This is a genomic window from Roseateles sp. GW835-FHT13E02 (assembly GCF_058794035.1).
The window spans coordinates 283817-338534 of record NZ_JBXAGJ010000002.1; the positions used below are offsets into that span (position 1 = coordinate 283817).

Annotated in this window: 57 protein-coding genes (2 of these 57 cut by a window edge); 15 read left to right on the top strand and 42 right to left on the bottom strand. The window is 65.4% G+C overall.

Translation table 11 applies throughout. The annotated features are described in order from the left end of the window. The 7 genes in view from AC1Q6P_RS03075 to wecB are tightly spaced (at most 29 nt apart) and all read left to right on the top strand, a layout consistent with a single transcriptional unit that may run on beyond the window. On the top strand, positions 1-974 hold the 3' portion of the coding sequence (locus tag AC1Q6P_RS03075) for an N-acetyl sugar amidotransferase (protein ID WP_492662988.1). It extends 181 nt beyond the left edge of the window; 974 of the gene's 1155 nt are visible here — the last part of the coding sequence; its start codon lies beyond the left edge, outside the window; it ends in the stop codon at positions 972-974. Then, on the top strand, positions 971-1582 hold the full coding sequence (hisH, locus tag AC1Q6P_RS03080; RefSeq protein WP_492662989.1) for an imidazole glycerol phosphate synthase subunit HisH: 612 nt from the start codon (positions 971-973) through the stop codon (positions 1580-1582). Before AC1Q6P_RS03075 ends, hisH begins: the two co-directional genes overlap by 4 nt. A gap of 1 nt (position 1583) precedes the next feature. Next, positions 1584-2372, top strand: coding sequence for an AglZ/HisF2 family acetamidino modification protein (locus AC1Q6P_RS03085; protein WP_492662990.1), 789 nt, complete (start codon positions 1584-1586; stop codon positions 2370-2372). Continuing rightward, a complete protein-coding gene (locus AC1Q6P_RS03090) occupies positions 2369-3634 on the top strand; it encodes a glycosyltransferase family 4 protein (protein WP_492662991.1) in 1266 nt (421 codons plus the stop codon). Before AC1Q6P_RS03085 ends, AC1Q6P_RS03090 begins: the two co-directional genes overlap by 4 nt. Beyond that, positions 3631-4497, top strand: a complete 867-nt coding sequence (locus AC1Q6P_RS03095) for a dTDP-4-dehydrorhamnose reductase family protein (RefSeq protein ID WP_492662992.1) — start codon at positions 3631-3633, stop codon at positions 4495-4497. Before AC1Q6P_RS03090 ends, AC1Q6P_RS03095 begins: the two co-directional genes overlap by 4 nt. A 29-nt stretch (positions 4498-4526) precedes the next feature. Continuing rightward, positions 4527-5537: a polysaccharide biosynthesis protein gene (locus AC1Q6P_RS03100; protein ID WP_492662993.1), complete on the top strand. Its 1011-nt coding sequence runs from the start codon at positions 4527-4529 to the stop codon at positions 5535-5537. Between the two features lie 4 nt (positions 5538-5541). Further along, positions 5542-6666 (top strand): non-hydrolyzing UDP-N-acetylglucosamine 2-epimerase, encoded by a 1125-nt coding sequence (wecB, locus tag AC1Q6P_RS03105; protein ID WP_492662994.1) that lies wholly within the window; start codon positions 5542-5544, stop codon positions 6664-6666. Between the two features lie 85 nt (positions 6667-6751). Here wecB and AC1Q6P_RS03110 read toward each other — a convergent pair whose 3' ends face one another. From AC1Q6P_RS03110 to AC1Q6P_RS03160, 11 genes are all read right to left on the bottom strand, one after another. Further along, on the bottom strand, positions 6752-8635 hold the full coding sequence (locus tag AC1Q6P_RS03110) for a polysaccharide biosynthesis protein (RefSeq protein ID WP_492662995.1): 1884 nt from the start codon (positions 8633-8635) through the stop codon (positions 6752-6754). A gap of 65 nt (positions 8636-8700) precedes the next feature. Next, positions 8701-9294 (bottom strand): sugar transferase, encoded by a 594-nt coding sequence (locus tag AC1Q6P_RS03115; protein ID WP_492662996.1) that lies wholly within the window; start codon positions 9292-9294, stop codon positions 8701-8703. Positions 9295-9324: 30 nt separating this feature from the next. Then, a complete protein-coding gene (locus AC1Q6P_RS03120) occupies positions 9325-10494 on the bottom strand; it encodes a DegT/DnrJ/EryC1/StrS family aminotransferase (RefSeq protein ID WP_492662997.1) in 1170 nt (389 codons plus the stop codon). Next, positions 10487-11221: a class I SAM-dependent methyltransferase gene (locus AC1Q6P_RS03125; protein WP_492662998.1), complete on the bottom strand. Its 735-nt coding sequence runs from the start codon at positions 11219-11221 to the stop codon at positions 10487-10489. The genes AC1Q6P_RS03120 and AC1Q6P_RS03125 overlap by 8 nt, the downstream gene beginning before the upstream one ends. Continuing rightward, positions 11218-12498 carry a glycosyltransferase family 4 protein gene (locus AC1Q6P_RS03130; RefSeq protein WP_492662999.1) on the bottom strand — a complete coding sequence of 427 codons (1281 nt, stop codon included), beginning with the start codon at positions 12496-12498 and terminating at the stop codon, positions 11218-11220. The genes AC1Q6P_RS03125 and AC1Q6P_RS03130 overlap by 4 nt, the downstream gene beginning before the upstream one ends. Beyond that, positions 12495-13592: a glycosyltransferase gene (locus tag AC1Q6P_RS03135; RefSeq protein ID WP_492663000.1), complete on the bottom strand. Its 1098-nt coding sequence runs from the start codon at positions 13590-13592 to the stop codon at positions 12495-12497. The genes AC1Q6P_RS03130 and AC1Q6P_RS03135 overlap by 4 nt, the downstream gene beginning before the upstream one ends. After that, positions 13589-14239, bottom strand: coding sequence for an acyltransferase (locus tag AC1Q6P_RS03140; protein ID WP_492663001.1), 651 nt, complete (start codon positions 14237-14239; stop codon positions 13589-13591). The genes AC1Q6P_RS03135 and AC1Q6P_RS03140 overlap by 4 nt, the downstream gene beginning before the upstream one ends. A gap of 46 nt (positions 14240-14285) precedes the next feature. Beyond that, a complete protein-coding gene (locus AC1Q6P_RS03145) occupies positions 14286-15530 on the bottom strand; it encodes a lipopolysaccharide biosynthesis protein (RefSeq protein WP_492663002.1) in 1245 nt (414 codons plus the stop codon). A 5-nt stretch (positions 15531-15535) separates the two neighbouring features. Beyond that, positions 15536-16666, bottom strand: coding sequence for a DegT/DnrJ/EryC1/StrS family aminotransferase (locus tag AC1Q6P_RS03150; protein WP_492663040.1), 1131 nt, complete (start codon positions 16664-16666; stop codon positions 15536-15538). A gap of 14 nt (positions 16667-16680) precedes the next feature. Beyond that, positions 16681-17274, bottom strand: coding sequence for an acyltransferase (locus AC1Q6P_RS03155; RefSeq protein WP_492663003.1), 594 nt, complete (start codon positions 17272-17274; stop codon positions 16681-16683). Positions 17275-17287: 13 nt separating this feature from the next. Beyond that, a complete protein-coding gene (locus tag AC1Q6P_RS03160) occupies positions 17288-18349 on the bottom strand; it encodes a Gfo/Idh/MocA family protein (RefSeq protein WP_492663004.1) in 1062 nt (353 codons plus the stop codon). Positions 18350-18471: 122 nt separating this feature from the next. Here AC1Q6P_RS03160 and lysS point away from each other — a divergent pair, with 122 nt between their 5' ends. Beyond that, entirely contained in the window at positions 18472-19998 is a 1527-nt protein-coding gene (lysS, locus tag AC1Q6P_RS03165) for a lysine--tRNA ligase (protein WP_492663005.1), read from the top strand. Between the two features lie 69 nt (positions 19999-20067). Here the strand turns inward: lysS and AC1Q6P_RS03170 are convergent, their stop codons facing one another. The 6 genes from AC1Q6P_RS03170 to AC1Q6P_RS03195 all read right to left on the bottom strand — a co-directional run bounded on the left by AC1Q6P_RS03170 (position 20068) and on the right by AC1Q6P_RS03195 (position 26395). Further along, positions 20068-20865, bottom strand: a complete 798-nt coding sequence (locus AC1Q6P_RS03170) for an enoyl-CoA hydratase (RefSeq protein WP_492663006.1) — start codon at positions 20863-20865, stop codon at positions 20068-20070. A gap of 19 nt (positions 20866-20884) precedes the next feature. Then, positions 20885-22120, bottom strand: coding sequence for a DUF3108 domain-containing protein (locus AC1Q6P_RS03175; RefSeq protein WP_492663007.1), 1236 nt, complete (start codon positions 22118-22120; stop codon positions 20885-20887). Then, positions 22105-23901, bottom strand: a complete 1797-nt coding sequence (locus tag AC1Q6P_RS03180; RefSeq protein ID WP_492663008.1) for a M61 family metallopeptidase — start codon at positions 23899-23901, stop codon at positions 22105-22107. The genes AC1Q6P_RS03175 and AC1Q6P_RS03180 overlap by 16 nt, the downstream gene beginning before the upstream one ends. Before the next feature lie 4 nt (positions 23902-23905). After that, positions 23906-24391, bottom strand: a complete 486-nt coding sequence (locus tag AC1Q6P_RS03185; RefSeq protein ID WP_492663009.1) for a DUF3429 domain-containing protein — start codon at positions 24389-24391, stop codon at positions 23906-23908. Positions 24392-24517: 126 nt separating this feature from the next. Continuing rightward, positions 24518-25261 carry a DsbC family protein gene (locus AC1Q6P_RS03190; RefSeq protein ID WP_223696476.1) on the bottom strand — a complete coding sequence of 248 codons (744 nt, stop codon included), beginning with the start codon at positions 25259-25261 and terminating at the stop codon, positions 24518-24520. A 21-nt stretch (positions 25262-25282) separates the two neighbouring features. Beyond that, a complete protein-coding gene (locus AC1Q6P_RS03195) occupies positions 25283-26395 on the bottom strand; it encodes an FAD-dependent monooxygenase (RefSeq protein WP_492663010.1) in 1113 nt (370 codons plus the stop codon). A gap of 229 nt (positions 26396-26624) precedes the next feature. Here AC1Q6P_RS03195 and ychF point away from each other — a divergent pair, with 229 nt between their 5' ends. The 3 genes from ychF (at position 26625) to rpoH (ending at position 29531) form a co-directional block, all read left to right on the top strand. Continuing rightward, on the top strand, positions 26625-27716 hold the full coding sequence (gene ychF, locus AC1Q6P_RS03200) for a redox-regulated ATPase YchF (protein ID WP_492663011.1): 1092 nt from the start codon (positions 26625-26627) through the stop codon (positions 27714-27716). Between the two features lie 223 nt (positions 27717-27939). Further along, positions 27940-28449: a chemotaxis protein CheW gene (locus tag AC1Q6P_RS03205; protein WP_102767718.1), complete on the top strand. Its 510-nt coding sequence runs from the start codon at positions 27940-27942 to the stop codon at positions 28447-28449. A 161-nt stretch (positions 28450-28610) separates the two neighbouring features. Next, a complete protein-coding gene (rpoH, locus tag AC1Q6P_RS03210; protein ID WP_492663012.1) occupies positions 28611-29531 on the top strand; it encodes an RNA polymerase sigma factor RpoH in 921 nt (306 codons plus the stop codon). Positions 29532-29612: 81 nt separating this feature from the next. Here the strand turns inward: rpoH and AC1Q6P_RS03215 are convergent, their stop codons facing one another. From AC1Q6P_RS03215 to AC1Q6P_RS03235, 5 genes are all read right to left on the bottom strand, one after another. Next, the gene (locus tag AC1Q6P_RS03215; protein WP_492663013.1) at positions 29613-30284 is read right to left on the bottom strand and encodes an SCO family protein; all 672 of its coding nucleotides are present in this window, start codon (positions 30282-30284) and stop codon (positions 29613-29615) included. Between the two features lie 3 nt (positions 30285-30287). Next, on the bottom strand, positions 30288-31208 hold the full coding sequence (cyoE, locus tag AC1Q6P_RS03220; RefSeq protein WP_492663014.1) for a heme o synthase: 921 nt from the start codon (positions 31206-31208) through the stop codon (positions 30288-30290). 97 nt (positions 31209-31305) lie between these two features. Next, positions 31306-32466, bottom strand: a complete 1161-nt coding sequence (locus AC1Q6P_RS03225; protein ID WP_492663015.1) for a COX15/CtaA family protein — start codon at positions 32464-32466, stop codon at positions 31306-31308. A gap of 34 nt (positions 32467-32500) precedes the next feature. After that, positions 32501-33142: an SCO family protein gene (locus AC1Q6P_RS03230; RefSeq protein ID WP_492663041.1), complete on the bottom strand. Its 642-nt coding sequence runs from the start codon at positions 33140-33142 to the stop codon at positions 32501-32503. 22 nt (positions 33143-33164) lie between these two features. Beyond that, positions 33165-33950, bottom strand: a complete 786-nt coding sequence (locus tag AC1Q6P_RS03235; RefSeq protein ID WP_492663016.1) for an SURF1 family protein — start codon at positions 33948-33950, stop codon at positions 33165-33167. A gap of 33 nt (positions 33951-33983) precedes the next feature. Here AC1Q6P_RS03235 and AC1Q6P_RS03240 point away from each other — a divergent pair, with 33 nt between their 5' ends. Then, entirely contained in the window at positions 33984-34202 is a 219-nt protein-coding gene (locus tag AC1Q6P_RS03240) for a DUF2909 domain-containing protein (RefSeq protein ID WP_102767724.1), read from the top strand. 137 nt (positions 34203-34339) lie between these two features. Here the strand turns inward: AC1Q6P_RS03240 and AC1Q6P_RS03245 are convergent, their stop codons facing one another. The 7 genes from AC1Q6P_RS03245 to AC1Q6P_RS03275 all read right to left on the bottom strand — a co-directional run bounded on the left by AC1Q6P_RS03245 (position 34340) and on the right by AC1Q6P_RS03275 (position 40257). Then, positions 34340-35224 (bottom strand): cytochrome c oxidase subunit 3, encoded by an 885-nt coding sequence (locus tag AC1Q6P_RS03245; protein ID WP_102767725.1) that lies wholly within the window; start codon positions 35222-35224, stop codon positions 34340-34342. Positions 35225-35282: 58 nt separating this feature from the next. Beyond that, positions 35283-35525 (bottom strand): DUF2970 domain-containing protein, encoded by a 243-nt coding sequence (locus AC1Q6P_RS03250; RefSeq protein ID WP_102767726.1) that lies wholly within the window; start codon positions 35523-35525, stop codon positions 35283-35285. Beyond that, the gene (locus AC1Q6P_RS03255) at positions 35522-36151 is read right to left on the bottom strand and encodes a cytochrome c oxidase assembly protein (RefSeq protein WP_492663017.1); all 630 of its coding nucleotides are present in this window, start codon (positions 36149-36151) and stop codon (positions 35522-35524) included. Before AC1Q6P_RS03255 ends, AC1Q6P_RS03250 begins: the two co-directional genes overlap by 4 nt. Before the next feature lie 12 nt (positions 36152-36163). Continuing rightward, on the bottom strand, positions 36164-36280 hold the full coding sequence (locus tag AC1Q6P_RS03260; RefSeq protein WP_223696474.1) for a cytochrome oxidase small assembly protein: 117 nt from the start codon (positions 36278-36280) through the stop codon (positions 36164-36166). A 4-nt stretch (positions 36281-36284) separates the two neighbouring features. Beyond that, positions 36285-37913 carry a cytochrome c oxidase subunit I gene (gene ctaD / locus AC1Q6P_RS03265; RefSeq protein WP_102767728.1) on the bottom strand — a complete coding sequence of 543 codons (1629 nt, stop codon included), beginning with the start codon at positions 37911-37913 and terminating at the stop codon, positions 36285-36287. Between the two features lie 38 nt (positions 37914-37951). Beyond that, complete coding sequence (coxB, locus tag AC1Q6P_RS03270; RefSeq protein WP_102769579.1) at positions 37952-39073, bottom strand: cytochrome c oxidase subunit II; 1122 nt, start codon at positions 39071-39073, stop codon at positions 37952-37954. A gap of 296 nt (positions 39074-39369) precedes the next feature. Next, positions 39370-40257, bottom strand: coding sequence for a methyltransferase domain-containing protein (locus AC1Q6P_RS03275; protein ID WP_492663018.1), 888 nt, complete (start codon positions 40255-40257; stop codon positions 39370-39372). A 106-nt stretch (positions 40258-40363) separates the two neighbouring features. On the opposite strand from AC1Q6P_RS03275, the gene AC1Q6P_RS03280 reads away from it, so the two are divergent. Next, on the top strand, positions 40364-41131 hold the full coding sequence (locus AC1Q6P_RS03280) for a ComF family protein (RefSeq protein WP_492663019.1): 768 nt from the start codon (positions 40364-40366) through the stop codon (positions 41129-41131). A gap of 62 nt (positions 41132-41193) precedes the next feature. Continuing rightward, positions 41194-41667, top strand: coding sequence for a tRNA (uridine(34)/cytosine(34)/5-carboxymethylaminomethyluridine(34)-2'-O)-methyltransferase TrmL (gene trmL, locus AC1Q6P_RS03285; protein ID WP_492663020.1), 474 nt, complete (start codon positions 41194-41196; stop codon positions 41665-41667). A 15-nt stretch (positions 41668-41682) separates the two neighbouring features. On the opposite strand, the gene AC1Q6P_RS03290 is transcribed toward trmL, so the two are convergent. The 8 genes from AC1Q6P_RS03290 to AC1Q6P_RS03325 all read right to left on the bottom strand — a co-directional run bounded on the left by AC1Q6P_RS03290 (position 41683) and on the right by AC1Q6P_RS03325 (position 48632). Then, positions 41683-42675, bottom strand: coding sequence for a Bug family tripartite tricarboxylate transporter substrate binding protein (locus AC1Q6P_RS03290; RefSeq protein WP_492663021.1), 993 nt, complete (start codon positions 42673-42675; stop codon positions 41683-41685). 2 nt (positions 42676-42677) lie between these two features. After that, a complete protein-coding gene (locus AC1Q6P_RS03295) occupies positions 42678-43706 on the bottom strand; it encodes an NAD(P)H-dependent glycerol-3-phosphate dehydrogenase (RefSeq protein ID WP_492663022.1) in 1029 nt (342 codons plus the stop codon). Between the two features lie 157 nt (positions 43707-43863). Further along, positions 43864-44343 (bottom strand): protein-export chaperone SecB, encoded by a 480-nt coding sequence (secB, locus tag AC1Q6P_RS03300; RefSeq protein WP_102767733.1) that lies wholly within the window; start codon positions 44341-44343, stop codon positions 43864-43866. 165 nt (positions 44344-44508) lie between these two features. Then, positions 44509-44772, bottom strand: coding sequence for a glutaredoxin 3 (gene grxC, locus AC1Q6P_RS03305; RefSeq protein WP_102767734.1), 264 nt, complete (start codon positions 44770-44772; stop codon positions 44509-44511). A 44-nt stretch (positions 44773-44816) separates the two neighbouring features. Continuing rightward, a complete protein-coding gene (locus AC1Q6P_RS03310) occupies positions 44817-45227 on the bottom strand; it encodes a rhodanese-like domain-containing protein (RefSeq protein ID WP_102767735.1) in 411 nt (136 codons plus the stop codon). Between the two features lie 133 nt (positions 45228-45360). Next, positions 45361-46875: a methyl-accepting chemotaxis protein gene (locus AC1Q6P_RS03315; protein WP_102767736.1), complete on the bottom strand. Its 1515-nt coding sequence runs from the start codon at positions 46873-46875 to the stop codon at positions 45361-45363. A gap of 57 nt (positions 46876-46932) precedes the next feature. Beyond that, the gene (locus AC1Q6P_RS03320; RefSeq protein ID WP_223696471.1) at positions 46933-47385 is read right to left on the bottom strand and encodes a type 2 periplasmic-binding domain-containing protein; all 453 of its coding nucleotides are present in this window, start codon (positions 47383-47385) and stop codon (positions 46933-46935) included. Between the two features lie 14 nt (positions 47386-47399). Further along, entirely contained in the window at positions 47400-48632 is a 1233-nt protein-coding gene (locus tag AC1Q6P_RS03325; protein ID WP_133155159.1) for a porin, read from the bottom strand. Positions 48633-48829: 197 nt separating this feature from the next. Here AC1Q6P_RS03325 and gpmA point away from each other — a divergent pair, with 197 nt between their 5' ends. Then, on the top strand, positions 48830-49573 hold the full coding sequence (gene gpmA, locus AC1Q6P_RS03330; RefSeq protein ID WP_102769582.1) for a 2,3-diphosphoglycerate-dependent phosphoglycerate mutase: 744 nt from the start codon (positions 48830-48832) through the stop codon (positions 49571-49573). Positions 49574-49594: 21 nt separating this feature from the next. Here the strand turns inward: gpmA and AC1Q6P_RS03335 are convergent, their stop codons facing one another. The 5 genes from AC1Q6P_RS03335 to AC1Q6P_RS03355 all read right to left on the bottom strand — a co-directional run. After that, complete coding sequence (locus AC1Q6P_RS03335; RefSeq protein ID WP_492663023.1) at positions 49595-50710, bottom strand: HD-GYP domain-containing protein; 1116 nt, start codon at positions 50708-50710, stop codon at positions 49595-49597. Between the two features lie 160 nt (positions 50711-50870). Further along, positions 50871-52022, bottom strand: a complete 1152-nt coding sequence (locus AC1Q6P_RS03340; protein WP_492663024.1) for an HD-GYP domain-containing protein — start codon at positions 52020-52022, stop codon at positions 50871-50873. A 74-nt stretch (positions 52023-52096) separates the two neighbouring features. Beyond that, a complete protein-coding gene (locus AC1Q6P_RS03345) occupies positions 52097-52996 on the bottom strand; it encodes a ribose-phosphate diphosphokinase (RefSeq protein ID WP_492663025.1) in 900 nt (299 codons plus the stop codon). 16 nt (positions 52997-53012) lie between these two features. Then, positions 53013-54602, bottom strand: coding sequence for a thymidine phosphorylase family protein (locus AC1Q6P_RS03350; protein WP_492663026.1), 1590 nt, complete (start codon positions 54600-54602; stop codon positions 53013-53015). A 58-nt stretch (positions 54603-54660) separates the two neighbouring features. Beyond that, positions 54661-54718, bottom strand: the 3' end of a protein-coding gene (locus tag AC1Q6P_RS03355; protein ID WP_492663027.1) for a lysophospholipid acyltransferase family protein. It continues 680 nt past the right edge of the window; 58 of the gene's 738 nt are visible here — the last part of the coding sequence; its start codon lies off the right edge, out of view; its stop codon occupies positions 54661-54663.

The following is a 54718-nucleotide window of genomic DNA, read 5'->3' on the forward strand; positions in this document are numbered from 1 at the left end:
TGGTGGCGAGAATCCGCAAGGATGGTGAGGGCCGTGAATATGACTGTCTGCTCGGCATCAGTGGCGGAGTTGACAGTTCGTATTTAGCCTATCTCGCGAAGGAAAAGTTCGGTCTTCGGCCGCTGATCTTCCACGTCGATGCCGGCTGGAATTCACAGCAGGCAGTGCACAACATTGAGTGCATCGTCGACGGCCTGGGCTTGCAATTGCACACTGAGGTGATCAACTGGCAGGAAATGAAGGACCTGCAACTGGCCTATTTCAAGGCCCAAGTTCCCCACCTCGACACGCCACAGGACCATGCGTTCTTTGCGACTCTCTATAATTTTGCAGCCAAGCACAAAATCAAGTACATCCTCAACGGAGGGAACTATTCGACCGAGTGCGTGCGCGAACCATTGGAATGGGCTTACCACGCCTCGGATTTGGTTCAGTTGCGAGACATCCACAGCCAGTTTGGAACCCGCCCCCTGAAAACCTTCCCTCTTTCAGACATTTTCACTTACAAGCTGTATTTCCGCTATATCAAGGGTGTACAGGTCTGGCGCCCGCTAAATTGTGTTCCGTACATCAAAGATGAAGCCATGCAATTGCTGATCGATAAGTTCGGCTGGCAAAAGTACGCACACAAGCACTATGAGTCGCGCTTCACCCGCTTCTATGAAGGCTACTGGCAGCCAACCAAGTTTGGCTATGACAAGCGCCGCGCACACTTTTCCAGCTTGATCTTGACGAATCAGATGAGTCGCGACGAGGCTCTGGAAAAGATTGCCAAACCCGCTTACGACGAGGCCACGATTGCTCAGGACTTTGAGTACATTGCGACCAAACTCGACATTTCGGTTGATGAATTGCGTGCTTTACACGATGGTCCCAACAAAACCTGGCGTGACTACAAGTCCCGGCAAGGGCTGATTGAGTTGGGTACAAAAGTCATGCGAGCTGTTGGCGTCCAGCGGGCCATCATCCGATGATCAGGATCATCGACTACGGGCTGGGAAACATCCTGGCCTTCCAGAACATGTACAAGCGGCTCAACGTTCCGGTGGGGCTCGCGAAGAACGTGGACGACCTCGCGGACGCCACCCGCCTGATCCTGCCCGGCGTCGGCGCCTTCGATCACGCGATGGAGGAGCTGGATCGCTCCGGCATGCGCGCCCGCCTGGATGAACTGGTGCTGGGCGACAAGGTGCCCGTGCTGGGCATCTGCGTCGGCATGCAGATACTGGCCGAACGCAGCGACGAGGGCCGTCTGGCCGGCCTGGGCTGGATCCCCGGCGAGGTCAAGGGCTTCAAGGCACTCAACCAGCCGGACCTGCTGCTGCCGCACATGGGTTGGAACGATGTCCAGCCCGCGCCCGGCCATGGCTTGTTCAAGGACCTGACCACCGACGCGCGCTTCTACTTCCTGCACTCGTTCTACTTCGAGTGCAGGGATCCGGCGCACGCGGCAGCAGTGTCGAGTTACGGCAAGACGTTCAGCTGCGCCGTCAGCGCCGGCAACGTCCACGGCGTCCAGTTCCACCCGGAGAAGAGCCACCACTTCGGTGCCCAGCTCCTGAAGAATTTCGCGGAGCTCTGACATGCTGCGCCCCCGCATCATTCCCTGCCTGCTCGTCCACGACGACGGGCTGGTCAAGACGGTCAAGTTCAAGGACCCCAAGTACGTCGGCGACCCCATCAACGCGGTCAAGATCTTCAACGAGAAGGAAGCGGACGAGTTGATCGTCCTGGACATCGACGCCACCGTGCAGGGCCGCGAGCCCAACTTCCGTCTGATCGCGCAGTTCGCGGCCGAGTGCCGCATGCCTCTGTGCTACGGCGGCGGCGTGCGCACCGTCGAGCAGGCCAAGCGCATCATCGGACTGGGCGTCGAGAAGGTGGCGTTGAGCGCCGCCGCGATCGAGGATCCCACCCTGATCTCGCGCATCGCCGCCGAAGTCGGCAGCCAGAGCGTCGTCGTGGTGCTGGACATCAAGACCAGCCTCTTCGGCAAGCAGGAGGTCTGGACCCACAACGGGCGCAAAAACAGCGGCAAGACCGCGCTGGAGATGGCCAAGGAAGCCGAACGCCTGGGCGCCGGCGAAGTGGTTATCAACTCGATCGACCGCGACGGCCAGATGAAGGGCTACGACCTCGCGCTGGCACGCAAGATCCGCGAGGCCACCCGGCTGCCCATGTCGGTGCTGGGCGGCGCGGGTTCGTTGCAGGACATCGGCGCGCTCATCAAGGAATGCGGCGTGGTCGGCGCGTGCGCCGGCAGCTTCTTCGTTTTCAAGGGTCAGTACCGCGCCGTGCTGATCAGCTACCCGACCGCCGAGCAGAAGGACGAGATCGTTCGCGCGTCCCTGCCGGCCGCCTCGCACGCATGAAGGTCCTGATCCTCAGCCAGCACTTCTGGCCTGAGACCTTCCGCATCAACGAGGTCGCGGAATCGCTGATCCAGGCGGGTTGCGAGGTGACGGTGCTCACCGGCCAGCCGAACTATCCGGAGGGCACCATCCTCGACGGGTACACGGCCACTGGGCTGGGCGTGCAGACCCACCCGTCGGGCTACCGCATCCATCGCGTGCCGCTGTGCCCGCGCGGACGCGGCGGCGCCAAGCGCCTGGTCGCCAACTACCTGTCCTTCCTCGCGGCGGCGTCCGTGCTTGGGCCCTGGTCCCTGCGCGGCCAACGCTTCGACGTGGTCTTCGTCTACGGCACCTCGCCGATCCTGCAGGCCATCGCCGGCATCGTGATCAAGCGCGTCAAGGGCGCGCGGCTGGTGACCTGGGTTCAGGACCTCTGGCCGCAAAGCCTCCAGGTCACCGGCTTCGTGCGCAATCCGCGGCTGCTGGCCGCGGTTGCGACCGTCGTGCGCTGGATCTACCGCCGCAACGACCTGCTGCTCGTGCAGTCCCACGCCTTCGAGGCGCCCGTGCGCGCGATGGCCGGCCGCACGCCGGTGGAGTACCACCCCAATCCCGGCGAGCTGGCCTTCAGCGCCCCCCCGCAAGGCGCGCCCGCTCTGACGCTGCCCGCAGGCTTCAACGTCGTGTTCGCCGGCAACTTCGGCACCGTGCAGGCGCTGGAGACCGTGGTCGAGGCCGCCGCGCTGCTGGCCGGCCGTCAGCCCGGCCTGCGCCTGGTGATGATGGGCAGCGGCAGCCGCCTGGCATGGCTGGAGGGCGAGATCGCCCGCCGCGGGCTGGACAACCTTGTGCTGGCCGGCCGCTTCCCGCCGCAGGCCATGCCAGGACTGCTCGCGCAGGCGGACGCGCTGCTGGTAAGTCTCAGCAAGGGCGAGATCCTCGCGCAGACCGTGCCGAGCAAGGTGCAGGCCTACCTGGCCGCGGGCCGTCCCATCCTCGCCTCGCTGGATGGTGAAGGCGCGCGGGTGGTGCAGGAGGCCGGTGCCGGTCTGGCTGCCCCCGCCGAGGACGCCGCGGCGCTGACCGAAGGCATACTGCGCCTTCACGCGATGACGCCCGAGGCACGCCAGGCAATGGGCGAATCCGGCCGCCGCTACTACGAGCAGCATTTCGCGCCCGACGCGCTGGCGGCCAAGCTGACCGCACGCTTCCGGCAACTGGCCGGCGGCGTCCGCTACACACGTTCCCAGGTGGACGCCAAAGACAAGCAATCAACATGACCTCTCCCCTCCACATCCTGGTGATCGGTGCCTCCGGCATGCTCGGCAACGCCGTGCTGCGCCTTTTCGCCGAGAGCGACGGCTACCGCGTGTCCGGCTCGGCGCGTTCCGCCGCGCTGCTGCGCAAGCTGCCCGCCGCGCTGCACCCACACATCGTCACCGGTGTCGATGTCGACAACGCCGACAGCCTGGCGCGCCTGTTCGCTGTCACCCGGCCTGACGTCGTCATCAACTGCGTCGGCCTGATCAAGCAGCTGGCCGAGGCGGACGACCCGCTGGCCGCGATCCCGATCAACGCGCTGCTGCCCCACCGTCTGGCGCGGCTGTGCGAGGTGGCCCGCGCCCGGCTGGTCCACATCAGCACCGACTGCGTGTTCTCAGGCACCGCCGGCAACTACCGCGAGAGCGACACGCCTAACGCCACCGACCTGTACGGGCGCAGCAAGCACATGGGCGAGGTGGACTACCCCCACGCCGTCACGTTGCGCACGTCGATCATCGGCCACGAGCTCGACAGCGCGCACGGCCTGGTGGGCTGGTTCCTGTCGCAGACGGGTGGCGTCAAGGGTTTCACCCGCGCGATCTTCTCCGGGCTGCCCACGATCGAACTGGCCCGCGTGATCCGCGATCACGTGCTGCCGCATCCCGAGCTGCGTGGCCTGTACCACGTGTCGGCCGCCCCCATCGACAAGCACGCGTTGCTGACGCTCGTCGCGCAGGCCTATGGCCGCGACACCGTCATCACGCCGGACGATCGCCTGGTGATCGATCGTTCGCTCGACTCCTCCCGCTTCCGCGAGGCCACCGGCTACCAGCCGCCCGACTGGCCCGAACTCGTGCAGCGTATGCGTGCGTTCGGCTGAGACTCGACTCCACAGACACGGTTTCCATCATGTTCAAAGACAAGACCCTCCTAATTACCGGCGGCACCGGCAGCTTCGGCAACGCCGTCCTGCAGCGCTTCCTGCATTCCGACTTCGCCGAGATCCGCATCTTCAGCCGCGACGAGAAGAAGCAGGAAGACATGCGGATTGCGCTGAACAACGACAAGGTGAAGTTCTACATCGGCGACGTGCGCGACTACGACGCGGTGCATGATGCGCTGCGCGGGGTTGACTACGTGTTCCACGCCGCGGCGCTCAAGCAGGTCCCGTCCTGCGAGTTCTATCCGATGGAGGCGGTGCGCACCAACATCGTCGGCGCCGAGAACGTCATCCGCGCGGCCATCGCCAACGAGGTCAGCCGCTGCGTCGTGTTGAGCACCGACAAGGCCGTATATCCGATCAACGCCATGGGCATGTCCAAGGCGATGATGGAGAAGGTCATGATCGCCAAGTCGCGTCTGTGCGACCCGGGCAAGACGGTGCTGAGCGCCACGCGCTACGGCAACGTGATGGCCTCCCGCGGCTCGGTGATCCCGCTGTTCCTGGACCAGTTGCGCGCGGGCAAGTCGCTGACGGTGACGGACCCGGCGATGACCCGTTTCCTGATGTCACTGGAGGAGTCGGTGGACCTGGTGCTGTACGCCTTCGAGCATGCGCGCCCAGGAGACATCTTCGTGCAGAAGGCCCCCGCATCCACAGTCGGCGACCTGGCGCAGGCGCTGCGCGAGCTGCTCAAGGCCCAGACCGAGGTCAAGGTCATCGGCACGCGTCACGGCGAAAAGCTGTACGAGTCGCTGGTGTCCCGCGAGGAGATGGCCCGCGCCGAGGACCTGGGCGGCTACTACCGCATCCCGGCCGACTCCCGCGATCTGAACTACGACAAGTACTTCGTGCAGGGGGAGACCGAGATCTCGCGCATCGAGGATTACACGTCCCACAACACGCATCGCCTAGACGTCGAGGGCGTCAAGGAAGTGCTGATGAAGCTGGACATCGTGCGGGAGGCCGTCCGTGCTTAAGGTGATGACGGTCGTCGGCACGCGGCCGGAAATCATCCGGCTGTCGCGTACGATCGACAAGTTGGACCGCTTCTGCGAGCACGTACTGGTCCATACGGGCCAGAACTACGATTACGAGCTCAACGAAGTCTTCTTCAGCGATCTGGGTATCCGCAAGCCGGACCACTTCTTGGAAGCGGCCGGCGGCACGGCCGCGGAGACCATCGCGCAGGTCATCATGAATGTGGACAAGGTGATCGAACAGACGGGGCCCGACGCACTGCTGATCCTGGGCGACACGAATAGCTGCCTGGCTGCGATCGCGGCGAAGCGCCGCAAGGTGCCGATCTTCCACATGGAGGCCGGCAACCGCTGCTTCGACTTTCGCGTACCCGAGGAAATCAACCGGCGCATCGTCGACCACACCTCCGACATCAACCTCACCTACAGCCAGATCGCCCGCGACTACCTGCTGCGCGAGAACCTGCCACCTGATCAAGTGATCTGCACCGGCAGTCCGATGCGTGAGGTGATCGAGCATTACCGCGACCGCATCGAGGCTTCCGACATCCTGACCCGCCAGGGTCTGACCGCCGGACGCTATTTCGTCGTGAGCTCGCATCGCGAGGAGAACGTCGACTCGGCCGAGAACCTGCAGCGCCTGTTGGCGGTGCTGAACACACTGGCCGAGCGCTATGACGAGCCGGTCATCGTCTCCACTCATCCGCGCACGCGCAAGCGACTGGAACAGTTGGGCGACGCCGTGAAGGTGCAACCGCAAGTGCAGTTCATGAAGCCTTTCGGCTTCCTGGACTATATTCACCTGCAGACCCGCGCTCGGGCGGTACTGTCGGACAGCGGCACCATCACCGAGGAGTCATCGATCCTCAACTTCCCAGCACTGAACCTCCGCGAGGTGCACGAGCGCCCCGAGGGCGTCGAAGAGGCCGCTGTCATGATGGTTGGGCTGGACGTAGAGCGCGTGCTGGACGGCCTACGCGTACTGGAAGCTCAGCCTCGCGGCAATGAACGCCTGCTGCGCTTGGTCAACGACTACGCGCCGGCCAATGTTTCGGACAAGGTGCTGCGAATCATCATCAGCTACACCGACTTCGTGAACCGAAAGGTTTGGAAGAAGTCACCTGCGTGAGCTTGCGCCCTACAGCGTGCGACATGTGACGAACAGCCAGTTCTGATGGCGCTCTACGCGTGAGTGCAATGGCTACATCGGCAAGTCAGGCTCGCCCGCTGTAGCACAGCGGCAAGTTTCCTAACAGTTCGCGGACGGCCGGCCCTTCGCCGGCCAACTCGCCCGATTCAAGGGCCGCCAGCAGCATCCTGACCGCAGCGTCGTCCGCGACACGGTCGCCGAGCCTAGCGACTCGCAGCCCGAGTATCCGCGTAGCCAGAGTCGTATCCTCGTCACCCAGAAGCTCCTCGTAAAGCTTCTCCCCCGGCCTCAAACCCGAGAACTCGATCCGGATCTCCCTGAGATCCTTCCCACTCATCCGAATCATGGTCTTGGCTAGGTCGACAATCTTCACTGGCTCTCCCATATCCAGCACAAACACCTGCCCCGACTCCCCAATCGCCCCCGCCTGCACCACCAACCTCGCCGCCTCCGGAATCGTCATGAAGTAGCGCGTGATGTCCGGATGCGTCACCGTGACCGGCCCGCCCTTGGCGATTTGTTCCTTGAACTTGGGGATCACGCTGCCGCTTGAGCCCAGGACATTGCCGAAACGCACGGCCATGAACTTGGTGGGCTGGCCCTTCTTTTCGCATTCGCCAGCCATATGGCTGATGACCAGCTCTGCGGCGCGCTTGGTGGCGCCCATCACATTGGTCGGGTTGACGGCCTTGTCGGTGCTGATGAGAACGAAGCGCTCGACGCCGTGTTCGGCTGCTGCCTGGCAGGCGTTGTAGGTACCGAGGGTGTTGTTGCGCAGGCATGCCCAGGCGTTCTCTTCTTCCATCAGCGGCACATGCTTGTAAGCCGCAGCATGGAACACGATCTGGGGCTTGTACTTGCCGAAGACGTAACGCAGATGCTCAAGATCCTTCACATCGCCAACCAGGCGAACCAAGGGGATGTGAGGGAACTTCTCGCCCAGTTCCTGTTCGATGGTGTAGAGCGCGAACTCTGAGAGTTCGTACAGGACGATCCTCGAGGGGCCATAACGGGCCACTTGCCGGCACAACTCAGAGCCGATGGAGCCGCCCGCGCCGGTGATCAGGACCACCTTGCCATTCAGGCATTCGCTGATGCCGCCTTCGTCCAATTCCACGGGCTCTCGCCCCAGCAGATCCTCGGGCTCGATGTCGCGCACCTGATCGACGTTGCGACCGGCCAGCAGTTCCTGGCTGCTGGGCACGGTCAGCACCGGCAGGCCGGCCTGGGCGGCCATATCCAGGGCGCGGCGGCGCTGGGCCGCGCTCGCTGCGGGCATGGCCACAATCACATGGGTGATGCCGTGCAGTTCGGAGAATTGCTTGACCTGTTCAAGACCGCCCAGCACCGGGACGCCGCCGACGCGCGCGCCCCGTTTCTCGGGCGCATCGTCCAGATAGCCCACCACCACCCAACCCTGGCTGTGCTGGATGCCGGCCACCAGCAGGCGCCCGGCATCGCCCGCGCCCATCACCAGGGCGCGACGCTGTTCCTGAGCGCTGCCGCTGATGCGGCTGCGCATGTGCTCGTAGAGCATGCGATAGCCCATGCGCAGCATGGCCAGGCCCATCAGGGTAAAGAGTGGATGCAAAGCCAGCACGGCGCGCGGCACCTTGCTGAGCTGGGCCATCAAGACCAGGGTGGCACCGATCAGGCCGGCGATCAGGCAGGCCAGGGCCAGGCGCTGAACCTCACCAAAGCCCGAAAAACGCCACATGCCCTTGGGCACCTTGAGGCCCTTGAGCACCAGGGCATACAACAACACAAACCCCAGCAGGACCCAGTGGTCATAGCCCGGGCGCGCACTGAACCAGCGCTCAAACCCCAGTCGAAACAGATAAGTGGCCTGCCAGGCCAGAGCAACCACGGCCAGGTCCAGCAGCAAGGCCAAGGCCTCACGCTGTGGCCGGATGCGGGTCAGGAAGGCATCAAGAGACAACCAATTCATGGCAGCGATTCTGTTTCTTTTTGTTGTGGTGGGCAGGGCAATTCAGCAGAGGCCGAACATCGGCTTTAGTGGCGCAGAGCGCCGAGCGTGGCCAGGATCAGGCGCAGATCACCCCAGACGCTGGCGTCGCGCACATAGTCGCCCGCGATCCGCAGCTTGGCGGGCAGGATGACCTCGACATACTCGCGCTCCGGGTCGGCCGCGCGGGCCAGGATCTCGCTCTCATGGCGGAACTGCAATGACGCTGGGTCGGTGATGCCCGGCCGCACCGACAGCACCAGCTCGCGCTGCTCCGGTGTGTACAGCGCCACATAGCGTGGCACCTCGGGCCGGGGCCCGACCAGGCTCATGGCGCCGCGCAACACATCCCAGAGTTGCGGCAACTCGTCGATCTTGCTGGCGCGCAGAAAGCGGCCGCTGCGGGTGATGCGCGGGTCATCCCCCACCGTGATCTGCGGGCCCCTGGCCGGCGCATCCACCCGCATGCTGCGGAACTTGTGAATGAAAAAAGGCTGGCCAAAGCGCCCCACCCGCTCCTGCCTAAACAGGACCGGGCCGGGCGAATCGAGCTTGATCCAGATCGCCACCAGGATCCACAGCGGCGACAGGAGCAGCAGCCCCAGGCCTGCGCAGAACACATCAAACAAGCGCTTGGCCATGGTGGTGAAGCATCCGGTCCGGCAAGGCGCTCAAGCCAGCGCGATGCGGCGGACGGCCGCAATCACGCGCTGCACATCGGCATCGCTCATGGCCGTGTAAAGCGGAATGCTGAAGCTGCGCTCGTAGGCCTTTTGCGAATGCGGGAACTGCTCGGGCGTCAGACCGTAGCGCTCGCGCCAGTAGGGCTGCAGATGCAAGGGGATGTAGTGCACGCTGCAGCCAATGCCGGCGGCGAACATGGCCTCGATGAAGGCGTCACGTTCGATCTTGGCCGCATCGCTGAGGCGCAGCACATAGAGATGCCAGCTGTGCACATCACCCTCGACGGCCTTGGGCGGCAAGATCAAAGGCAGGTCCGCAAAGGCCTCGTTGTAGGCCGCCGCGATCTGCTCGCGCCGTGCCTGAAAAGTCTGGATGCGCTTGAGCTGGTGGATGCCCAGCGCCGCTGCGATATCGGTCAGGTTGTACTTGAAGCCCGGGGCCACGATCTCGTAATACCAGCTGGGCACCTTGGCAGTGAAGCGGTCAAAGGCATCGCGATTCATGCCATGCAGGCGCATGACCTTGGCCCGCTTGGCCAGCTCGGCATTTCGCGTCACCAGCATGCCGCCCTCACCCGTGGTCATGGTCTTGTTGGCGTAGAAGCTGAACACCGTAGCGTCGCTGCCCATGGTGCCGATCAGTTCCTTCTCCAGCGTGGTGGGCAGGGCATGGGCGGCGTCTTCCAGCACACGCAGACCGTGCTTGCGAGCGATATCCAGGATGGCAATCATGTCCACCGCCAGGCCGGCGTAATGCACCGGAATGATGCAGCGGGTGCGGGGCGTGATGGCGGCCTCAACCAGACGTGGATCGATGTTGAGGGTTGCGGGGTCGATGTCCACCAGCACCACGTCCGCACCGAGATAACGCACCACCTCGGCGGTGGCGGTGAAGGTGTGGGTGGTGGTGATGACCTCGTCGCCGGGGCCGATACCCATGGCCTCCAGCGCCAGGTGCAGGCCGGCGGTGGCGGAGTTGACGGCGATGCACTCGATCTCGGGCTCGCCAAGGAAGGCAGCGAACTCCTGCTCGAAGCGCTTGGCCTTGGGGCCGGTGGTCACCCAGCCGGAGCGCAAGGTGTCCACCACCTCATGGATCTCGTCCTCACCAATTTCGGGCAAGGCAAAGGGCAGGAACGGCAGGGGCGACTCACTCATGGCGGACATTTCGGACAGACGACGTTTTCTTCTCGATCACAGCCAGCACATGGGTGCGCAGCCAGGGGATGCTGTTGAACCAGCTGTAGGCCTGCGGATGCAGGCGGCACACCCAGCGCGCCAGCGGCGGCGCCAGGGTCAGGCGTTGCCAGCGGATGGAATCCGCCTCAGGGAACAGGGCCCGCACACGCGCCAGCGGCACGCCGCGCACATCGGCATTGCGTGGATTGTCGACGATGAAGTCGTACCAGAGCACGGCACCGCCCGGCTTGAGCCAGCGCCACATGGCCTGGGCCACGGCCTGCTGCACGCTGTCGCTCAGAATCGAGGAGAACACCGTGGACTGCAGGATCAAGTCCTGGCTCTGTGCCTCGATGGCCGCCGCCGAGGCATCGCCCAGGTGCAGCTGCAGCGCCGCGGGCAGAAACTCGCGCGCAGCGGCGTGCCGCTCGGGCAGCAACTCGACGCCCTGCAGATGTTCGGGCCGCAGGCCCAGGCGCAAAAACTCCAGCAAATTGCCACCGGCGCCGCAGCCCACCTCGGTCAGCCGCCAGTCCGCCACGGCACCGGGCCGCACCGCCAGCTCACGCAGCAAAGCACGCTGGCGCTCCTGCAGCATCTGCCAGACCTCGGGCCGCAGCAAGCTGTAGCGATCGCCCAGGCCGGCCGCGGCGCGGCGCTGGTAGCGCTGGGCGATGGCGTCGAGCTCGGTCTGGCGCTGGATCATGGCTGCGCACCTGCATGCTCAGAATTCGGCGCCAGAACCGACAGAGCTGCTAAAAAGCGCCTCGCCAGCACCGGATAGCTGTGCTCGGCCAACACAAAGGCGCGGCCACGCTCGCCCATGGCGGCGCGCTCCGCCGCGCTCAGGGCCGCCAGGCGCAGCACGCCATCGGCCACCGCCTGCGCGTCCTCCGGCGGCACGGTCAGGCCGGCGCCCGCTTCGCGCACCGGGTCATTGCCGGCCTCCACCGAATGCAGCACCGGACGGCGCGCCATCATGTAGTCCATCAGTTTGTTCGGTGCGATGCCGAAGCGGTAGATCGGCGTGCGCTGCCAGCCGATGTAGGCGATGTCAAAGCGAGCCAGCAAGGCGGGGATCTGGGCCTTGGGGATGGCGTCGAAACAGCGCACCTGGCTCAGGCCCTCGGCCGCCACGCGAGCCTGCAGGCGCGCCTTCTCGTGGCCACCGCCGACCATGACGATGGCCACACGCCGAGCCGGGCTGCCCTCGGGCGCCTGCTGCAACAGGCGGGCCGCATCGAGCAGCACATCGAGTGCATTGGGCAGGCCGTGCGAGCCCGCATAGCCCAGCACCAGCTGGCCCTGCGCCGCCAAGGCATCCAGATGCGCGGCAAGCTCGCCCTGCAGCGGCACGGGCGGCGCTGTGTCGGACCACTCGTCCAGCGCAATGCCATTGGGCACGATGTGCAGCTTGCGCAGGTCCAGGCCATGGGCAGCCATGTGCTCATGCACCTTGGGCAGCATGGAGACCACCACATCGGCATCGCGGTAGGCGTCGTTCTCGGCCTTCTGGCAAAGCATGGCAAAGGGATGGTAAGGCGACATGCCCGAGAGCTCGATCGGCGACAGGGGCCAGAGGTCGTGCACCTCGTAGACCAGCTGCGCACGGGCCAGACGCGCAATCTTGCGCGCCACCCAGATGTCCATGGGGTAGGTGCTGGACGCGATCACCGCATCGGGCTGGAAACCCTCGGCCAGGTTCTTGCCATCGCCCCAGACCTGGCGGCAGAAAGACCCGATATTGCGCAAGCGCCCCAGCCCATTGCCTTGGTACTCGGGCGTGTCATACCAGCAGTAGTGCACGCCATCGATGATCTGCACGCCCGGCTGCGGCTCGGTGGCGCGCACATGCGATTTCACTGAACCCAGGATCAGCACCTGGTGACCCATGCGCACCCATTCCCGCGCCAGGTAGAAGGGGCGGAACTCCATGCCATGCTGCGGTGAGCCGGCGTAATGGTTGATGAGCAGGATCTTCACGGGGCAGACAGTTCTTTCAATCGGGTCAGGAAGCGCTGCACCGCCGGTGCAAACAAGCCATGGCGGGCCACCCAGTCGCGGTTGGCGGCTGCCGCCGCGGCGGTGTCCAGCGCCAGCAAACGGCCCGGCAAGGCTTCGCGGGCGGCCTCGTTCTCTGGGTCCAGGATCAGGCCGCGGCCAGGCTCCGCCAGCAGCTCGTGGTTGGCGGGCAGATCCGAGAGCAGCGGCACGCAGCCATGGGCCATGGCCTCCAGCACCGACACCGCCACCGAATCACTCTGCGGCAAGCTCAGATACCAGCGGGCGAGGGCGTACTGCTCGGCCTGGCGCTTGGCGTCCAGGCGACCGACAAACTGAATGCGCCCGGCCAGACCGGCGCCCAGGGCCTGCGCTTGAGCCTCCAAGGCCGCACGCAGCGAGCCATCGTTGGCGATCACCAACTGGGCCTCCGGCTGCTGCCGGGCAATGGCCGCGAAGGTGTCGATCACGCGTTCGGGCCGATAAATGGGCTCCAGCCCCCGGTTGGCAAAAAACAGCCAGGGCTGCTTGCGAGCCGGCGGTTTGGGCATGGCTTCCAGGCCGAAGGGAAAGGTCATCACCTCGCTGGCGCCCAGCTCGTGCATGCGGGCCGTCATGTGCTGCGAGTCCGAGGTGCACACGCTGCAGGCCTTCAAGACCTTCCGGGTGAGCCAGCGGTAAGGCCAGCTCTGCTCGGGCGTGACCAGGATGTCGCTGCCCCAAGCCGAGCCCGCGATGCGGGCACGCAGACGCCAGCCGCGCCGGGCCATCCAGGCCAGGGTGCCGTGCGAGGTCAGGTAATGCGCATGCAGCCAATCGGCATCGACACGAGCCAGCCATTCCGCCAGCGCCGGCAGCTGCTTGAGCAGGGTCACATTGCCGCCGGCATGCGCCGGGTCGGTGTTCATCGCATAGCGCCGCGCCGCCGGCAGCAAGGCCTCGAATTCGGGCACAAACCCCCTCGAAGAGGCCGCCCAAAGCTCCACCTGCGGCGCCAGCGCCCGCGCCCATTTCAGCAGGTGCGGGCTCTCACCATCGCCGATCAAGACCAGGCGCAAGGCCTTCAACTCACTCACGCCTGCACCTCGTCGACGGCCTTCGGCAAGGCGCCGGCCCAGGCCAGGTAATGCGGCTGCAGCTCCGGGTGCTGGGCCAGCAGACGCGCGTCCATGCGCCGCGTGTCACCGACCTGCTGGGCCGGGTTGCCCGCGATGATGGCGAAATCCGGGAACTCACCGCTGACCAGCGAGTAGGCCGACACGATGCAGCCCTTGCCCAGCCGAGTGCCGGGCAGCAGCGTGGCATGGGCGCCGACAAAACAATAGGGGCCGAGCGAGACCGGCGCCTTGAAATAGGCCTGCTTCTCGGGCGTGCTGACATAGGCCCGGCCATACAGGCGGATGGCGGCATGGCTGGAATGGCTGAACAAGCCGGTGAAAAAGCCGATCTGGCAGCCCTCGCCGATGTGCAGCCCCCCACTGGCATCGAGCACGCTGAAATGACCGATGAAGACATGGTCGCCCACATCCAGCGCCGGCCTGTCGAACACCTCGCTGGTGTTGCTGATGCGGGTGTTGGGCAAAAAGACCCCGTCACCGCGCACAAAGCCCCAGACCATGCGCGTGCCCCACAGGCGCGAAGCCAGCAGCTTGAGCGGCTGCCAGGCGCGCCGCCACAGGGGCGCGGCAGGCAAGGTGTCAGGGGACGGGGAAGGTCGGTTCATCTCTCGATCAAGCAAGCAGGACGGCGGAACAAAACGGGCGAAGAGCTCAACTCAAGCTCGCACGCGCCGGAACCACGGCGGCGCGGGCGGGCAAGGCCAGGAAAAAGTACATGAAGTAGGCCGACATCATCGCAGACACCCCCCAGGCCGCGCCGATCAAGCCGCCCCAGAACAGGCCCAGCCCCAAGCCCAAGGCAAAGGCCAGCTGCCCCCACAGCGCCAGACGCAGCGCCCAGGCCTGCTGACCCCAGGCCAGTGTGGCCACCGACAGCGGCGAGGCAACGAAATGCAGGGCGATGTAGGGCGCCAGCGCGCGGGCCAACTGCCCGGCCTCGCGCCAGCGCTCGCCGAACAGCCAGACGAACAGGTCCGGCCCCCAGACCATCAGCAGCGCCGCCAAACTCAAGCCGAGAGCCAGCAGCAGCAGCAGAAGGCGCTGTACCAGCTGACGCGCCTGTTCGACGGTCTGCAAGGCCACCAAGCGGGTGTACAGCGGCTGCGACAAGGCACTGCCCACCAAACCCGCCGGCGCCTTCAGATAGCGCAAGGCCAAGGCCCAAAAGCCGGCCGAGGCATCACCGAGCCACCACACCAACAAAAACAGCGCCAGGCTGTCCTGCAAGGCCCCGGCAAAGGCATGGGGCGTGTTGAGCAGAGGGAACTCGCGATGGCGTCGCGCCATGGCCCTCAGATCCGCCCAGGGCTGGCGCCACAGCATCCGCCAGCCACCGGCCGGCGCCGGCCGGGCCAAGACCAGGGCCGCAGCGATACCCGCAACAATGGGCCCGAGCAGCAAGCCCCAAACCCCGAAGGCCAGCAGACCCAGACCCAGCTGCAACAGCGCTGCGCCGCCATACTGAAGCACGCGGGCCAGGGCCGTGGCACTGAAGCGCCCTGCCCGGCTGGCCCAAAGCGTGAGCCACTGGCTCAGCCCGCCCGCCAGCACTGCCAACGGCAAAAACAAGGCCGGGCCCTGACCAGCCTCTGCGAGCCAAGCCATGATCAAGCCCACCAGCGCCGCCACACCAGTCATGGCCAGCAAGAGCCGGGCACACAAAGCCATCAGGACCGCAGCGTCCGCCTCCTCGGTCTCCAGCGGCAGGGCGAACTCATAGCGGGCGCAGGCCACCACCGCCAGATTGGCCGCCAGCGCCCACAGGCTGGCGAACTGGCCAAACTCCTCCGGGCTGTAGATCCGCGTCAGCCAAGGCCCCAGCAACAAAGGCAGAGCCTGGGCGAGCACGCCCCCGGCCAGCAGGGTCAGGGTGGAGCGGAGCAGGCCCGAGCGCATTGCGCTCAGGCGGGAGTGAGCGCCGCCAGGTCGATCAGCGCCTGACGCAGCGCGGCCAGCACCTGATCCTGCTGGGCTTCGCTCAGGTCTGCACTCATGGGCAGGCTCATCACCCGGCGCGCAGCCTTTTCGGCCTCCGGGAAGCTCTGGCCGCAGCCGTACGCAGCGTAGGCAGGTTGCTGGTGCATGGGCTTGGGGTAATGCACCGCAGTCGGCACCCCGGCGGCCTGCAGCGCTGTCTGCACCGCTTCACGGGCATCGAGGTGCAGGGTGAACTGGGCCCAGACGCAGTCGCGATCCTCGCGCACCACCAAGCGCTGAACCCCCAGCGACGCTGGCAACTCGGCCAGCAAGGCCTGGTAGCGCGCGCCGACCTTGAGCCGCTGCGCAATCTCCCAATCGAAGCGTTCGAGCTTGGCCAGGACGATGGCGCACTGCAAGGTGTCCATCCGGCCGCCCACGCCCACGCGGGTGTGGGTGTAGCGCTGACTCTGGCCGTGCACACGGATCTCGCGCGCGGCCTGCGCCAGTGCATCGTCGTTGGTGAACAGGGCGCCGCCATCACCGTAGCAACCCAGGGGCTTGCTGGGGAAGAAACTGGTGGCGCCAAAGGTCGACAAGCCGCAACTCTTCCGGCCCTTGTAGCTGGCGCCGAAGCTCTGCGCTGCGTCTTCGATCACGGGGATGCCGCCATGACGCGCCGCAATCGCATTGATCTCGTCCAGATCGCAGACCTGACCGTACAGGCTCACAGGCATGATGGCCCGGGTGCGCGGCGTGATGGCGGCCTCGACCAAGCGTGCATCGATATTGCAGGTGTCGGGCTCGATGTCCACGAACACCGGCACCGCACCCAACAGGACGATGACTTCGGCCGTCGCCGCAAAGGTGAACGGGGTGGTGATGACCTCGTCGCCAGGCTTCAGATCCAGCGCCATCAGCGCGATCAGCAAGGCCTCGGTGCCGCTGGAGACGGTGATGCAGTGCTTGACGCCGACGTAGGCCGCCAGCTGCGTTTCCAGCTCCTTGACCTCGGGGCCCATGATGTACTGGCCATGGTCCAGCACCTGCTGGATGCGGGCGTCGATGCGGGTCTTCAACGCGGCGTACTGCGCCTTGAGATCGATGAAAGGCAGGGCATTCGTCGTGCTCACGCGAGGCTTCCTTCTGTCACGAGCACACAGCGTGCGCCATCAGCTTGCAGTTCGTAGATATCGCCGGTGTGCGGGCACTGCGCCCGCCCCTCGGCGTCGAATTCCAGGCGCTCGCCGAAGCGGCTCATCCAGCCGATGCGCCGGGCCGGCACGCCCACCATCAAGGCGAAGTCGGCCACATCCTTCTGCACCACCGCCCCCGCGCCGATGAAGGCATGGGCGCCGACCGTGCTGCCACAGACGATGGTGCAGTTGGCGCCCAGGGTGGCGCCGCGCTTGATCAGCGTGCGGCGGTACTCGGCCTTGCGCGCCACCGCAGCGCGGGGGTTGTAGACATTGGTGAAGACCATGCTGGGGCCACAGAAGACATCGTCCTCCAGCGTCACCGCGTCGTAGACCGAGACGTTGTTCTGGATGCGGACGTTGTCGCCGATGCGCACATCATTGCCCACGTACACGCCCTGCCCCAGCGAGCAACGCGCACCGATGCGGGCACCCGGGCTCACATGGGCGAAATGCCAGACCTTGCTGCCCTCGCCCAGCTGCGCACCTTCGTCAACGATGGCGCTGTCATGCTTCCAAAAACTCATGAGATGACCTGACTCAAAACACCAGGGGCAGACCGACACGCTGGCCGTCCCGCGCGCTGCGATAGGCGGCGATCAATATCTCCAACGAACGCAGACCCTCATAACCGTCCACCTGAGCGCTGGCCTCACCGCGCAGCGTCTTGATCACGTTGTCGTAGTACAGCGGATGGCCAAAGCCGTAGACGCTGCCGGTTTCATAGCTGGCTGTTTGCACCGCTTCGTCGTCGGGATGCGGCTCGGCAAACTGCCAATGCTCGATCTTGTTGACCGCCGTGCCGCCAATCTTGACCGTGCCCTTTTCACCGAGGATGGTGATCGAACCCTCCAGGTTCTGCGGGAAGGTCAGCATGGTCACATTGATGGAACCCAGGCCACCATGGCGCAGGCGCACGCTCATCACGCCGGTGTCCTCGGCCTCGATGTCGCGGGCCAGGGTGGCGGTGTAGGCATGCACGCTGTCCACCGGGCCGACCAGCCAATCGAGCAAATCAACGTAATGGCTGGCCTGGTTCATGAAGGCGCCACCGTCCAGGTCCCAGCGGCCGCGCCAGGGCGCCGCGTCGTAATAGCTCTGCGGACGGGTCCAGAACACATTGACCGTGGACAGGTAGATGCGGCCAAAGCGCCCTTGCTCGATGGCTTGCTTGACCCGCCGCACGGTGGCGTTGAGGCGGTTCTGCTTGACCACAAAAAGCTTCACGCCGGCATCACGACAGGCCCGCACCATGGCCATGCCCTCGTCGAATTTGGTGGCCATGGGCTTCTCGCTGAGCACATGGATTCCGGCGGCGGCAACCTGCATGGCTTGCTGGGGATGCAGGCCACTGGGCGTGGCCAACACCACCACATCGGGCGCGCAATCCGAGGCCAGCAAGGCATCCAGCGACACAAAGCCCGGCGCCCCCGTCAAAGCCTGGGCAGCCGCCAGGTGCTCAGGCTTGTGGTCACAGACCGCCACCAGCTCAGCACGGCCTTGATGTGCCTGGATGGCCTCGATGTGGTTCTTGGAGATGCGCCCACAACCCACCAGGGCGAAGCGGATCGGCCGATCAAGGATGGGAGTGGGCAGGCTCATCGCGGGGACAGAAATACAGCGCAAAAACGCCCTGAACTCAGGGCGGCGGAGGACGGATTCTAAGAGCCGGGCTCGGACGATCACGCCACTGCGCCTAAAATCGGAGCAAATTCAACGAGTTGATGATGACCCAGCACACCCCTCCCGCTCCGCACCACGCCCCTGCAGCCCAGGACGAGAACCAGCTGATCACCGAACGCCGCGAGAAACTGGCCGCCCTGCGTGCCAAGACCGCCGTCCCCTTCCCCAACGATTTCAAACCCCAGCACCGCGCCCTGCCGCTGAACCAGCGTTATGGCGATCTGGACAATGAAACGCTGGAGCCGCAGGCCGTGGCCGTCTCGGTGGCGGGCCGCCTGATGCTCAAGCGCGTGATGGGCAAGGCCTCCTTCGGCACCCTGCAAGACGCGACCGGCCGCATCCAGCTCTTCGTCACCAAGGACGGGGTCGGCGAGGAAAGCTACGACGCCTTCAAGCACATGGACCTGGGCGACATCGTCGGCGCCGAAGGCCAACTCTTCAAGACCAAGACCGGCGAGCTGTCGGTGCGCGTCACCATCTTGCGCCTGCTGACCAAGAGCTTGCGCCCCTTGCCGGACAAATTCCACGGCATGGCCGACCAGGAACAGAAGTACCGCCAGCGCTACGTCGACCTGATCACCGACGAGCATGCCCGCGCGCGCTTCATCGCCCGCTCCAAGGCCGTGTCCTCGATCCGCAGCTTCATGGTCGAGCACAGCTTCCTGGAAGTGGAAACGCCGATGCTGCACCCGATCCCGGGTGGCGCGAACGCCAAGCCCTTCATCACCCACCACAACGCGCTGGACCAGGAGATGTACCTGCGCATCGCGCCCGAGCTCTACCTCAAGCGCCTGATCGTGGGCGGCTTCGAGCGCGTGTTCGAGATCAACCGCAACTTCCGCAACGAAGGCATCTCGGTCCGGCACAACCCCGAGTTCACGATGATGGAGTTCTATGCGGCCTACTGGACGCACCATGATCTGATGGACTTCACCGAGGAGGTGCTGCGCCATGCCGCGCGCGCCGCCACCGGCAATGCCCGCGTGAGCTACGCCGGCAAGGACGTGCATCTGGACGAGCCCTTTGCTCGCCTCTCGGTGCGCCAATCCTTGATCGTGCATGCCGGCCTGAGCGAGGCCGAGGCCGACGACGCCGAACTGCTGCGCGCCAAGCTCAAGGATCTGGGCGAAGAAGCCCCCAAGCACTGGACCCTGCCCGAGCTGCAATTCGGCATGTTCGAGGCCGTGGTGGAAGAGAAACTCTGGCAGCCGACCTTCATCATCGACTACCCCGTCGAGGTCTCGCCCCTGGCCCGTGCCTCGGACAGCAACCCCAAGATCACCGAACGCTTCGAGCTCTTCATCACCGGCCGCGAGTACGCCAATGGCTTCTCCGAGCTGAACGATGCCGAAGACCAGGCCGCCCGCTTCCACGCCCAGGTGGCCAACAAGGACGCCGGCGACGAGGAAGCGATGTTCTTTGACGCCGACTTCATTCGCGCCCTGGAATACGGCATGCCCCCGACCGGCGGCTGCGGCATCGGCATCGACCGCCTGATGATGTTGATCACCGATTCGCCCAGCATCCGCGACATCATCTTGTTCCCGGCGCTGCGCCGCGAGGCCTGATCGCTCAAGCGACGGGCATCAAAAGAAAGGGAGGCCATGGCCTCCCTTTTTTTATTTCAGCGCCGGTGTTCAGCGCTTGCCGTGCTTGAAGACTGGCGGCCGCTTGTTCAAGAACGCATCCATGCCCTCGCGCTGGTCGTCGGTGCCAAACACCGCATGGAAAACACGTCGCTCCGAGGTGACGCCCTCTTTCAAGCCGCTCTCGAAGCTGCGGTTGACCAGCTCCTTGATCAGCTGCAAGGCCGGGGCGCTGAAGCCGTTGATGGCTTCGGCGGCCGCCAGGGTTTCTTCCAGCAGCTTGTCTGCCGGCACCACGCGCGAGACCAGGCCGCTGCGCTCGGCTTCGGCCGCGTCCATCATGCGGGCGGTCAGCAGCAGGTCCATGGCCTTGGCCTTGCCGACGGCGCGCGGCAGGCGCTGGGTGCCGCCGGCGCCGGGCGTCACACCCAGCTTGACTTCGGGCTGGCCGAACTTGGCGGTGTCGGCGGCGATGATGAAGTCGCACATCATGGCCAGCTCGCAGCCGCCACCCAGGGCGAAGCCGGCCACGGCTGCGATCACCGGCTTCTTCACGCGCAGGATGTGCTCCCAGTTGCGCGTGATCATGTCGGTGCGCACGGCGCTCTGGAAGTCGTGCTGGGCCAGGGTCGGGATGTCGGCACCGGCGGCAAAGGCGCGCTCGGAGCCGGTCAGCACGATGCAGCCGATACTGTCATCGGCATCAAAGGCCAGCAAGGCTTCGCCCAGTTCGTCGAACAGCGGGTCGCTCAGCGCGTTCAAGGCCTTGGGGCGGTTCAGGGTGATCAGGGCGGTCTTGCGCGGGCCCTCGCCGTGCACGGCGGTGATGATGCATTCGTAACTGCTCATATGAGTCTCACTCCTTGGCTCAGGGAAGGTTGGGGTTCGGGGTCTCGATCTTGGGCTTCACTATAGGCGCTGGGGCAGGCGAGCCCTCGGCCGCCTGGGCCGGCGGCGCCTTGAGCATGAGATCGATGTAGGTCTGTTCGTCCTGGCGGATGCGCAGGCGCACGGGCAGGTATTGCAAGGTGGGCGCCAGCCAGACTTCGGCGGTCAAGTCGCCACCGCCGGCCACCACCGAGGGCTTGAGATGCCAGGTGTCCAGCTCGCCCATGGGCGTGGCCAGGGTTTCGCGCCCCAGCACCTCGTAGCGCCAACGGTACTGGCGGCGCGGCAGGGCCAGCGGCAGTTCCAGCACCTGGCCTTCGCGCAAGCTCTGGCGGCCGGTCAGAAACAGCCAGGTCAGCTGCACGAACTGGCTGGCGGCATCCTGCATGCCGGGCGCGGACGGCTCGACCCGACCATTGGCCAGCGTCAGCTGATCCCCCTGAAAGAGCACGCTGACGCGACGCCGGCTGCTGAACAGCACCCGCGTGTCCTCGTCATACCGTTGCGGGGAGATGCCATCGGGCGTCAGACGGCCATCGCTGCTCATACGGCGCGAGATCAAGGGCGCAAAGCTGGGACCCACCGAAACGTCCAGATGCACCTGGTAGCGACTGCCCTCGCGGATCCATTCCACCTGTGCCTCGCCGGTGACGGCACCGCGGTAATTGCCGGTCAAGTCGTAACGCAAACGGGTCGAGGGCGGCCATTCGGGGCCGGGTTGAAAGCTTGGGCCCTCGGCTGAGGCCTGGCTTGCCGCTGAACCTGCGGCTTGGCTCGCAGCAGCAGCAGCTTCGGCACTGGCCGCCAGCTCAGGCAAGGGCGGGACCAGTTCAAGCTCGGGCCTGCTGGCAGCTGGTTCGGGCAGCAAGACCTTGTCGAGCTCCGGTTGTGCCGGCTCCGGCACAGGTGCCGAAGCCGCCTGCGCATGGGCGGGCGCCGCCCCCGGCGGCTTCTTGCTCACAGGCCGCAAGGGTGCCGGTGCTGCGGCAGGCGCGGCAGGCGGTCGACTCTGCTTCAGCTCGCGCACATAGCTGACGCTGAGCCTGGGCGGCATCTCCGCCAGATCGGTCCAGCGCTGGTGCATCTCGAGGACGGCCTCACCCAGACAGCCGTGCAGGACCAGCACCGGCAGCGTCAAGGCGGCCGGTAGCCACCAGGAGCGGCGCGCTGCCAATGGCTGCCCCCCGCGGGTCAGCTGAATCAGCCCGTCAGCCATGCCCGGCGCAGGCTCAGTGCACGCGCGGGCGCCTTGTCGGCCAGGCACAGCTGCACAGGCGTGGTGCTGGAGCTGACGGTGCCCCCCGCGCTGCTGCTCGGCAAATCGAGCCGCAATTCAAGCAGGCGCTGGTCGCGCGACACCAGCAGTTGCAGCTCTTGCTGTCCCGGCGCCAGGGTCAGCAAGGCGTCATCAAGGCGGCGCAGGCGCCAGCCCTGGCAGCCGATGATTTCATCGCCGGCACACAGGCCCGAGGTGGCAGCGGCCGAACCTGCCAGCACCTGCTTGACGCTGATCGGGCCGCTGGCGTCATGGAGACGCAGGCCCAGGCGCTGCGCCAGGGTTTGCTTGTCGGCGCGCAGTTGCACGCCCAGGCGCTCAAACAAGGGCAGCAAGGGCAGATCCTCGGTGCCATGCACCCACTGCGCCAACTGCTGAGCCACAGCCGGCCCACCCAGCTCAGCCAACAGATTCAGGATGTCGGCCTCGCGAATTCCGCCCGTGGCCCCCTCTCCCGCCGCGTGACGCTGCCACAGCCCCCGCATCAGCTCATCGAGACTGGTGGCGGGCTCTCCATCGGCATGCCGCAGACGCAGGGTCAAATCCAAGGCGAGGGCCAGCAAAGCGCCCTTGCCGTAATAGCTGATGGTGCTGTTGGGCGAGTTCTCATCCTGGCGGTAGTACTTGACCCAGGCATCGAAGCTGGCCATGGCCAGGCTCTGCACCTTGCGCCCCGGCGTCGCAAGGACACCGCTGAGGGTGGCGGAAAGCAGCTTGAGGTAGCGCACCTCGTCGATCAGGCCGGTGCGCACCAGCATCAACTCGTCATAGTAGGAAGTGAAGCCCTCGAAGAACCACAGCAGCTCGGTGTAGTTTTCCTGGGCGTAATCCAGGCGCAGGTAATTGGCCGGACGCAGGCGCTTGACGTTCCAGGTGTGAAAGTACTCGTGGCTGATCAAGCCGAGCAGGCGGACATAGCCCTCGCTGCTTTCGGTCTGACCATGACGCGGCAGATCCCGGCGCGGTGACAGCAAGGCCGTGCTGGCGCGGTGCTCCAGACCGCCATAGCCCTCGTCCACGGTGTTCAGGAAGAAGACATAACGCTCAAAGGGCAAGGGGCTGCGCCGCTTGCCCGTCGGGCCGTGCCAGAACTGGATCTGCGCCTCGCAGATGCGCTGGGTGTCAGCCACCAGGCGCTCGCCATCAAAGGACGGCAAGGCGCCGCTGACCACCAGCTGATGCTCCACGCCGCAGGCACTGAACCGCGCCTGCCAGAAGCGCCCCAGCTCAAAGGGATGATCGATCAACTCGTCATAGTCGGCCGCGGCATAACCGCCATCGGCGTTCTGCGGCATCGCTGTGGCCACCTGCCAGCCCTCGGGCAAGCCGGCCAGTTCCAGCACATGAGGCTGGTCTTCGCGTCCATGGATGCGCAGGCACAGGCTGCTGCCGTTGAAGAAGCCGCGCTCGGCGTCCAGAAAGGCGGCGCGCACCGAAGGATCAAATGCATAAACACGGTAGCGCAGCACCAAGGCGCTGCGGCCGCTGCACGCGACGCGCCAGCTGGCCTTGTCCACTTGCTCCAGCTCCAGCTCGCGGCTGCCTTGGCTGGCCGTGAGGCCGCTCAGGTGGCGAGCAAACTCGCGCATCAGATAGCTGCCCGGAATCCAGGCCGGCAGACTGACGGTCTGCTCGGCCGCCGGCGCGGCCAAGGTCAGGGTGACCAGGAACTGGTGGTCGCGCGCCTGATCGAGCTCGATGCGATAACGAATATCGGCCACGGTCTCAGCTCCCTGCCGCCGCCAGGAAGCAGCACAGGGCAGCGCCCGCGCTCAGACGGAAACGCAAGGTCAGCCAGGCTGCAGCGCCAAACGCGGGGTAAAGCCGACGATCCACCAGATAGCAAATGATCAACATGCCGCCTTGCAAGACCAGGCCGGCATAGGCTGGCATCACCACCGCCACCCAGGCGCCCAGCGAGGGCATGATGCCCCAGACAAAGGGCTGGGCCGTGGCCTCGGGCATGCGAAAAGCAAATCCCCAGTAGATGCCGCCGAGAAATGAGATCACCAAGGCCGCGTAGGCCGAAGTGGCCAGGGTCACGAAGGCATGGGCCTCGAGGTTGCGGTCACCGATCAGCCAGATCAGCACGGCCCCGGCCACAAAGGGCAGGAGGCCCAGATGCCCCAGCTTCAATGCCACCGGGTGCAATGGCAGAGGAGAGAGCGTGTTCATCGGCTTGGGGGGCTCGGCACTAGAGGCGGCAGACATGCAGGGATGCTCCGGGTCAACAAGAATTCAGGGGCCATTCAGCGAGGGCCCCGGCCAGCGGCAAGAAAAAGCGGCTGAAGCCCTGCTGAATCACTCAGCCGCTGCAGCCGCTGCCAGTTGGCTGGCTCAGGACTTGGTGGCGGACACGGCCTGGAGTCGCTTCTCCAACTGCTCGGCCCCCAGGGCGCCCGGCACGCGGCTGCCGTCTTCAAAGAAGATGGCCGGCGTGCCATTGACGTGGAAGCGGCGCATCATGGCCGTATTGCGTTCGATGGCACCATCGTCGCAGGCGGCGAGCGGTTTGACCGGCGCCTTGCCGTCCAACATCCAGCCTTGCCAACTGACCGTAGCGTCCTTGGCGCACCAAATCGAGCGTGCCTTTTCCGCGGAGTCACCACCGAGGATGGGCACCAGAAAGGTGTAGACGGTGATGTCCTTGACGTCTTGCAGGGCGCGTTCGAAGCGCTTGCAGTAGCCACAATTCGGGTCGGCAAACACGGCGATGCGGCGCTTGCCGTTGCCGTTCTTCCAGACCACGGCGTCCTTCAAGGGCAATGCCGCAAAGTCCACCTGGTTGATCTTGTTCAGGCGCTCTTCGGTGAGGTTCTTGCGGGTGCGCAGATCGATCAGCTCGCCCTCGACCAGATAGCTGCCGGTCGGGTCGGTGTAGCGGATCTCGTTGCCGATGCGCACTTCCCACAAACCCGGCAGCGCGCTTTGCCGCACCTCCTCGATCTTGGGCATGCCGGGCAACTTCTCGCCCAGGCTCTTGCGGATCACCGCTTCGTTGGCTGCGGCCACCAAGGGCAGGCTGGCGGCGAGACTCGCCACCGCCAGGGTCTTCAAGTTCAGCATTGTTGTCAGACTCATGGAGAAGAAGTTGGGGAGGTCTCAGGCGCCAAGCGCCCGCGCCGTCAGCCAGCGCTTCAGGGGGGAAAGGGAATTCAAGGTGCTCAGGCCCTGGTTGCGCAAGCGGCGCACCGGGCCCAGATCGCTGGCAAACAGGCGCAGCAAACCGTCGGTGAGCTCGCCCATCGCCCAGGTGTCGAGCTGGCGCTCGCGCACATAGCGGCGCAACAGGCGCTCATCACCCAGAGGGCGCCAGCTCTCGCGCTCGGCCAACACGCGGGCCAAAGCTGCCACGTCCGCCAGACCCAGGTTCAAGCCCTGACCGGCCAAGGGATGCACCAGATGCGCGGCGTCACCCAGCAAAACCCAGCCCGGGCCCTGCATGGGTTCGGCCCGCGCCAAGGCCAGCGGCCATGCAGCGCGCCCGCTGGCCAGACGCAGAGGTCCGACCTCGGGCCCGCAGATCTCGTTCAAAGCGGCTTCGAAGCTGTTTTCATCGAGCGCCAGGAGTTCCTCGGCCCGGGCCTCCGGCACCGACCAGACCAAGCCATAGGAGGCCCCCGCCTCGGGCGCGGCAATCGGCAGCAAGGCCAGCACATCGGGCGAGCGGAACCACTGCCGCGCCACCCCTTGGTGCGGCCGATCACTGCACAGACGCGCAGCGATGCCTCGCTGACCGTAGCTGTTGACCTCAAATTTCACACCCAGCTCGGCCCGCGCGGCTGAGGCCCGGCCCTCGCACAAGGCCGTCAAGGCCGCCGGCACCGGCGCGTCCACCACCTGCACATGGGGCGAAAAGCGCAGGGCGACCGCCAGCTGTTGCTCCAGCGCACCAGCGTCGACGATGAAAGCCAGCTCGGACACGCCCTGACTCCAGGCCGAGAACTCGAGCAGTGAGCCCGGCGCATCGCCGTGAATCTTCATGTCGTAGACCGGGCTGAGGGCGCTGGGCGGCAAGGAATCCCAAACTTTGAGCTCGCGAAGCAGGCGCACGGCCGCAGCGTTGAGCGCGTAGCTGCGAACGTCCTCCCGCTGGGCGGGCGTGGCTTCGGCGCTGCCGAGCAGGGCCACGCGCAGGCCCTGGGCCCCGAGGGCCAAGGCCAGGCAGCGACCGACGCAGCCGCTGCCACGCACCAGGACGTCATATGTTTGCATCGCGGCATTGTAGGCAGGCCCGGCCAGGCCTGCGGCGAGTGGGGAAGCTGCTTTTGCACGCCCGACTCGGCCGGCCGGAGCGGCGCCGGCGCAGCGCGGCTCCGCATTGGCCTAAAATCGCGCCCAGCTTCGAGCCGGCGGCCGCCCCATCGGCTCAGCCCGGCTCCCAGACCGCCTTGTTCAGCGGCCGCAACCGCGGCCTCCAACCCAGCTCCCCAGAAAGCCCTCCATGAGCCTCAAATGCGGCATCGTCGGCCTGCCCAATGTCGGCAAGTCCACCCTGTTCAATGCCTTGACCAAGGCCGGCATCGCCGCCGAGAACTATCCCTTCTGCACCATCGAACCCAATGTCGGTGTGGTGGAACTGCCGGACCCGCGCCTGCAGGCCCTGGCCGAGATCGTCAAGCCCGAGCGCATCCTGCCGGCCATCGTCGAGTTCGTGGACATCGCCGGCCTGGTGGCCGGTGCCTCCAAGGGTGAAGGCCTGGGCAACCAGTTCCTCTCACACATCCGCGAAACCGACGCCATCGTCAATGTGGTGCGCTGCTTCGAAGACCCGAACGTGATCCACGTGAACGGCAAGGTCGACCCGATCGCTGACATCGAGGTGATCCAGACCGAACTCTGCCTGGCCGACCTGGGCACGGTCGAGAAAAGCCTGCACCGCTACAACAAGGTGGCCCGCGCCGGTGACAAGGACGCCATCGCCTTGGTCAAGGTGCTGGAACGCTGCCAGGCCTCGCTGGACCAGGCCAAGCCGGTGCGCACCATCGAATTCAGCAAGGAAGAGCAGGCCATCCTCAAGCCCCTGTGCCTGATCACGGCCAAGCCGGCCATGTTCGTGGGCAACGTGGCCGAAGACGGCTTCGAGAACAACCCCTTCCTGGACCGCCTGAAAGAGTACGCCGCCGCCCAGAACGGCCCGGTGGTCGCCATCTGCGCCAAGACCGAAGCCGAACTGTCGGAAATGAGCGACGAAGACCGCGCCATGTTCCTGGCCGAAATGGGCCAGGACGAACCGGGCCTGAACCGCCTGATCCGCGCCGGTTTCAGCCTGCTGGGCCTGCAGACCTACTTCACCGCCGGCGTGAAGGAAGTGCGCGCCTGGACCATCCACAAGGGCGACACCGCCCCGCAGGCGGCTGGTGTGATCCACACCGATTTCGAACGCGGCTTCATCCGCGCCCAGACCATCGCCTTCGAAGACTTCATCACCTTCAAGGGCGAACAAGGGGCCAAGGACGCCGGCAAGATGCGCGCCGAAGGCAAGGAATACGTGGTCAAGGATGGCGACGTGCTCAATTTCCTCTTCAACGTCTGAGCCGGGACCTGCGCCCCCCCCGACAACAGCCCCGCCCTGGCGGGGTTTTTTTCTGGGCGACAGCCGCACCGCGCCGAAGCGCTTCAGGCCATGGGGGAAATTACCCGGCCCGGTGGTAGCAGATCGAGCGATGGCGCGGCGCACAATGGTTGCAAAATGGACCTGAGACGTTCAGCACCGACTGGCCCTCTTCCGACTTCACCGCAGACAAGCCCACCGATCCATGAGCTCAAACGAACTGGTTCCCTCCTCTGGTGCCCAAGCCCTGCAGCCCACCGGCGGCCAGGCCCGACATGACACGCGGCAATTCCTGACCTTCCGCATCGGTGGCGAGGAATACGGCATCGACATCCTGCGCGTGCAGGAAATCCGCTCCTACGAGCCGCCCACCCGCGTCGCCCATTCGCCCGATTTCATCAAGGGCGTGGTCAATCTGCGCGGCGTCATCGTGCCCATCGTCGACCTGCGCATGCGCCTGGGTCAAAGCGGCGAGTACAACGCCTTCACCGTGGTGATCGTGCTCAATGTGGCGCAGCGCATCGTCGGCGTGGTGGTGGATTCGGTCTCCGATGTGCTGGAACTCAGCGCCGAGGAAATCAAGCCGCGGCCTGAAGTGGCGGCGGCGCTGGACGCCCGCTTCATCACCGGTCTGGGCAAGATCGGCGAGCGCATGCTGATCCTGCTGGACATCGACACCATGGTCGTCAGCCCCGATTTCGGCCTGCTGGATTGATGCAAGCGACTGAGACGCCGCTCTAAGTTAGCGGGCGCACTCACCAGAAAGCGCATATTCATGCACTTTTCGGAATAACCCCAGCGATTTGGCACTCACTAAACGAGAGTGCTAATATTGACCACATGGAACCGCTGAGGTTCGGCTTGCGAAAGAAAGCGATGACTTTGTCTACACCCACTGCTCTGACGGTCCGTGACCCCTGGTCGCTGGTGCCCTCGCTCGGCAACCTGGATGCATACATCTCCGCCGTCAACCGCCTGCCCCTGCTGACCCCGGAAGAGGAAAGCTCGGCCGCCCGCCGTCTGCGTGACAGCGGCGATCTCGAGGCCGCGGGCCGCCTGGTGCTCTCGCACCTGCGCCTGGTGGTGTCGATCTCGCGTCAGTACCTGGGCTACGGCCTGCCCCAGGGCGACCTGATCCAGGAAGGCAATGTCGGCCTGATGAAGGCCGTCAAGCGCTACGACCCGGACCAGGGCGTGCGTCTGGTCAGCTATGCCATGCATTGGATCAAGGCCGAGATCCACGAATACGTGCTGCGCAACTGGCGCATGGTCAAAGTCGCCACGACCAAGGCCCAGCGCAAGCTGTTCTTCAATCTGCGCTCGATGAAGCACAGCATGAAGGAAGACCAGGCCGACGACCAAACCCACCGCAACAGTCTCAGCGAAGCGCAGCTGGCCCATGTGGCGCGCGAACTGAACGTCAAGCCGGAAGAAGTGCTGGAGATGGAAACCCGCATGTCCGGCGGCGATGTGGCGCTCGAGCCGCAAAGCGACGAGGACGGCGAGAGCTTCGCTCCCATTGCCTACCTGGCCGACGACAGCCAGGAGCCGACCCGCGTGCTGGAAGCCCAGGCACGCGACGAGCTGGCCGGCGACGGCATCAGCCGCGCGCTGGAAGCCCTGGACGAGCGCAGCCGCCGCATCGTCGAGGAGCGCTGGCTCAAGGTCAACGACGATTCGTCCGGCGGCATGACCCTGCATGAGCTGGCGGCCGAGTACGGCGTGTCGGCCGAGCGCATCCGCCAGATCGAAGTGGCGGCCATGAAGAAGATGCGCAAGGCACTCACTCCGGCCTGATCCGACCCGCCCGCCATGAAAAACGGCCCCTACCGGGGCCGTTTCTTTTTGGCGTGGCGAAGCGCCAGCTGGCTTCGAGCTTCAGCGCTTCTCCGCCAGCAACAGCTTGATGTCGTCGGCCAGCGCTTGCGCGCCCGAGCCATAGCGCGAGAACACGCGCACCCGGCCTTCGGGGTCGAAGATGAAGCTGGCCGCGGTGTGGTCCAGGGTGTAGCTTTCGGGGGTCTTGCCAGGCACCTTGGCGTAATACACCTTGAACTCCTTGGCCGCCGCCTTGGTCTGCTCTTCGCTGCCCCGCAGGGCCACAAAACTGGGATCGAAGCTGGCCATATAGGCCTTGAGCAAGGCGGGGGTGTCGCGCTCGGGGTCGACGGAGACGAACACGCCCTGCACGCGCTCGCCATCGGCGCCCAACGAGCGCTTGACTTCGGCCAGCTCGGCCATGGTGGTGGGGCAGACATCTGGGCATTGGGTGTAGCCAAAGAACACCACCACCACCTTGCCCTTGAAATCGGCCAGGCTGCGGCTGCGGCCGTCCTGATCGGGCAGGTTGAGGTTGCGCGCGTACTCGGCGCCGGTCAGGTCCACGCCCTTAAAGGCCAGCTTGCTGGAGCCCCCCAGGCCCAGCTGGTCACAAGCGGCCAGGCTGCCCAGCAGTGCAAAGGCCAGGCCGGTGGCGGCCAGGCTGCGGCGGCTCAAGCCCTTGGGCGAGGGCAAGGGCGAAGAAGAGGTGGAGTTCGTCGTGCGTTTCATGGCTCAAGCGCCCGAGGGCAGCAAATAGTGGTCGAGCAGCAAGGCCGCAAACAGCAGCGACAGATGCCAGATCGAGAAGCGGAAGGTGGCGCGGGCCAGCTCGTCTGAGTAGCCACGCCACAGCTTCCAGGCGTAACCACAAAAGCCCAGACCCAAGGCCAAGGCACTGGCCAGGTAGATCCAGCCACTCATGCCGGTCAGGAAGGGCAGCAAGGTCGCGGCCAGCAAGATCCAGGTGTAGAGAAAGATCTGCAATCGCGTGTATTCACCGCCATGGGTGACGGGCAGCATGGGCAGGCCGGACTTGCGGTAATCCTCAACCCGGTACAAGGCCAGAGCCCAGAAATGCGGCGGCGTCCACAGAAAGATGATCAGGCAGAGGATCAGTGCCTCCGGCCCCACTTCGCCCCGCAGCGCAGCCCAGCCCAGCACCGGCGGCATGGCGCCCGAGGCACCGCCGATGACGATGTTCTGCGGTGTCATGGGCTTGAGGATGACGGTGTAGATGACGGCATAGCCGACAAATGTGGCAAAGGTCAGCCACATGGTCAGCGGATTGACCCAGACCCACAGAATCGCCGAGCCGATGCCGCACAGCAGGGCTGAAAAGCTCAGCGTCTGCGCGCGGCTCAGCTGGCCCTTGGCCGTGGCGCGCCAGGCGGTGCGCTTCATCTTGGCATCGATCTGCTGCTCGATCAGGCAGTTGAAGGCCGCAGCCGCACCGGCCACCAGCCAGATGCCCACGGTGGCCGCGCCGATGCTGATCCACTGCGCGCCGCTGGGCATGCCGGGCACGGCCAGGGCCATGCCGATGACGGCGCAAAACACGATCAGCTGCACCACCCGTGGTTTGGTCAGTTGGTAGAACTGCTGCCAGCGCGAGGCGGTGGGCGCGGCAGCGGTGACGGAGGGCGTAGAAGACATAAGGGATCAGGGTATCGGGATTCGGGGGCTGAGCAGCAATCTGCGCAAACAATTTTCAGCGTGGCTCCCGCGCGCAGAGCCATCGAGGGCAGCGGCGCTAAGCCGCCACAGGCCGGATCGGCAGGGCCTGCAGCCGCACCGAGCGCTGGCCTTGCTCGATCTGGGCCAGCAGCGCCGCCAGCAGCGTCAACAGCATCGCGGCACCGCCGGTGTGGGCCAGGGCCGCCAGCATGGGCCAGTCCAGCACCACATTGGACATGCCGCTGAGCAACTGCCAGCCCGCCACCAGCAGCAAACGCCGCGGCCAGGGGCCGGCTTCACCAGAAGCGGCAAGGCGCCAGGCAAACAGCAACAAGACACTGAACACCAGCAAGGCACCCAAGCGGTGGGTCATGTGGATGGCGGTCAAGGCCTCAAAAGGCAACCAGCCGCCGCCCTTGCCCACCCCCAGCTCGCGCCACAGGGTGAAGCCATGCTCAAAGTCCATGGCCGGCCACCACTGGCCCGGCTGGCAGGCCGGAAACTCCGAACAGGCCAGCACCGCATAGTTGGTGCTGACCCAGCCACCCAAAGCCACCTGCAGCACACTCAGCAGCATCAACAGCCAGGCGCCGGCACGCAGACCGGGGCTCAGGCGCAAGGGCCTGGGGCTGTAACCCTGGGCCTGCCAGGCCAGCAGCATCAGCAAACCCATGCCGCCCAGCAGATGCAGGGTGACGATGGCCGGGAACAGCTTCATGGTCACCGTCAGCGCCCCGAAGGCCCCCTGCATACACACCCAGATCAGGGTCAAGGTAGCCCAGGCCGGTGAAACGGCGGCTGCAGCGTCTGGCCTGGTGGATGGCGCGGCCCGGCGCTGCAGCCAGTGGCGCCAGCTCATCACGCACAGCACCAGAATCAGCACGCCGACAGCACTGGCCAGGTAACGATGGATCATTTCCACCCAGGCCTTGCCGTGCGTCACCGGGCCGCTGGGCATGGCGGTCTGGGCGGCATGGATCTCGTCACGCGCCCCCAGCGGGCTGGCGCTGCCATAACAGCCCGGCCAATCGGGGCAGCCCAGGCCGGAATCCGTGAGCCGGGTGAAGGCGCCAAAGAGGACCAAATCGAAAGTCAGGAACAGCGTCAGCACCGTCAACGCGCGCAAACGCTGGCCCGGCGTGGCCGCACGCGAACGCAGACGCAGCCACAGCAAGGGGCCGCAGGCGATCAAGGCGCCCAACGCTGCCAGCTGGCACAGAGGGGAGAGATCGAACATGAGGCTATTTCTCACTCACACAAGCCCAGGCGGCTCAGCGCCCTTCTTTGTCCCAGCCCGCATTGGCCTTGAGCAAGCGGGTCAGATCGCCCTTGAGCTTGGACGGGTCCGGCTGCGGCGGCGAGCGCATCATCCAGCGGCCCATGGGATCGACCAGATAGACGTGGTCCTTCAGGGTCTGGCCGGCTGCGGGCTTGAGCCAGGCTTCCAGCTCGGCACGCGGCGCGCGCAGGATGGTCACCGGCACGCCGGCAGTCAGGGCCTGAATCAGCTCGGGCTTGGGCAAAGGCGAGTCCTCGGGCAGCAGCCAGAGCTTGTCGACCTTGTCGCGCTCCTTGCCCAGCATCTCGCGCAGCTGGCGTTGCATGAAAAAGCGACGCTCGCAGGCCTCGTCGCAGTCGCCCTCTTGCACCAGGGTCAGCAACCACTGGCCCTTGAGGCTTTCGGCGGCGACCGGCTTGCCCTGCAGGTCTTGCAGGTGCAAAGCCGGCGGCAGATCCACGGTCGGGTGGATCAATTCGCTGTAGGCCGAACCGCGTGGCTGGATCACATAGAAGGTGAAGTAGGACGCCACGACCGGCGCAGCACAGGCCGCCAGCACCAGCAGCATGCGCAGGCGACCGCCGCGCTGACGCTGCGCGTCGGCCAGGCCTTGCGAGCTGGGCAGGCTGTGCACCGTCAAGGTCAGGCCCTCGGCTTCAGGCGCTGTGCTCGCTGCGGCGGGAGCGGATGCGGGGACGGATTGTTTGGAACCAGACATAAAGACCCAGAAGCAGCGCAGAAAGCGCAAACCATTGAAAAGCGTAGCCGTGGTGCTTTTGCAGGCCGGCATCCTGCGCCGGCCAATCACGCCACAAACCGTCGGCAGGAGGTGAACTTGCCGCGCCTGCCGCCGGCGTGGCGTCGGCATCGGGCAGTTGCAGCACCGTCAAAGGCAACAAGGGAGCGGGCAGCGCCTTGGCCAAGCTGGCTGGGTCAAGATTTTGCCGGATCGGGCCCTCCCCTGCCGCGCTGAACTCGTATGCACGGGAAGGCGCCACGGTCAATCGCCCAAGCAACTCCACTTCCCCTGTCGGCGTCTGCACTTCGGGCAAGCGACTGCGATCCCGGGCATCACGCGGGCCCCAGCCTCGCTGCACCAAGATGATGTCGGGGCGCTCACTGAGCTGCAGCGGCGTCACCACAAAAAAACCAACCCGGCCGTTCATGGGCCGATTGTCCAGATAGACGGTGTGCTCGCTGAGCCAGCGCCCACGCAAACGCACAAGACGGTGCAACTGGGTCTCGGCCTCCACAGGTGCGGCCAACAAAGCCTCGGCGCGCAAGGGCGGTAGTTGGGCCCGCTCCAGCACGGCACTGTGCAGTGCGGCCTTTTGCGCCGCGCGATCGAGCTGCCAAAAGCCCAGCCGCGCCGTCAGCAACACCGCCGACAGTGTGGCCAGACCGATCACCCACGCGCGCGCCCGAGGACTCAAGCCAGCCATCAGTGCTGGCCCCCAAGCGCATAATCCGCGACCATGAAACTCATCGTCATCCTCGCATTCATCGGCATCCTCGGCGCCCTCGCGGCCGCTGGTCTGTTCATGTTCAAGAACGGCAAGCAAGAGAGCCGCGGCCCGAATATGGCCCGCGCCCTGGCCTTGCGGGTCGGCCTGTCGGTGGCCTTGTTCCTGTTCATCTTGCTGAGCTATCTGATGGGCTGGATCGAACCGACCGGCTTGCCCATGCAGCGCTGAAGCGCGGCACGAACGGGCTTGCATGGCCCCGCCTCAGAAAAAAAGCGCCGCGAATTGCGGCGCTTTTTCATGGCCGACTGCGGCCTGCCAACCCCTTTGGACGGCGGATATCCGCCGCCATCCAAAGTGGGCCGACCTCACATCCAGTAGACGATGAAGTACAGGCCCAGCCAGACCACGTCCACGAAGTGCCAGTACCAGGCGGCGCCTTCGAAACCGAAGTGGCGGTCCTTGGTGAAGTGGCCCTTTTGCAGGCGCAGGGTGATGAACAGCAGCATCAGCATGCCAACGAACACGTGGAAGCCGTGGAAGCCGGTCAGCATGAAGAAGGTCGAACCGTAGACGCCCGAGCTCAGCTTGAGGTTCAGGTCACGGTAGGCGTGCATGTACTCATAGCCCTGCACGCACAGGAAGATCACACCCAGCAGCACCGTCATCCACATGAAGGCGATGGTCTTGCCGCGATTGCCGGCGATCAGCGCATGGTGAGCGACCGTCAGGGTCACGCCCGAGGTCAGCAGCAGCGCGGTGTTGATGGTCGGCAGCGGCCAGGGGCCCATGGTGGTGAAGGGCTCAACGACGCCGGCAGGCGAGGCCGTCATGCCGGCTGCCACGCTGGGCCACAAAGCCTTGAAGTCAGGCCACAGCAACGCGTTCTCCAAGCTGCCCAGGGTCGGCACAGCATGGACGCGAGCCCAGTACAGCGCACCGAAGAAGGCGGCAAAGAACATCACTTCCGAGAAGATGAACCAGCCCATGCTCCAGCGGAAGGACACATCGATGCGGTCGCTGTACAGACCGCCTTCGCTTTCGCGGATGGCATCGCCGAACCATTGCTTGAGCACCACGGCCCACCACAGCAGACCGAAGACCAGCGAGTACTTGCCCCAGTCATGGTCATTGATCCACTGGCCTGCGCCGAGGATCACGAAGAACAGGCCGATGGCGGCCATCACCGGATGGCGCGAGGGCCCTGGTACGAAGTAGTAAGGGGTCTTGCCCGTGGTAGTCGCTGCCGACATTTCTTTTCTCCTCGAACTAAATTCAGTCCTGCTGATGACGCTGCAAACGCTGCCAGCCTCAAGCGCCGGCGACCCCGCTGCCGATGACCCATTGGACCAACAGCACCAGAACCAGCACGAATAAAACGGCCCCGATGAGCCCGGCAATGATCACATGCACCGGGTTCAGCTGAGCCACATCTTTTTCATAGTCGGCGCCACGACGCACGCCGAAAAACGACCAGGCCACGGCCTTCATGGTCTGCACAAAGGACAGCGGCCGAGCCGCCGCCTGCTTCAGGTCTTCACCGGCCTGGCTCATGTGCGCGGCTCCTTGCTGCTGAGCACCGGAGCGCTGAGTTGGGCCTGCGCCTTGCCCTTGCCCGCCACTTCAAAGAAGGTGTAGGAAAGGGTGATGGTCTTGACGTCCTTGGGCAGCTTGGGGTCGATCACGAAGACGACCGGCCACTGCTTGGTTTCGCCCGGCTGCAAGGTGTACTCGTTGAAGCAGAAGCACTCCAGCTTGTTGAAGTGCGCCGTTGCTTGCTTGGGTGCATAGCTGGGAATGGCCTGGGCCGCCATGACGCGGTTCTGCACATTGCGGAACTCGTACATCACCGTCGTCAGCTCGCCCGGATGCACCACGGCGTGCGACATGGCCGGCTTGAACTCCCAGGGCCCGCGCGCATTGGCGTCGAACTCGATGGTGATCTTGCGGCTGTAGTCGATCTGGCCGTTCTTCACATCTTCGGCGCGCACCGCGTGCTGACGCTCGCTGAGCGACAGCACATTGATGCCCAGTGCCGAGCAGATGGCGTTGTAGAGCGGCACCAGCGCGTAGCCGAAGCCGAACATCATGGTCACCACGACCAAGAGCTTGCCCACCAAGTGCAGATTGTCCCTGCGCAGGGCGGACGCCAGGGTCCAGGGCCGCTTGGATTCGCTCATCGCAGGCCGATTTCAGAAACCCAGCAAGGCGATCTTGGTCACGAAGCCCAGTCCGAAGACCAGGGCCACCGTGAACAGGATCAGCGCCAGGCGCTTGTTGCTCTTGCGTTGTTCAGGCGTGGCGCTCATGGTGTCAGCCGATCACCTTGGTGGCGCTGGCGTTCAGCTTGGGCGGCTCTTCAAAGGTGTGGAAGGGAGCCGGCGACGGCACTTCCCACTCCAGGCCTTCTGCAGCTTCCCAGGGCTTTTGCGGAGCCTTCTCACCCTTGCCGCGCATCATCGGGATGACCACGAACAGGAAGAAGTACACCTGCATCAGACCGAAGGCAAAGGCGCCCACGGAGGCGATGGCATTGAAATCAGCGAACTGCAGCGGGTAGTCGGCATAGCGACGGGGCATACCGGCCAGACCCAGGAAGTGCATCGGGAAGAAGGTGATGTTGAAGCTGATCAGCGAGCCCCAGAAATGGATCTTGCCGCGCGTCTCGGAGAACATCACGCCGGTCCACTTCGGACCCCAGTAGTAGACGCCAGCGAACAGCGCATACAGCGAGCCGGCCACCAGCACATAGTGGAAGTGGGCGACGACGTAGTAGGTGTCCTGGATCTGGATGTCGATCGGCGCCATGGCGCAGATCAGACCCGTGAAGCCACCCATGGTGAACACGAAGATGAAACCCACGGCCCACAGCATGGGAACTTCAAAGGTCATGGAACCGCGCCACATGGTGGCCAGCCAGTTGAAGATCTTCACGCCCGTGGGCACGGCAATCAACATCGTGGCGTACATGAAGAACAGCTGGCCCGTCACCGGCATGCCGGTGGCGAACATATGGTGAGCCCACACGATGAAGGACAGGATGGCGATCGAAGCGGTTGCGTACACCATGGAGGCGTAGCCAAACAGCTTCTTGCGGGCGAAGGCCGGCACGATCTGGCTGACGATGCCGAAGGCCGGCAAGATCATGATGTAGACCTCGGGGTGACCGAAGAACCAGAAGATGTGCTGGTACATCACCGGGTCACCGCCGCCAGCGGGGCTGAAGAAGCTGGTACCGAAGTGACGATCGGTCAGCGTCATGGTGATGGCACCGGCAAGCACAGGCATGACGGCGATCAGCAGGTAAGCGGTGATCAGCCAGGTCCAGCAGAACATCGGCATCTTCATCAGCGTCATGCCGGGTGCGCGCATGTTCAGGATGGTGACGATGATGTTGATCGAACCCATGATGGACGAGGCACCCAGGATGTGCATCGCGAAGATGCCGGCATCCATGGAGGGGCCCATCTGCAGGGTCAGGGGCGCATACAGCGTCCAGCCGGCGGCAGGCGCGCCACCCGGCATGAAGAAGGACGCCACCAACATGATGGCCGCAGGAATCATCAGCCAGAAGCTGAAGTTGTTCATGCGGGCAAAAGCCATGTCGGACGCGCCAATCTGCAGCGGCACCATCCAGTTCGCGAAGCCCACAAAGGCCGGCATGATGGCGCCGAACACCATGATGAGGCCGTGCATGGTGGTGAACTGGTTGAACAGTTCCGGATTGAAGAACTGAAGACCGGGCTGGAACAGCTCGGCGCGGATGCACAGCGCCAAGATGCCGCCGATCATCAGCATGGTGAACGAGAACAGCAGGTACAGGGTACCGATGTCCTTGTGGTTGGTGGCAAAGACCCAACGACGCCAGCCCGTGGGGGCGTGGTGATCGTGGTGGTCATGGTCATGAACGTCATGACCGGGGTGGCCAAGCACTGCACTCATCTTGTTTCCTTTATCAACGCTTGTCGACGTTCAGCCCATCACTTGCGGGCGGCCAGCACTTCAGCCGGCTGCACCACCTGACCGGTCTTGTTGGACCAGCTGTTCTTGGTGTAGGTGATCACCGCGGCGATCTCGGTGTCGCTCAATTGCTTCCAGGCCGGCATGGCGCCATTGTTCTGGCCATTCAGCAGCACCTTGATCTGAGCCAGCTTGTCTTCCGCCAGCACCACCGGCGAACCCACCAGGGCTTTGATCGGACCAGCGCCCGAACCATCGGCCTTGTGGCAGGCCGCGCAGTTGGCGTTGTAGACCTTCTCACCACGAGCCACCAGGGCGGCTTGCTCCCAGACCTTGCTCGGATCGTCCGCCTTGGCGGCCAGTTCCTTCTTTTTGCCATCCACCCACTTGGAGTAGTCTTCTGCCGACACCACCTTCACGTGGATGGGCATGTAGGCGTGCTCCTTGCCGCACAGCTCGGCACATTGGCCGTAGAAATCACCGATCTTCTCGGCCTTGAACCAGGTGTCGCGGACGAAGCCGGGGATGGCATCTTGTTTGACACCAAAGGCCGGCACCATCCAGGCGTGAATGACGTCGTTGGCGGTGGTGATGATCCGAACCTTCTTGTTGACGGGCACGACCAGGGGGTTGTCCACCTTCAGCAGGTAGTCATCGCCAGCCGGCTTGCCGGCGTCGGACATGGCGCGATGGGCCGTGTCCAAAGTGGCCAAGAAGCCAATGCCCTCGCCCTCGCCCTTCAGGTAGTCATAACCCCATTTCCACTGGTAACCGGTGGCCTTGATGGTCAGATCTGCGTTGGTGGTGTCCTTCATCGCGACCACCACCTTGGTAGCCGGCAGGGCCATCAGGATGACGATGATGAAAGGCACCACGGTCCAGGCGATCTCAACCTTCACGCTTTCGTGGAAGTTGGCCGACACCGCGCCCTTGGACTTGCGATGTTTGAAGATGGAATAGAACATCACGCCGAACACCGCCACAAAAATGGCCAGGCAGATGATCAGCATGAAGTTGTGCAGCCACATCTGGTCGGCCGCAATGCGGGTGACCGGGGGGTGCAGATTGAGTTGATTGACCGCAGGGCCACCCGGCAGGTCTTGGACCGCCTGGGCTGCCAGGGCCGTCTGGGCCACCAGCATCGCGCCGGCCGCCGCGGCCACTTGCGCCAGCTGCCCCACGCGGCGCGCGGCCTGATGCACTCGTGCGTTCATCATCTTCATGGTCGTCACTCTTGTTTCAAATTCGTCTCATGAGAGCCCTGGCGTGAACCCGTTTCACTGCCCGGCCGGCCCATTGATGCAACCGCTTCAGCGCTTCTTTTGAGGCTCGTCAAAGACGCTGGCATGGTCTGACCCTAAAGTCACGGGTCATGCATTTTGGCTAAACGCGAATTTTAGCCCAGCATGTCGCGACCCACTGTCGCTTTAAGCCTCTATCAGCCCCCAGATCGACGCACCATCGCGCGCATCTGCTCCAAAGTCAGGCTGGTCTCAGGGCTTACCCGTATCTTCGGCACCGGCTTGAACGCGTGCCCGTACACGATTTCAAGGCTCAGATGCAGCCGGCCATCAGGCCGACGCAATGTTTCCAAGGCCTGCAAAAGCTTCTGGTGCCAGGTCTTGCCTCGGCAGCCGACAAATCGCTCGGGCGCCACATTGCCACCCAACAAGCGCAAGTCTTTGAGAAGGTCGTCGGCTTGCGCCCAGGTCAGATGAATGCGCTCCTGGTCCATCACGGGATCGGCAAAGCCGGCTCCCACCAGCAGATCGCCGATGTCATGCATGTCCCACCAGTCCGGGCCGGCACGCCCCCAAGCTTGGCGCTCAAACAGCTGGCGCAATTCGACAAAGCTGTCGGGGCCCAGGCAAGAGAACATCAGAAACCCGTCAACCCGCAGAGCACCATGCCAGGCCGCCAGGGTCTCAGGTGGATGGGGTGCCGCGTGCAAGGCCATATTGGCCCAGACCAGGCCGACCTGATCCTGTTCTGGCGTTGATTTCAAGCCCGCCATCGCCTGGGGGCCCTGCACTTGCACCGTGGCGCCACGGCCCAGCGCGTTCTGCCACCAGGAGCGTTTGTGCAAGGCCTGGCTGCGCTCGGCCAGGGCGGCGTCGAGCTCGATCACACGGTGCTCGGCTTGCGGGTAGGCCGCCAACAAGGCCGCCTCGCCGCCGCCCAGCAGGCCCGACCACTGCAGCACGCGTGTCGGCTGCAGCTTGATGATGGCCAGGCGCTCGGCCATGCGAGTGGCCACCTCCTCATGCAGCCAAGGCGTCTGGGCCAGGCTGGCCAAGCGCCGCGCCTGCCGGCGCAGGGCGTTCACATCCAGATCTTGCGGCCGGGCAGCGGGCGCAGACGGGGCTGCGGCGGACGTTTCCGTCCTAGGGGGAGTCAAGGGATCGGCCATGGGCGGGCAGTATATTGAGCCCATGGAAACCCAGCATGCGGCGACCGGCAAACCCGCTTGGGTCGAGCGGGTGCTGATGCGCTGCCCCGGGCAATGCGCAGTCTGCCGTGCGTGGTCCACCGCCCGGGTCTGCGCCGACTGTCTGCTGCGCTACGCGCGCCCCGCCCCGCGCTGCTGGACCTGCGCGGCACGCCTGCCGCCCGAACTGAGCGGCCGACGCGAGGCCAAATGCGGCCGCTGCCTGCGCGAGCCGCCGCCCCTGGACCGCACGGTTGCCGCCCTCGACTACAGCTTTCCCTGGGATGGCCTGCTGCAGCACTACAAATTCCACCAGGCCCTGGATCTGCGCGAGACCTTGCTGGAGCGCCTGCACCAGGCCTTGAGCATCGCGCAGGTCGAGCCGCCCGACTGGCTGCTGCCCGTGCCGCTGGCACCCGAGCGGCTGAAGGAACGCGGCTACAACCAGAGCTACGAGCTGGCCCGGGCCCTGGCGCGCCGCCGCAAGCTGGCCTGCGACGCGCATTTGCTGCTGCGCGTGCGCAGCACGACCCAGCAGGCGCGCCTGCCTCTGCAAGAACGCGGCCACAATGTGAAGCAGGCCTTCGCCGTCGAGCCCGGCCGCCTGGCCGATCTGCGGGGCAGCCATGTGGCTGTGCTCGACGATGTGATGACCAGCGGCGCCACCGTGTTCGAGATCGCCCGCGTGCTGCGCCAGGCCGGCGCGGCCCATGTCGAGGCCTGGGTGGTGGCGCGCACGCCGGAAGGCGGCAGCGACAGCATCCGGCGCTGAGCCGGCGATCCAGGGCTGCGCTCAAGGACCGACACTCCCCTCAAATTTTCTTCACGCGACCCATGTTCCACATCGTTCTGGTGCAACCCGAGATTCCCCCCAACACCGGCAATGTGATCCGCCTGGCGGCCAACACCGGCTGCAGCCTGCACCTGATCGAGCCGCTGGGCTTTTCCATGGAAGACCGGCTGCTGCAACGCGCCGGCCTGGATTACCACGAGTACACCGCCGTGCACCGCCACCGCGACTGGGCCGTCTTCCTGGCCACCGCGCGGCCTCCGGCCGATCGCCTGTTTGCCTTCACCACACGCGGCAGCCAGCCGCTGGCGCAAATGCGCTGGCAGGCCGGTGATTTCCTGGTCTTTGGCTCGGAAACCGCCGGCCTGGCGCCCGAACTGCGGGAGCAGTTCCCCGAGGCGCAGCGCGTGCGCCTGCCCATGCGCCCGGGCCAACGCAGCTTGAATCTGAGCAACAGCGTGGCTGTAGCGGTGTTCGAAGCCTGGCGCCAGAACGGCTACGAAGGCAGTCAGGCCTGAACCGCTTGAACTCGGTCAGTCGGCTTTGACCTGGGCCATCTTGATCACTTGAGCCCAGTGCAGGCGATCCGCACGCATCAGGTTCAACAAGCCCTCGGGTGCGGTCCCCTGCGCGCTGAAGTACAGCCCCAGCAGCTTGGCTCGAAAGGCATCGCTGCGGCAGATGCGCAGCAGCACGGCCGACAAGCGCTCGACGACGACGCTGGGCGTGCGTGCCGGCGCCAGCAAGGCCTGCCAGGAAATGGCCTCAAAGCCCGGATAGCCCAGCTCCACCAAGGTGGGCAGATCGGCCAGTGCCGCCACCCGGCCCAGGCTGCTGACGGCCAGGGCCTTGAGCTTGCCCGCCCTCACCTGCGCCATGGCAAGACCTGGCACCATGAAGGCCGCCTGCAGTTCGCCGCTGAGCAGGGCGTTGGTGACCTGCGGGAAGCCGGCGTAGGGCACATGGGTCAGAGCCAGGCCGGCGCGAGCCTTGAAGGACTCCATGGCCAGGTGCGAGGCACTGCCATTGCCGACGCTACCGTAGTTCCAGGCCACACCTTGCACGCGGGCCTGACGGACAAACTCAGCGCAATCGCGCGCATTCACCCCACTGCCCAGCACCAGCACATTGGGCGAGCTGGCCACCAGGCCGATGGGCCGCAGATCACGCAGCGGGTCGTAGGGCAGCTTGGGGTTGAGCAAGGGCGCCGTCACCAGCGGCCCCTGGATGGTCAGCAGCAAGGTATAACCATCGGGCGCCGCCTGGGCTGCCAGCGCCGTGCCGATATTGCCGCCGGCGCCCGGCCGGTTTTCGACCAGCACGGTTTGCCCCAGGGCGGCGGCCAGCGGCTCGGCCAGCCAGCGCGCCACCAGATCGGGTGAGCTGCCGGCCGGAAAAGGCACGATCAGCTTGATCGGCCGTGCGGCTGGCCAGGCCGGCTCCGCGCGCAGCGGTGGCACCAGCCCCGAGGCGGCCAGCGCCAGCAGCCGACGACGTGAACCACATTTCCGGGCCGCGGGCGCCATGCTCAGTGCTCGGAACGGGCCTGCCGCCCCATCAGCAGGTCCACCGCATCGGCAGGGCTCAGGCGCCCTTCCAGCACGGCCACCACGGCTTCGGTGATGGGCATGTCCACGCCCTTGGCGCGAGCACGCGCCAGCACCGTGGGTGCGCTGTACACCCCTTCGGCGACATGACCCAGCTCGCGCAGGATCTGCGCCAGCGGCAGGCCATCGGCCAGCAAGAGGCCGACCCGGCGGTTGCGCGACAGATCGCCGGTGGCGGTCAGCACCAGATCGCCCATGCCCGACAAGCCCATGAAGGTCTCGCTGCGCGCGCCCAGGGCCAGGCCCAGGCGCAGCATCTCGGCGAGGCCGCGGGTGATCAGGGCGGCGCGGGCATTGAGCCCCGGCGCATCGAGCAACTGCCCTTCTCGCTCGGCGCGCAGACGCAGACCATCGGCTGCGCCAACGGCGATGGCCATCACATTCTTGACCGCACCGCCGACCTCGACGCCAACCGGGTCGGCCGAGGTGTAGACGCGCAGGCGTTCGCTGTGGAAGGCCGCCACGGCCGCCTGTGCCAGGGCTTCATCCTCGCTGGCCGCCACCAGGGCGGTCGGCTGACCCGCCGCCACCTCTTGCGCAAAGCTGGGCCCCGAGAGAATGCCCACACGCAGGCGCGGCTGCACCGCGCGGGCGATCTCGTGCCCCAGCAGGCCGGTGCCGGCCTCGAAACCCTTGCACAACCAGAGCACACGCGCCCCGTCCGGCAAGGCCGCGAGCATGGCACGCAGGCCGGCCATGGGCGTGGCCACCACGATCAATCCGGGCTCGGCCGCCTCGCAGGCATGGGCCACGGCACGGGCGAGATCACCCTCGATCTGCAGGCCTTCAGGCAGCGGCGTGTCAGGCAAATAGGCGCGGTTGCGGCCCTCGGCCCGCATGGCGGCCACGGCCGCCGCATCGCGGGCCCACAACACCACCTCGTGACGGGCCGCGGCCTGCACGGCCAAGGCCGTACCCCAGGCACCGGCTCCAAGAATGCTGATCTTCATGGCAGCAGCTTAACCTTCAAAACAGGTACTCCGGCCCCGCCCTGCATGCGCCCGCGCAAGCCGACGACGCCCGAAATGCAAAACGCCCCGGCCGAACAACAGCGGGGGCGTGGCGCGCAGAGGCCGGCTTGCGCCGGTCTCCAGCAGACAGTCCATCTCAGTTCAGGGTCGGCGCGGCGGCAGCGTCGCCACCGTTGGCCGCTGCTTCGCGTGCGGCTTGCTGAGCTTCGAACATGGCTTGGAAGTTGACTTCGGTCAGCAGCACGGGCGGGAAGCCAGCGCGGGTGCAAACGTCAGACACCACAGCGCGCAGGTAGGGGTAAATCATCTGCGGGCAGACGATGCCCAGGATGCCTTCGGTCTGTTCTTGCGGCACATTGCGGATCTCGAAGATGCCGGCTTGCTTGGCCTCGATCAGGAACAGGGTCTTGTCGCCGACCTTGGTGGTGACGGTGGCCGTCACGGACACTTCGAAGATGCCATCCACCACCGGCTCAGCCGCCAGGGCCAAGTTGATGTCCACCTGGGGCTGGGTTTGTTCCAGCAGGATTTGCGGGGCGTTGGGTTGCTCCAGCGACAGATCCTTCAGGTACATGCGCTGAATCTGGAAGACGGGGGTGTTGTTCTCTTCGGCCATGATGGGGTTCCCAAAAAAGTAAAGGCCCGCCAGCTTCTTTGCTGCGGGCAGCGGCGCTGATTATGGCGCAGCGAATATTTCAGTCTGTGGGGGTCTGCCCGCTCTTGAATTCGGGCCGGCGGACGCCAGGGGCGTTCAGCGCGCCCGCAGCCACCCGCTTCGGAATCAGGCGCCTGCTTGCAACAAGGGCTGCAGGCCTCCGCGCTGGTCCAGCGCGATCAAATCATCGCAACCACCGACATGGGTCTCACCGATGAAGATTTGCGGCACGGTGCGGCGGCCGGTCAGCGCCATCATGGCATCGCGTTCGGCCGGGTTCAGGTCGATGCGGATTTCTTCGATCTGCTCGACGCCGCGCTGCTTCAGCAAGGCCTTGGCCCGCACGCAGAACGGGCAGACCTGGGTGGTGTACATCTTGACGTGGCTCATGGCCGACTCCTCAAAAACCAGGCGAGACAGGAAGCCGAGCCGACTCAGGCGCTCTTCTCGATCGGCAGGCTGGCTTCGCGCCAGGCATTCAGCCCACCGGCCAGGGGCTGGGCTTTCTCATAGCCCAGCTTGCGCAGCTGGGCCGCCGCGCGGGCCGCGCGGGCGCCGCTCTGGCAGACCACGATCACCGGCAGGCTCTTGTTGCTGGGCAGGCCTTTGTGACCCTCCAGCGAAGCCAAAGGCACGTTGCGAGCGCCGGCGACATGGCCAGCCGCAAACTCGGCCGGCTCGCACACGTCGATCAAGACCGCCTTTTCGCGATTCATCAAACGCACCGCTTCTGCCGTGTTGACCGCAGCGCCCTGCGCGCCGCTCGCCAGCGTGGGCCAGAGCAAAAGGCCGCCCGAGGTCAACGCAGCCAAGACCAAAATCCAGTTGTCGAGCAAGAAGTTCAAAGGGCAGCGGCCGTGAGGCGTCCGTGAAAGAGTGGAGGCGGGATTATAGAAAGCCCGCCGATGCGAAGCAGCGGCGGGCTGGAAGAAGGCCCTGGCACACCAGGGCTGTGCGCTCGGAGCGCGAGATTCGCGGTCAGCGCAGCTTGAAAGTGGCCACAGCCGCCTGCAAGGCCTGGGCTTGCTGCTCCAGGCTGCTGGCGGCGGCAGCGGCCTCCTCGACCAGTGCCGCATTCTGCTGCGTCATCTGATCGAGCTGCACCACCGACTGGTTGACCAGACCGATGCCCTGACTTTGTTCGCCGGAGGCCGCAGTCACCTCACCGATGATGTCCGACACCCGCTGCACACTGGCCACGATCTCGGTCATGGTGGCACCGGCGTCGCGGACCAGGCGGCTGCCCGACTCGACACGATCGACGCTGGCGCCGATCAAGGACTTGATCTCCTTGGCCGCTTCGGCCGAGCGCTGCGCCAGGGAGCGCACTTCGCTGGCCACCACGGCAAAACCGCGGCCCTGCTCGCCCGCACGCGCCGCCTCGACGGCAGCATTCAGCGCCAGGATGTTGGTCTGGAAGGCGATGCCATCGATCACGCCGATGATGTCGTTGATCTTCTTGGAGCTGGTGTTGATCTCTTCCATGGTCGAGACCACTTGAGCCACCACCTCGCCACCCTTGCGCGCCACGGTCGCGGCCGAACCGGCCAGTTGATTGGCCTGGGCTGCCGCTTCGGCGCTCTGACGCACGGTGTCGGTCAGGGTCTGCATATTGCCGGAGGTCTGCTCCAGCGAAGTGGCCTGCTTCTCGGTCCGCACCGACAAGTCATGGTTGCCGACCGCGATTTCGCGTGAGGCCACCGACATGGAATCGGTGCCCATGCGCACATCACTGACGATGGCGGCCAGGCCTTGCGACATGGCGCGCACCGCATCCAGCAAGCTGCCTTCTGCGCCAGGTGCCACGTGAATGTCCTGGGACAGATCGCCATCGGCCATCTGACGCATCACATCGCGAGCGTATTCAGGCTCACCACCCAGCTGACGCCAGACGCTGCCGATCACCAGGAAGGATCCAACTCCCAGCGCCACCACCACGACCAAACCGCTGATCAGGATGGCGAAGAGACTGGCGGACACGCCACCTTCGGCCTTGTGCAGGCCGCTCTCGAAACCTTCGCTGGCATCGACACGAGCCGCCTTGACCTCGGCATCCAGGGTCTTGAGCGCGGCCTGCATCTTGGGAATCGCACCGGCTTGATCGCCTTGCTTGATACCAAGGAACAGCTCGGCCGTGTCCACCGAAGCCGCAAAGTAAGCATCAAAGCCCGACTTCAGCTTGGCGGCGGTATCCCCCTTGCCTTCGATCTTGGCGATGGCTTCCAGCAGCTTGCGAATGCTGCTGGCACGCTCCTTCGCTTCATCCAGACGCTTCTTCTCGCCCTCGGCCACGGCACTTTGAATGGTGGCGCCCAATGCTTCCAGCTGGGCGGCCAGTTGCGTGGTGGCGTCCACATAGGGGTAGTGAACCTGACCTACAGCGTTGATGGCCGAGGAGGTGCGAGCCGAGAAGCCCCACACCACGGCAATGCCAATGGCAAAGATCAACGCTGCAAACACAGGCAAGAGCCAGATTCTGGTCTTTACATTCATTCGAACCTCCAGTGCTGATGCGCCGCGCCCGACGGCGCATCCAGGTTGAGCGTTGGATCAGTCTACGCTCAGGACCACCTTGACGCTGCCGTCCACGGCAGATTTCTCGATGTAGCCGATGGCATCGGGATTGGCCGCCACGAACTTCTTGACTTCGGCCGCCGAAGCCAGCTCTTTAGGCGGCGTGGCCTTGCCTGAAAAGACCAGGCGTGACCACGCGGCCTTGACCTGCGGGCCTTGCTTGCCGGTCACCTTGCTGTAGAACTGGTCGCGCACGGGCGAACCGTCGGGCAGATCGGTGGCTGCAGCCGCCGCACCGCTGGGCAGCACATTGGACTTGCCCAGGAAGATGGTGGCCACTTGATCGGCCGTCATGCTGGCCGTCGGGCTCTTGCTGTTGACGATCACTGCCACTTGAGCTTGTGCAGCCAGGGCCGAGAAACCCAAAGCCATGCCGAAAGCCAGACGCAGAGCGCGCGAGTTCAGAGAGATCAGATGCTTGCGATTCATGTCAGGCCTCCGTCTCAAAACACGGTGTCCACAGCGATGCTGTAGACATTGACATTGCCGACCACGGTGCCGTTGACAGGCACCAGGAACAGACCTTGAGTCTTGGGCTGGATGCGTTCGTACTGCGCCTTGATCGCGATATTGCGGTAGGCGTCCCAACGCAGGCCCAAGCCGGTGGTTTTCTGGTCGGTGGCTTGTCCGGCCAGCACCAGGCTGACGCCCCCCTTCAGCTGGGCCAGCCCAGGCGTCGGTGCCGGGATGTCATTGACAGCGTTGGCGTCCGCCACCTTGAGCTTGGACAAGGTCAGGTAAGGCGTGAACTTGCCGAAGCGGTGGCCCAAGGTAAAGTACCAGCCATTGGTGTCAGAAACATAAGAGTCGGTGCGGCGCTGGGTGTACTCGAAATTGGCCAACCAGTCGCCTTGGTCATAACTGGCGCCGATGCCGGTGAACGTGGCCGTCTTGTTCGTGCCATCCAGCTCGTTGCCCAGAGCAGCAAAGCGCGGGCTCAACGCGGCCAGTTGCGGGTTGCGCAGACCGGCCACGATGGTGGCCAGAGTCGTGCTGTGCGCCGTCAGCTTGCTGCTGACATGGCCGACGCGCAGGGTCACGCCGCCTTCCAGCTCAGCGCTGGCGTTGACGCCCAAGACCTTGTCCAGCTCCACCTTGACGCCGGTGACATAGGACGAGGACTTGCCTCCGTAGAGTTGCGCCGTCACGGTGGCCGAGCCCAGCGAAGTTTGGTAGCTGACATCGGCACCGTCGAAATGGCTGACCGGCACCTGACCGTAGACATCCTGCGGCGGACGCAGCCAGGTGTTGGCGTAGCCCACATCACGGAAATCCGAAACCGCAAAGAACGGGCCGCCCATGCGGCCCAGGCGCAGGGCCAGATTCGGCGAGACCTGGGCCTTGACGAAGGCCCACTCTAGGCCCGGCGTGAACTTGCCCTTGCCGTCCTGCTTGGTCAGCACCTGCACGGTGCCCGAGAACATGGCGTTGGCGCGGGCTGTGACCTGCAAGCCCAACTTGCTGTCGACTTCGCCGGTGACCGAGGTGTCGGCGCCGCGCGGCTGGCTGTAGAGGGCGTACTTGCCGGTGTCCGAGCTGGACTTGACCAGACCCAAGGTGCCAAAACCGGAAAAGGAAAACGCAGAATCGCCGGCCGCTTGGGCTTGGGCGCCACCGGCCAGTGTGAGCAAAGCCAGGGCCACTGGCGTCAGGAACACAGCAGTTCCAATTCTCATGAATGTCTCCTTTATGAACAGCAAAAAACAGGCGTGCCGCACAAATGTGCGCCCAACGCCCAGCTCTGTACAGACGTTGTCGGCCCCGACGCCACAGACTTGAGCACGAATCGCAAGCAAGCGTGAAGCATGACTTGCGATAGCGGGCCCGTAGAATCCAAGCAGCCCAAATCGGGCGGCCCTATCAAGCAATGTCCATGTACAAACTCGTGCTCATTCGCCATGGCGAATCCACCTGGAACCTCGAAAACCGTTTCACCGGCTGGACCGATGTTGACCTGACCCCCACCGGTGTGGAGCAGGCCAAACAGGCCGGGCGCTTGATCAAGGATGCAGGCCTTGACTTTGACGTGGCTTACACCTCGATGCTCAAGCGTGCGGTTTGGACGCTTTGGCATTGTTTGGATCAAATGGACCGCACCTGGTTGCCGGTCGTCCACAGCTGGCGCCTGAACGAGCGCCATTACGGCTCGCTGCAAGGTCTGAACAAGGCCGATATCGCCAAGCAGTACGGTGACGAGCAGTTGCTGGTCTGGCGCCGCAGCTACGACACCCCGCCGCCGGCCATGGAACCCAGCGACCCGCGCAGCGAGCGTGGCGATCTGCGCTACGCCAAGATGGACCCCGAGGACATTCCTCTGACCGAGTGCCTGAAAGACACGGTGGCCCGCGTCCTGCCCTTCTGGGAAGGCAGTGTGGCTCCGGCCATCAAGCTGGGCAAGCGCGTGGTGATCGCCGCCCACGGCAACAGCATCCGTGCCCTGGTCAAGTACCTGGACGGCATTGGCGACAACGACATCGTTGGCGTCAACATCCCCAACGGCATCCCCTTGGTCTATGAGCTCGATGCCGATCTCAAGCCGATCAAGAGCTACTACCTCGGCGACGCCGAAGCCGCGGCCAAGGCAGCGGCCGCCGTGGCCAGCCAGGGCAAGGCCTGACCCCCGGGGCCGCAGGGCCCCTCAGGTGAGCAGGCCGTACAGCCGCTCCAGCGGTACGCGGCTGACCAAGGTCTTGTCAGACTCCAGCGCGGCGATCGAGAATTCGCGCTGAGCGCAGTCGCGTTTGGGCGTCTGGGTGATCGGCAAGCCTTTGCGATCGGTCAGAGCCGCCACCAGGGGCGTTGACATGCTGGCGCCCCGGCGGATCACCACCGCTCGCTCGCCGCTGGCCAGATTGACCAGCTCGCCGGGCGGATAGATGCCCACCTCCTTGACCAGCGCAGCAACGAAGGGGCTGCCGGGCATCAAGGCGTAAGCCTGCCGCTCGGCCTCTTTGACCGCCAGGGCCGGGCGCGATTCGCGCCGGCTGATCTTGGCCATGAACACATCCATCAGGCGAAGCAGCTCGGCCAGCTCCGACACCTGACTCAAACCGCGCGGATAGCCCTGCCCATCGGCATGCTCGTGGTGCTCGCGCACCGCTTGCAGCCATTCCTCATCCTCAACCCAGGCGGCACGCAGCTGCGCCTCGGCCGTGTCCGGATGGGCACGCAGCTGGGCGCGTTGCTCCTCGGTCATGCGGCCGTGCACGGCAAAGCGCCCTTGCAGATCGACGATGCTGAGGTTCATGGTCAAGGCGGCCTGCACGGCCGTGAGCTGGCGGGCTTCGCTCCAGCCCAGGCGCTGGGCCAGCAGGAGCACGCCCGTGGCGACAAACATGGCATGGGTCAGCCCGTAGTTGCGCAGCTGATGCGACTCCTGGCGCGTGGCCTGGAACAAGGCCACATCGGGGTCGCGCTGCACCAGGCGGATCAGCTCCTGAGCCAGCTCCTCGCAGGCCGCCACAAAGCCCGCCTCGACGCTGACATTCTTCAACAGCACGTCCAGCGCCCAAGGCAGTTGGTTCCAGCGCGCGAACACCGTCGGCGTGGCCACCGCCACCTTGCGGCCGGCCGCCAGGGCCTTGATTTCCTCGACATCGGCATACATGCCGCGGCCCAGCAGCATCTCCAGCTGGGCGTCGCTGCGCAAGACCTGGCCGCAGGCCAGCAGCAGGCTGCCCAGCTCATCACGCACATTGAAAGGCAATGGCTCACCGACGGTGAGCTGCTTGGCGACCAGCTTCAGCAACTGCATGATGCGGACTCCGTCGCTGTTTGACGTCCCGGGGCAGCCGGGCCTTCATGGCACCCCGTGCCGGCCTCACCAACGAGGCCGCACTTGTCGCTCCAGTCTACGCCGCTGCTGGCGGCCCGACCAGCGGCGCAGCCGCCGGCATCGCCCTGCAAGCAGGGGGTCAGTGCAGGGGATTCAAGGCATCCAGACCATGCAGGCCGTAGAGACCGTAGAGCCGCTCGCTGGGCACGCGTGCGAGCAGACTTTTGTCGGGCACCACGGCCGCCACCGCATGCTCGGGCCGCGAGGTGTCGCGGCGCATGGGCACGGCGCAGGCCTTACCCTGGGCATCGACCAGGGTCATCACCACGGGGCATTGCAGGCTGGCGCCGCGCCGCACCACCACGGCCAGCTCGCCGCTGGCCAGGCGCAGCAATTCGCCCGGCGGGTACATGCCGAACTCCTTGATCAGCGCCGCCACCATGGCGTCGCCGGGGGCGGCCTCGTAGGTCTGGCGCGCGGCCAGCTTGATGTCCATGGCCGGCCGGCTGGTGCGGGCGCTGATCTTGGCCATGAAGACATCGACCAGACGCAGCAGGCGCGCCAATTCCTCCACCTCGGTCAGGCCGCGCGGATAACCGCGGCCGCCCGCTTGCTCATGGTGCTGGGCCACAGCGACCAGCCATTCCTCATCGGCCGTGCCGGCGGCGCGCAGGCGCTTGGTGGCCTCCTCGGGGTGGCGGCGGATCTGCTCGCGCTGGCTCTCGGTCAGGCGGCCGCCGGCCATGGCATAGCGCCCCTGCAGCTCGATGATGCTGGCATTCATGGTCAGTGCCGCCTTGACGGCCGAGCGTTGGCGCGATTCCGCCCAACCGAGTCGCTGCGCCACCATCAGGCAGAGCGTGGCCACATGCAGGGAATGGGTCAGGCCGTAAAGGCGCAGCTGCTGGTTTTCCTGCCGCACCGATTGGTACAGGGCCACATCGCCATCCTGACGCGCCAGGGTGATCAGCTCGGTGGTGACCTCATCGCAGTTGGCCAGGAATTGCTCGCTGTCGCCCAGGCTCTTGAGCATCAGATCCAGCGACCAGACCGCCTGCTGCCAGCGCGAGGCCAGCGAGGGCGGCTCGGCCGGTACGGCCTGCCCCGCTTGCAAGGCCTGCAGCTCCTGCACATCGGCAAACACGCCGCGCTCCAGCAGGGCCAGCAGCTGGGTCTGGCTGTAGACCTTCTGCCCGCAGGCCAGCAGCAGGCCGCCGGCGGCATCGCGCACATTGAAGGGCAAGGGCGCGCCCACCTGGATCTGTTCCGCCACCAGCTTCAGCAATTGCATCGCGCTCAGCCACTCCTCACTCAGCACGCTGTGGAAGGCCGGGCCCGAGACGGCGGCCCGGCCGCTTCAGTCCTTCACAACCAGCGCCGCAAGACCCCCGCCAGCAGCGGCACGATGCTGACGGCATTGCTGCCATGCGGCACGCTGTTGCTGCTCCAGACATGGCGCACGCCCGCGGCCTGCAGGGCCGGCAAGGCATCGCCGTTGAACAAGGCATGGGTCACGGCCACATCGACCGAGGCCGCACCCCGGGCCAGCAAGCCCTGGGACGCGCCGATCAGGGTGCGGCCGGTCGAGGCCATATCGTCCAGCAGCACGATGGCCCGGCCGCTCACCTCGAGCTCCGGCAAGGCCAGCTCGACCTGGTGGTCGCCATGGCGCACCTTGCGGCCGATGGCATGGTCCAGGCCACCGGCGGCCGCGGCCTCGCTGACCCATTGCGCCGATTCTTCATCGGGCCCGATCAGCAGCGCGCCCGGCACATGCGCGGCAATCCAGGCACCCAGCACCGGCGCCACCGAGAGCGCAAAGCCGGCCCCAGCCGGCATCACCTCATCGAGGCTGGCGATGCGGTGCAGATGTGGGTCCAGGGTGATCACGTGGTTGAACTGCTGGGCCAGCAGACGCGAGATATGGCGCTGGCTGACCGCCTCGCCGGGCGTGAACTCCATGTCCTGGCGCATATAGGCCAGGTAGGGCGAGACCAGCACCAGGCGGTCGGCGCCCAGCTCGCGCGCGGTCGGCGCGGCGATCAAGAGCTCTACCAGCTTTTCATTGGGCTGCTGCAAGCCGCGCAACAGGAAGACCGTGGGCGGCAGCGGCTTGGGCAGAACCAGGCGCAGCTCACCATCCGGGAAGCGATGGCGGCGGATGAAGGCCAGAGGCAGGGCCAGCGCGGCGGCCAGTTCCTCGGCCAAGGCTCGTTCGTCCTCGAAGGCCAGCAGCAGGGCCCGGGCATGCAGAAGATCGCTCATGGATGGCGAATCACTTTCAGAGAGAGAACAGGGAGCCGCTGGCAAATTCATGCGGCAACTGGTCGAGCCGGCCGATCTGGCAGCCCGAGTCTTTTTCGGCCAGGTCGCGGGCGAACTGCAGATCGGCCTCGAACTGGGCGTGGATGCGGTAGAGCGGCTCACCCGCACGCACCGGATCGCCAAGTCGCTTGAGCAGCAGCAGGCCGGCGCCCGCCACCTGCGGCGCCCCGGCCAGGCGCGCCACGCGGGCGATGCGCAGATTGTCGATGGCGATGACATGGCCCTCCGCCGGCGCCCGCACCTCGAAGCTCAACGCCCCCACGGCCGGCATGTCCTGGCGGCGGCCTTGGGCATCGATGATGGCATTCATCTGCGCCAGGGCGCGGCCGCTTTCCAGGATGTCGCGGGCGATGGCGTAGCCCTCGCCGCCGCGCACATCGGGGTCGAACTCGATCATGCGGCCGGCCAGTCGCAAGGCCTTCTGACGCAGGTCCTGCGGCGCGGCAGGGTCGCACTGCAGCACCTGCATCACGTCCTGGGCCTCCAGCACCGGGCCGATGCCGCGGCCGATGGGCTGGCGGCCATCGCTGAGCACCACGTCGAGCTGCAGGCGCAGATGGCCGGCCACGTACTCGAACAACTTCTTGAGCCGCTGCGCCTCGACCATCGATCGCACCTTGGCGCTGGGCCCGACCGGGATGTCCAGCACCAGATGAGTGGAGCCGGCTGCGATCTTCTTGGACAGGATGGAGGCCACCATCTGGCCGGGCGAGTCGATGGACAGCGGCCGCTCGACCGAGATCAGGATGTCATCGGCCGGCGAGAGATCGGCCGTGCCGCCCCAGGCCAGGCAGGCGCGGGTGGCGCGCACGATCTCGACCATGCGCTCGAAACCCAGCTCCACATTCGCCAGCACCTCCATGGTGTCGGCCGTGCCCGAGGGCGAGGTGATGGCGCGCGAGCTGGTCTTGGGGCAGAGCATGCCGTGGGCGGCGACGATGGGCACCACCAGCATGGAGGTGCGGTTGCCCGGAATGCCGCCTATGCAGTGCTTGTCCACCACGGGGCCGGCGCCGACCTGGCCCTTCCAGTCCAGACGTCGGCCGACGGCAATCATGGCCTCGGTCAGGTGAAGCACCTCTTCGCGGTCCAGCTCGTACTGGTTGGTGGCCACCACAAAGGCGGCCAGCTCGATCTTGGAGTAACGCGCTTGCGCCACGTCACGGATGATGGCGGCCAGTTCCTCGCGGCCCAGGCGCTCGCCATTGATCTTGCGGTGCAAGGCGGCAATCGATCCCGGCGGCTCGGCATGGGCAATCGTGGCTGCATGGCCCTCGACCACGCCCAGGCGGGCAAAAGCCTCTTCGCTCAGGCCCAGCTCGCAGGCGCTGACGATGCGCTCATCGTCCACCACATTGAGCACCGCCAGGATGCTGCGTGGCCCCTGGCCGTTGCGGGTGTGGATCTCGACCTTGGACAGGGCCTGGAAGCCCGCCGCCCGCACCACCGGGCAGTCGCGGTGCAGATAGGCCACGTTCTCGCGCCAGGTGTCGATGCCGACGCGGCGAATGGACAGCGAACTCTTGGGCAGCGGGTTGGCGCTCATCCAGCCACTTTAACGGACTCGCCTGCCCTCACCCGGCCCCATCTACCAGGCTTTTGTGTCAATTCGCAGCCAAGGCCGCGGCGATCTGCTCGCGCACATGCTCAGCCAGGGCGCGG

Excerpts from the sequence above, each read along its gene's own strand:
- hisH (WP_492662989.1), top strand. The coding sequence starts at position 971 with ATGATCAGGATCATCGACTACGGGCTGGGAAACATCCTGGCCTTCCAG.
- AC1Q6P_RS03085 (WP_492662990.1), top strand. The coding sequence starts at position 1,584 with ATGCTGCGCCCCCGCATCATTCCCTGCCTGCTCGTCCACGACGACGGG.
- AC1Q6P_RS03090 (WP_492662991.1), top strand. The coding sequence starts at position 2,369 with ATGAAGGTCCTGATCCTCAGCCAGCACTTCTGGCCTGAGACCTTCCGC.
- AC1Q6P_RS03095 (WP_492662992.1), top strand. The coding sequence starts at position 3,631 with ATGACCTCTCCCCTCCACATCCTGGTGATCGGTGCCTCCGGCATGCTC.
- AC1Q6P_RS03100 (WP_492662993.1), top strand. The coding sequence starts at position 4,527 with ATGTTCAAAGACAAGACCCTCCTAATTACCGGCGGCACCGGCAGCTTC.
- wecB (WP_492662994.1), top strand. The coding sequence starts at position 5,542 with ATGACGGTCGTCGGCACGCGGCCGGAAATCATCCGGCTGTCGCGTACG.
- AC1Q6P_RS03110 (WP_492662995.1), bottom strand. The coding sequence starts at position 8,635 with ATGAATTGGTTGTCTCTTGATGCCTTCCTGACCCGCATCCGGCCACAG.
- AC1Q6P_RS03115 (WP_492662996.1), bottom strand. The coding sequence starts at position 9,294 with ATGGCCAAGCGCTTGTTTGATGTGTTCTGCGCAGGCCTGGGGCTGCTG.
- AC1Q6P_RS03120 (WP_492662997.1), bottom strand. The coding sequence starts at position 10,494 with ATGAGTGAGTCGCCCCTGCCGTTCCTGCCCTTTGCCTTGCCCGAAATT.
- AC1Q6P_RS03125 (WP_492662998.1), bottom strand. The coding sequence starts at position 11,221 with ATGATCCAGCGCCAGACCGAGCTCGACGCCATCGCCCAGCGCTACCAG.
- AC1Q6P_RS03140 (WP_492663001.1), bottom strand. The coding sequence starts at position 14,239 with ATGAACCGACCTTCCCCGTCCCCTGACACCTTGCCTGCCGCGCCCCTG.
- AC1Q6P_RS03145 (WP_492663002.1), bottom strand. The coding sequence starts at position 15,530 with ATGCGCTCGGGCCTGCTCCGCTCCACCCTGACCCTGCTGGCCGGGGGC.
- AC1Q6P_RS03155 (WP_492663003.1), bottom strand. The coding sequence starts at position 17,274 with ATGAGTTTTTGGAAGCATGACAGCGCCATCGTTGACGAAGGTGCGCAG.
- AC1Q6P_RS03160 (WP_492663004.1), bottom strand. The coding sequence starts at position 18,349 with ATGAGCCTGCCCACTCCCATCCTTGATCGGCCGATCCGCTTCGCCCTG.
- lysS (WP_492663005.1), top strand. The coding sequence starts at position 18,472 with ATGATGACCCAGCACACCCCTCCCGCTCCGCACCACGCCCCTGCAGCC.
- AC1Q6P_RS03170 (WP_492663006.1), bottom strand. The coding sequence starts at position 20,865 with ATGAGCAGTTACGAATGCATCATCACCGCCGTGCACGGCGAGGGCCCG.
- AC1Q6P_RS03175 (WP_492663007.1), bottom strand. The coding sequence starts at position 22,120 with ATGGCTGACGGGCTGATTCAGCTGACCCGCGGGGGGCAGCCATTGGCA.
- AC1Q6P_RS03185 (WP_492663009.1), bottom strand. The coding sequence starts at position 24,391 with ATGTCTGCCGCCTCTAGTGCCGAGCCCCCCAAGCCGATGAACACGCTC.
- AC1Q6P_RS03190 (WP_223696476.1), bottom strand. The coding sequence starts at position 25,261 with ATGAGTCTGACAACAATGCTGAACTTGAAGACCCTGGCGGTGGCGAGT.
- AC1Q6P_RS03195 (WP_492663010.1), bottom strand. The coding sequence starts at position 26,395 with ATGCAAACATATGACGTCCTGGTGCGTGGCAGCGGCTGCGTCGGTCGC.
- ychF (WP_492663011.1), top strand. The coding sequence starts at position 26,625 with ATGAGCCTCAAATGCGGCATCGTCGGCCTGCCCAATGTCGGCAAGTCC.
- AC1Q6P_RS03205 (WP_102767718.1), top strand. The coding sequence starts at position 27,940 with ATGAGCTCAAACGAACTGGTTCCCTCCTCTGGTGCCCAAGCCCTGCAG.
- rpoH (WP_492663012.1), top strand. The coding sequence starts at position 28,611 with ATGACTTTGTCTACACCCACTGCTCTGACGGTCCGTGACCCCTGGTCG.
- AC1Q6P_RS03215 (WP_492663013.1), bottom strand. The coding sequence starts at position 30,284 with ATGAAACGCACGACGAACTCCACCTCTTCTTCGCCCTTGCCCTCGCCC.
- cyoE (WP_492663014.1), bottom strand. The coding sequence starts at position 31,208 with ATGTCTTCTACGCCCTCCGTCACCGCTGCCGCGCCCACCGCCTCGCGC.
- AC1Q6P_RS03225 (WP_492663015.1), bottom strand. The coding sequence starts at position 32,466 with ATGTTCGATCTCTCCCCTCTGTGCCAGCTGGCAGCGTTGGGCGCCTTG.
- AC1Q6P_RS03235 (WP_492663016.1), bottom strand. The coding sequence starts at position 33,950 with ATGGCTGGCTTGAGTCCTCGGGCGCGCGCGTGGGTGATCGGTCTGGCC.
- AC1Q6P_RS03240 (WP_102767724.1), top strand. The coding sequence starts at position 33,984 with ATGAAACTCATCGTCATCCTCGCATTCATCGGCATCCTCGGCGCCCTC.
- AC1Q6P_RS03245 (WP_102767725.1), bottom strand. The coding sequence starts at position 35,224 with ATGTCGGCAGCGACTACCACGGGCAAGACCCCTTACTACTTCGTACCA.
- AC1Q6P_RS03250 (WP_102767726.1), bottom strand. The coding sequence starts at position 35,525 with ATGAGCCAGGCCGGTGAAGACCTGAAGCAGGCGGCGGCTCGGCCGCTG.
- AC1Q6P_RS03255 (WP_492663017.1), bottom strand. The coding sequence starts at position 36,151 with ATGAGCGAATCCAAGCGGCCCTGGACCCTGGCGTCCGCCCTGCGCAGG.
- AC1Q6P_RS03260 (WP_223696474.1), bottom strand. The coding sequence starts at position 36,280 with ATGAGCGCCACGCCTGAACAACGCAAGAGCAACAAGCGCCTGGCGCTG.
- ctaD (WP_102767728.1), bottom strand. The coding sequence starts at position 37,913 with ATGAGTGCAGTGCTTGGCCACCCCGGTCATGACGTTCATGACCATGAC.
- coxB (WP_102769579.1), bottom strand. The coding sequence starts at position 39,073 with ATGCTGGTGGCCCAGACGGCCCTGGCAGCCCAGGCGGTCCAAGACCTG.
- AC1Q6P_RS03280 (WP_492663019.1), top strand. The coding sequence starts at position 40,364 with ATGGAAACCCAGCATGCGGCGACCGGCAAACCCGCTTGGGTCGAGCGG.
- trmL (WP_492663020.1), top strand. The coding sequence starts at position 41,194 with ATGTTCCACATCGTTCTGGTGCAACCCGAGATTCCCCCCAACACCGGC.
- AC1Q6P_RS03290 (WP_492663021.1), bottom strand. The coding sequence starts at position 42,675 with ATGGCGCCCGCGGCCCGGAAATGTGGTTCACGTCGTCGGCTGCTGGCG.
- AC1Q6P_RS03295 (WP_492663022.1), bottom strand. The coding sequence starts at position 43,706 with ATGAAGATCAGCATTCTTGGAGCCGGTGCCTGGGGTACGGCCTTGGCC.
- secB (WP_102767733.1), bottom strand. The coding sequence starts at position 44,343 with ATGGCCGAAGAGAACAACACCCCCGTCTTCCAGATTCAGCGCATGTAC.
- grxC (WP_102767734.1), bottom strand. The coding sequence starts at position 44,772 with ATGAGCCACGTCAAGATGTACACCACCCAGGTCTGCCCGTTCTGCGTG.
- AC1Q6P_RS03315 (WP_102767736.1), bottom strand. The coding sequence starts at position 46,875 with ATGAATGTAAAGACCAGAATCTGGCTCTTGCCTGTGTTTGCAGCGTTG.
- AC1Q6P_RS03320 (WP_223696471.1), bottom strand. The coding sequence starts at position 47,385 with ATGAATCGCAAGCATCTGATCTCTCTGAACTCGCGCGCTCTGCGTCTG.
- AC1Q6P_RS03325 (WP_133155159.1), bottom strand. The coding sequence starts at position 48,632 with ATGAGAATTGGAACTGCTGTGTTCCTGACGCCAGTGGCCCTGGCTTTG.
- gpmA (WP_102769582.1), top strand. The coding sequence starts at position 48,830 with ATGTACAAACTCGTGCTCATTCGCCATGGCGAATCCACCTGGAACCTC.
- AC1Q6P_RS03335 (WP_492663023.1), bottom strand. The coding sequence starts at position 50,710 with ATGCAGTTGCTGAAGCTGGTCGCCAAGCAGCTCACCGTCGGTGAGCCA.
- AC1Q6P_RS03340 (WP_492663024.1), bottom strand. The coding sequence starts at position 52,022 with ATGCAATTGCTGAAGCTGGTGGCGGAACAGATCCAGGTGGGCGCGCCC.
- AC1Q6P_RS03345 (WP_492663025.1), bottom strand. The coding sequence starts at position 52,996 with ATGAGCGATCTTCTGCATGCCCGGGCCCTGCTGCTGGCCTTCGAGGAC.
- AC1Q6P_RS03350 (WP_492663026.1), bottom strand. The coding sequence starts at position 54,602 with ATGAGCGCCAACCCGCTGCCCAAGAGTTCGCTGTCCATTCGCCGCGTC.